The 57671-nt window shown below is 45.8% G+C and carries 49 protein-coding genes and 1 other RNA gene (1 of these 50 running past the window's edge); 21 read left to right on the top strand and 29 right to left on the bottom strand.

The window, feature by feature from the left end:
• The 3 genes from F7D73_RS00890 to F7D73_RS00880 form a co-directional block, all read right to left on the bottom strand.
• On the bottom strand, positions 1 to 159 hold the start of the coding sequence (locus tag F7D73_RS00890; protein ID WP_153121863.1) for an ATP-binding protein. The gene continues 1059 nt to the left of window position 1, outside the view; 159 of the gene's 1218 nt are visible here — the first part of the coding sequence; it begins with the start codon at positions 157 to 159; the stop codon falls past the left edge of the window.
• 191 nt (positions 160 to 350) lie between these two features.
• Positions 351 to 1241 carry an Rpn family recombination-promoting nuclease/putative transposase gene (locus tag F7D73_RS00885; protein WP_153121862.1) on the bottom strand — a complete coding sequence of 297 codons (891 nt, stop codon included), beginning with the start codon at positions 1239 to 1241 and terminating at the stop codon, positions 351 to 353.
• A 350-nt stretch (positions 1242 to 1591) separates the two neighbouring features.
• Entirely contained in the window at positions 1592 to 2899 is a 1308-nt protein-coding gene (locus F7D73_RS00880) for a carcinine hydrolase/isopenicillin-N N-acyltransferase family protein (protein ID WP_153121861.1), read from the bottom strand.
• 200 nt (positions 2900 to 3099) lie between these two features.
• On the opposite strand from F7D73_RS00880, the gene F7D73_RS00875 reads away from it, so the two are divergent.
• Positions 3100 to 4113 (top strand): helix-turn-helix transcriptional regulator, encoded by a 1014-nt coding sequence (locus F7D73_RS00875; RefSeq protein ID WP_153121860.1) that lies wholly within the window; start codon positions 3100 to 3102, stop codon positions 4111 to 4113.
• Between the two features lie 855 nt (positions 4114 to 4968).
• On the opposite strand, the gene F7D73_RS00870 is transcribed toward F7D73_RS00875, so the two are convergent.
• The 3 genes from F7D73_RS00870 to proS form a co-directional block, all read right to left on the bottom strand.
• Entirely contained in the window at positions 4969 to 5364 is a 396-nt protein-coding gene (locus F7D73_RS00870) for a hypothetical protein (RefSeq protein WP_153121859.1), read from the bottom strand.
• 147 nt (positions 5365 to 5511) lie between these two features.
• Positions 5512 to 5916 (bottom strand): hypothetical protein, encoded by a 405-nt coding sequence (locus F7D73_RS00865; RefSeq protein ID WP_153121858.1) that lies wholly within the window; start codon positions 5914 to 5916, stop codon positions 5512 to 5514.
• A 131-nt stretch (positions 5917 to 6047) separates the two neighbouring features.
• Positions 6048 to 7529, bottom strand: coding sequence for a proline--tRNA ligase (gene proS, locus F7D73_RS00860; protein WP_153121857.1), 1482 nt, complete (start codon positions 7527 to 7529; stop codon positions 6048 to 6050).
• A gap of 230 nt (positions 7530 to 7759) precedes the next feature.
• On the opposite strand from proS, the gene F7D73_RS00855 reads away from it, so the two are divergent.
• The 3 genes from F7D73_RS00855 to F7D73_RS00845 are packed head-to-tail and all read left to right on the top strand — an operon-like array spanning position 7760 to position 11784.
• Positions 7760 to 8455 (top strand): OmpA family protein, encoded by a 696-nt coding sequence (locus tag F7D73_RS00855; RefSeq protein ID WP_153121856.1) that lies wholly within the window; start codon positions 7760 to 7762, stop codon positions 8453 to 8455.
• Positions 8455 to 9189, top strand: coding sequence for a monofunctional biosynthetic peptidoglycan transglycosylase (mtgA, locus tag F7D73_RS00850; RefSeq protein ID WP_153121855.1), 735 nt, complete (start codon positions 8455 to 8457; stop codon positions 9187 to 9189). The genes F7D73_RS00855 and mtgA overlap by 1 nt, the downstream gene beginning before the upstream one ends.
• Before the next feature lie 54 nt (positions 9190 to 9243).
• Positions 9244 to 11784: an ATP-dependent helicase gene (locus tag F7D73_RS00845; RefSeq protein ID WP_153121854.1), complete on the top strand. Its 2541-nt coding sequence runs from the start codon at positions 9244 to 9246 to the stop codon at positions 11782 to 11784.
• A 58-nt stretch (positions 11785 to 11842) separates the two neighbouring features.
• On the opposite strand, the gene F7D73_RS00840 is transcribed toward F7D73_RS00845, so the two are convergent.
• Complete coding sequence (locus F7D73_RS00840) at positions 11843 to 13015, bottom strand: MFS transporter (RefSeq protein WP_153121853.1); 1173 nt, start codon at positions 13013 to 13015, stop codon at positions 11843 to 11845.
• A gap of 529 nt (positions 13016 to 13544) precedes the next feature.
• On the opposite strand from F7D73_RS00840, the gene F7D73_RS15985 reads away from it, so the two are divergent.
• The 7 genes from F7D73_RS15985 to F7D73_RS00810 all read left to right on the top strand — a co-directional run bounded on the left by F7D73_RS15985 (position 13545) and on the right by F7D73_RS00810 (position 21756).
• Positions 13545 to 13715 carry a PG1828 family lipoprotein gene (locus F7D73_RS15985; RefSeq protein ID WP_194256806.1) on the top strand — a complete coding sequence of 57 codons (171 nt, stop codon included), beginning with the start codon at positions 13545 to 13547 and terminating at the stop codon, positions 13713 to 13715.
• A gap of 235 nt (positions 13716 to 13950) precedes the next feature.
• On the top strand, positions 13951 to 15345 hold the full coding sequence (gene mtaB, locus F7D73_RS00835) for a tRNA (N(6)-L-threonylcarbamoyladenosine(37)-C(2))-methylthiotransferase MtaB (protein ID WP_153121852.1): 1395 nt from the start codon (positions 13951 to 13953) through the stop codon (positions 15343 to 15345).
• Between the two features lie 46 nt (positions 15346 to 15391).
• Positions 15392 to 16276, top strand: coding sequence for a TIGR01212 family radical SAM protein (locus F7D73_RS00830; RefSeq protein ID WP_153121851.1), 885 nt, complete (start codon positions 15392 to 15394; stop codon positions 16274 to 16276).
• 3 nt (positions 16277 to 16279) lie between these two features.
• Positions 16280 to 17296 (top strand): glycosyltransferase family 2 protein, encoded by a 1017-nt coding sequence (locus F7D73_RS00825; protein WP_153121850.1) that lies wholly within the window; start codon positions 16280 to 16282, stop codon positions 17294 to 17296.
• Between the two features lie 33 nt (positions 17297 to 17329).
• Positions 17330 to 18592 (top strand): DUF4861 domain-containing protein, encoded by a 1263-nt coding sequence (locus tag F7D73_RS00820; RefSeq protein WP_228117589.1) that lies wholly within the window; start codon positions 17330 to 17332, stop codon positions 18590 to 18592.
• A gap of 151 nt (positions 18593 to 18743) precedes the next feature.
• On the top strand, positions 18744 to 19562 hold the full coding sequence (locus F7D73_RS00815; protein WP_367383691.1) for a gliding motility protein GldB: 819 nt from the start codon (positions 18744 to 18746) through the stop codon (positions 19560 to 19562).
• 1 nt (position 19563) lies between these two features.
• Positions 19564 to 21756, top strand: coding sequence for a S9 family peptidase (locus F7D73_RS00810; protein ID WP_153121848.1), 2193 nt, complete (start codon positions 19564 to 19566; stop codon positions 21754 to 21756).
• Positions 21757 to 21833: 77 nt separating this feature from the next.
• On the opposite strand, the gene F7D73_RS00805 is transcribed toward F7D73_RS00810, so the two are convergent.
• From F7D73_RS00805 to F7D73_RS00795, 3 genes are all read right to left on the bottom strand, one after another.
• Positions 21834 to 22490: a hypothetical protein gene (locus F7D73_RS00805; RefSeq protein WP_153121847.1), complete on the bottom strand. Its 657-nt coding sequence runs from the start codon at positions 22488 to 22490 to the stop codon at positions 21834 to 21836.
• A gap of 48 nt (positions 22491 to 22538) precedes the next feature.
• Positions 22539 to 23399 (bottom strand): sigma-70 family RNA polymerase sigma factor, encoded by an 861-nt coding sequence (locus tag F7D73_RS00800; RefSeq protein ID WP_153121846.1) that lies wholly within the window; start codon positions 23397 to 23399, stop codon positions 22539 to 22541.
• Positions 23400 to 23557: 158 nt separating this feature from the next.
• Positions 23558 to 25021, bottom strand: a complete 1464-nt coding sequence (locus tag F7D73_RS00795; protein ID WP_153121845.1) for a trypsin-like peptidase domain-containing protein — start codon at positions 25019 to 25021, stop codon at positions 23558 to 23560.
• A 442-nt stretch (positions 25022 to 25463) separates the two neighbouring features.
• On the opposite strand from F7D73_RS00795, the gene rnpB reads away from it, so the two are divergent.
• The 3 genes from rnpB to F7D73_RS00780 all read left to right on the top strand — a co-directional run bounded on the left by rnpB (position 25464) and on the right by F7D73_RS00780 (position 26907).
• Positions 25464 to 25904, top strand: an RNA gene (gene rnpB / locus F7D73_RS00790) — RNase P RNA component class A.
• A gap of 113 nt (positions 25905 to 26017) precedes the next feature.
• The gene (locus F7D73_RS00785; RefSeq protein ID WP_153121844.1) at positions 26018 to 26455 is read left to right on the top strand and encodes a hypothetical protein; all 438 of its coding nucleotides are present in this window, start codon (positions 26018 to 26020) and stop codon (positions 26453 to 26455) included.
• Between the two features lie 44 nt (positions 26456 to 26499).
• Entirely contained in the window at positions 26500 to 26907 is a 408-nt protein-coding gene (locus F7D73_RS00780) for a YkvA family protein (RefSeq protein WP_153121843.1), read from the top strand.
• Between the two features lie 170 nt (positions 26908 to 27077).
• On the opposite strand, the gene F7D73_RS00775 is transcribed toward F7D73_RS00780, so the two are convergent.
• The 4 genes from F7D73_RS00775 to F7D73_RS00760 form a co-directional block, all read right to left on the bottom strand.
• A complete protein-coding gene (locus tag F7D73_RS00775) occupies positions 27078 to 28412 on the bottom strand; it encodes an NADP-specific glutamate dehydrogenase (RefSeq protein ID WP_153121842.1) in 1335 nt (444 codons plus the stop codon).
• 329 nt (positions 28413 to 28741) lie between these two features.
• Positions 28742 to 28873: a dehydrogenase gene (locus tag F7D73_RS16120; RefSeq protein ID WP_153121841.1), complete on the bottom strand. Its 132-nt coding sequence runs from the start codon at positions 28871 to 28873 to the stop codon at positions 28742 to 28744.
• A 9-nt stretch (positions 28874 to 28882) separates the two neighbouring features.
• Positions 28883 to 30286 (bottom strand): DUF4270 domain-containing protein, encoded by a 1404-nt coding sequence (locus F7D73_RS00765; protein WP_228117588.1) that lies wholly within the window; start codon positions 30284 to 30286, stop codon positions 28883 to 28885.
• Positions 30287 to 30347: 61 nt separating this feature from the next.
• On the bottom strand, positions 30348 to 31160 hold the full coding sequence (locus F7D73_RS00760; RefSeq protein WP_153121839.1) for a glycogen/starch synthase: 813 nt from the start codon (positions 31158 to 31160) through the stop codon (positions 30348 to 30350).
• Positions 31161 to 31335: 175 nt separating this feature from the next.
• On the opposite strand from F7D73_RS00760, the gene panC reads away from it, so the two are divergent.
• Both panC and panD read left to right on the top strand, forming a co-directional pair.
• Complete coding sequence (gene panC / locus F7D73_RS00755; RefSeq protein WP_153121838.1) at positions 31336 to 32187, top strand: pantoate--beta-alanine ligase; 852 nt, start codon at positions 31336 to 31338, stop codon at positions 32185 to 32187.
• A gap of 59 nt (positions 32188 to 32246) precedes the next feature.
• Complete coding sequence (panD, locus tag F7D73_RS00750; protein WP_117692769.1) at positions 32247 to 32591, top strand: aspartate 1-decarboxylase; 345 nt, start codon at positions 32247 to 32249, stop codon at positions 32589 to 32591.
• Positions 32592 to 32983: 392 nt separating this feature from the next.
• Here panD and pstC read toward each other — a convergent pair whose 3' ends face one another.
• The 5 genes from pstC to F7D73_RS00725 form a co-directional block, all read right to left on the bottom strand.
• Positions 32984 to 33865: a phosphate ABC transporter permease subunit PstC gene (gene pstC / locus F7D73_RS00745; RefSeq protein ID WP_153121837.1), complete on the bottom strand. Its 882-nt coding sequence runs from the start codon at positions 33863 to 33865 to the stop codon at positions 32984 to 32986.
• 319 nt (positions 33866 to 34184) lie between these two features.
• A complete protein-coding gene (locus F7D73_RS00740; protein WP_153121836.1) occupies positions 34185 to 34925 on the bottom strand; it encodes a phosphoadenylyl-sulfate reductase in 741 nt (246 codons plus the stop codon).
• 128 nt (positions 34926 to 35053) lie between these two features.
• Positions 35054 to 36145, bottom strand: a complete 1092-nt coding sequence (locus F7D73_RS00735; RefSeq protein WP_367383690.1) for a sulfate adenylyltransferase subunit 1 — start codon at positions 36143 to 36145, stop codon at positions 35054 to 35056.
• A gap of 137 nt (positions 36146 to 36282) precedes the next feature.
• Positions 36283 to 39738: an AAA family ATPase gene (locus F7D73_RS00730; RefSeq protein WP_153121835.1), complete on the bottom strand. Its 3456-nt coding sequence runs from the start codon at positions 39736 to 39738 to the stop codon at positions 36283 to 36285.
• Positions 39735 to 41063, bottom strand: a complete 1329-nt coding sequence (locus tag F7D73_RS00725; protein WP_194256805.1) for an exonuclease SbcCD subunit D — start codon at positions 41061 to 41063, stop codon at positions 39735 to 39737. Before F7D73_RS00725 ends, F7D73_RS00730 begins: the two co-directional genes overlap by 4 nt.
• Before the next feature lie 590 nt (positions 41064 to 41653).
• Between F7D73_RS00725 and F7D73_RS00720 the strand changes: the two genes are divergently transcribed.
• Together F7D73_RS00720 and F7D73_RS00715 are read left to right on the top strand one after the other, a co-directional pair.
• Complete coding sequence (locus F7D73_RS00720) at positions 41654 to 42292, top strand: HU family DNA-binding protein (protein WP_153121833.1); 639 nt, start codon at positions 41654 to 41656, stop codon at positions 42290 to 42292.
• Positions 42293 to 42375: 83 nt separating this feature from the next.
• A complete protein-coding gene (locus tag F7D73_RS00715; RefSeq protein ID WP_153121832.1) occupies positions 42376 to 42522 on the top strand; it encodes a hypothetical protein in 147 nt (48 codons plus the stop codon).
• Here the strand turns inward: F7D73_RS00715 and F7D73_RS15980 are convergent.
• On the bottom strand, positions 42519 to 42833 hold the full coding sequence (locus tag F7D73_RS15980; protein ID WP_194256804.1) for a hypothetical protein: 315 nt from the start codon (positions 42831 to 42833) through the stop codon (positions 42519 to 42521). The two genes, F7D73_RS00715 and F7D73_RS15980, sit on opposite strands and share 4 nt — an antisense overlap.
• A gap of 371 nt (positions 42834 to 43204) precedes the next feature.
• Here F7D73_RS15980 and F7D73_RS00710 point away from each other — a divergent pair, with 371 nt between their 5' ends.
• Positions 43205 to 46537, top strand: a complete 3333-nt coding sequence (locus F7D73_RS00710; protein WP_153121831.1) for a helicase-related protein — start codon at positions 43205 to 43207, stop codon at positions 46535 to 46537.
• Between the two features lie 47 nt (positions 46538 to 46584).
• On the top strand, positions 46585 to 49797 hold the full coding sequence (locus F7D73_RS00705) for an Eco57I restriction-modification methylase domain-containing protein (protein WP_153121830.1): 3213 nt from the start codon (positions 46585 to 46587) through the stop codon (positions 49795 to 49797).
• Positions 49798 to 50050: 253 nt separating this feature from the next.
• Here F7D73_RS00705 and F7D73_RS15975 read toward each other — a convergent pair whose 3' ends face one another.
• The 9 genes from F7D73_RS15975 to F7D73_RS00670 form a co-directional block, all read right to left on the bottom strand.
• Complete coding sequence (locus F7D73_RS15975) at positions 50051 to 50224, bottom strand: hypothetical protein (protein WP_194256803.1); 174 nt, start codon at positions 50222 to 50224, stop codon at positions 50051 to 50053.
• Entirely contained in the window at positions 50209 to 50373 is a 165-nt protein-coding gene (locus tag F7D73_RS00700) for a hypothetical protein (protein WP_153121829.1), read from the bottom strand. Before F7D73_RS00700 ends, F7D73_RS15975 begins: the two co-directional genes overlap by 16 nt.
• Before the next feature lie 12 nt (positions 50374 to 50385).
• Entirely contained in the window at positions 50386 to 50562 is a 177-nt protein-coding gene (locus tag F7D73_RS00695) for a hypothetical protein (RefSeq protein ID WP_153121828.1), read from the bottom strand.
• Entirely contained in the window at positions 50550 to 50708 is a 159-nt protein-coding gene (locus tag F7D73_RS00690) for a hypothetical protein (RefSeq protein ID WP_153121827.1), read from the bottom strand. Before F7D73_RS00690 ends, F7D73_RS00695 begins: the two co-directional genes overlap by 13 nt.
• A 221-nt stretch (positions 50709 to 50929) precedes the next feature.
• Positions 50930 to 51739 (bottom strand): HesA/MoeB/ThiF family protein, encoded by an 810-nt coding sequence (locus tag F7D73_RS00685; RefSeq protein WP_153121826.1) that lies wholly within the window; start codon positions 51737 to 51739, stop codon positions 50930 to 50932.
• Positions 51740 to 51926: 187 nt separating this feature from the next.
• Positions 51927 to 52352, bottom strand: a complete 426-nt coding sequence (locus F7D73_RS00680) for a biotin/lipoyl-containing protein (protein WP_022120280.1) — start codon at positions 52350 to 52352, stop codon at positions 51927 to 51929.
• Between the two features lie 10 nt (positions 52353 to 52362).
• A complete protein-coding gene (locus F7D73_RS15970; protein ID WP_176425588.1) occupies positions 52363 to 52512 on the bottom strand; it encodes a hypothetical protein in 150 nt (49 codons plus the stop codon).
• A 24-nt stretch (positions 52513 to 52536) separates the two neighbouring features.
• A complete protein-coding gene (locus tag F7D73_RS00675) occupies positions 52537 to 54102 on the bottom strand; it encodes an acyl-CoA carboxylase subunit beta (RefSeq protein ID WP_117726979.1) in 1566 nt (521 codons plus the stop codon).
• Between the two features lie 176 nt (positions 54103 to 54278).
• A complete protein-coding gene (locus tag F7D73_RS00670) occupies positions 54279 to 56690 on the bottom strand; it encodes a TonB-dependent receptor (protein ID WP_153121825.1) in 2412 nt (803 codons plus the stop codon).
• Positions 56691 to 57000: 310 nt separating this feature from the next.
• On the opposite strand from F7D73_RS00670, the gene F7D73_RS00665 reads away from it, so the two are divergent.
• Positions 57001 to 57671: phage integrase SAM-like domain and Arm DNA-binding domain-containing protein (locus F7D73_RS00665; RefSeq protein WP_194256802.1), on the top strand; the 671-nt coding region annotated here is incomplete at its 3' end.

The following is a 57671-nucleotide window of genomic DNA, read 5'->3' as shown; positions in this document are numbered from 1 at the left end:
GTGATTTTCTTCATTCTCAGCGATGTGATTATAAATTCGCCGCATCACACAACTCTTGCCGACACGCCTCTGGCCCGTCAATGCAATCATCATTCCACGTCCAAACATGCGTTCGATACGATTGGAATACCCTAGTCTTTCTAATATTTTTTGTTTCATACGAGTAAAACTTTTCGCAAAGATACTCTTTTTGTTTCACATAAGTAACAAAAACGATAGATTTTTTGTTTTTATTACTTATAATTAACAGGTTTGGTACACATTGCGCCTCACGGGAAAACGACAAGGGTCTATATGCCACGATGAAAAGGTGGCGTATAGACCCTTGGTTATATGGTGATATTCGTAATCTACATCTCCGCTTTCAGCAGCTTTATCTCCTCTGCCGTCAGCCCCGTCATATCCATGATAGACGCTTCATCCATACCCTTTGCCAGCATCTTCCTGGCAATTTCAAGGCTTCGCTGGGACATGCCTTCTTCTATGCCTTCAGCTCTGCCTTTTTCCATACCTTCTTCCATTCCTTTCTGGTACCTGTCATCCAGAAGGGTTCTTTCAACACTTACCGAATCCCAGAATTTGTCATAGGCACGGAGTTCGGCATCTGTAAAGCCGGAAACTTCAAGATCTTCTACTGCTTTTCCAATCTCCGGATCATTAAGCAGGTCGGCAGGAATATCCTTCGTATTGGAATTTATTTCTGTGAGGAAACGGAGCCACAAGACCATCATGCGCTTGTCGGCAATGGAATGAGGAGTGAACTTAGGGAGTTCAATGAAGGTGAAATGCAAGCCTTCGATGACCTTATTGCTGTCCTTATCGTGCACGATGCGGTAGTTGTGGATGAAATCTGGAGTATCATGCGCAAAGATATCATTTATCAGGTTGAGAGAATACACTGGTTGCAGTTCGCTGTATTTTCCGCCCTTTTTAGCCTGACTCACATAGAGCTTGGATGCATTGAACAGTACTCGCTGCTGAAAAGCGTCAGACCACTCCATCTGCATTTCCACGCAGAACTTCCTGCCTCTAATGTCGGTGCAGAGTACATCAACAATGGTATTCTTTCCCCCTTCGAGTTGGGGCACAAGTTCTGTAGGCAGATACTTGATTTCTTGTATCTGCTCCTCTTCGCTGAGTGGCAGGAGTGCGTTCAGAAGACTGATCAGTCTTTTAGGGTGATTGCCGAATATCTTCTTGAACGTGAGGTCTGCCTTAGGATCTAAGTACTTCATAACCATCTGTTTTAAAATTCACTACTGCAAAGTTACGACTTTATTTTCATATCTGCAAGGGATTTCTGGGAAAAGTTATGGAAAAAGTGAGAGATTGCGTTTTTTATGTAACAGGACAAGGGTCTATATGCCACGATGAACAGGTGGGCGTATAGACCCTTCAGTCAAGCAGCTCGGCTCTTGATGCTGGTGCTGAGGTTACAGCAGGTTTGAAAGTGGGTCCATTCCACATGGATGCCAAAATGAACTGAAGAAAGAACTATAAGAAGATAGGTCTAGCGACCCCGTAAAACGCGGTGTAGCTAGACCTGTTTTTATATTATTTCTCGGCAAAATCTTCTTTTGCATAAAATGTGTTATTTTGCATAGAACGTAAACTTGTTCTTGTAATCTCTGTTCACGCAGACGGTTGCCTTGCGCTGGGAGAGATTGTATACCACCGACCACTGGGTATGGCTCGTTGGATTGCCTGGAGTTTCTGCCTGACTCACACCATTGAGCAGATTCATGGCTCCTTCCTCTGACAACTGGTTACTGTTCTGCTTGATGACGAATTCCATCATGTCGTAGCGGGTCTTGCCGTGGTTCGAGAGTTTCGGACCTTTATCTGAACATGCCATGGTTTCTGATACATAGAAGTTGCTGGCATAGCGCTTTTCTATCACCTCGCGGGTGTTTGGCAATACGTCAGGATATTTGAAATGAGTCTTTCCGTCTTCACCCGTATATTCATCGTCGATGTAAATCTTGCTTTGGTGTTCCTTGTCATATACGAATTCTACGATGGCATAACGGCCCGTGGCATCTGCCATGTAGAAATGATAGTTGCCGTCATTATCCGGTATCCAGAGGTCATATCCGTCCAGAATTTTGAGAGCTTCATCTACCGTTCTTGCATGATCCAGCATCATACGTAAGGCAACTGTTGTTGTCAACTTCTTTCCTGTGCTAGCCTGCTGGGTTGGCTTGCCGTCAAGATGAAGAACGGAAACGGCAAAGCCGGCCTCGTTCATGCCGTCCATCAGAAGATATGGAAATGCCATGATATAGGAAAGGTCTTGCGTCTTATGTTTCTCAAACTGTTCCTTGTTATATAGAATGTAATGCCAGAGATCCTGCCGGTAACCTATCCAGTAGGCATCCACCATGCTGATGGATTTCAGTCCACCTTCTGGAGCCGTGCGAACCAGGGCGGCTGCAATCGGTTCATTATCGTGAGAGTAGTCAAAGTTGCGCCCCAACAGATAATCACCAGTATCTGGTGTCGTAACAGCAAAGGCACTGCAGCCAGCATCCAGCTTGACTCTTGCCTTGAGCCAGGATGGTGTTTTGTCGCAGAGGGTTTTCAATACGGCACCAATCAGTTGAGTGTTGTCGGTAAGATTATAGCTTGATATGGTAGAGAGTTTGTAATCCTCCGTATAGTCAAGATAGAAGAATCTTCCGTCTTTCAAGTCTTGGATAGACCGGACCATCTCCAGTTTCTTGGCATCGGTCAGCAGAGTGGCTGGTACGTCCTGATAGTGTGCCTGATTGTTTACTTCTTCATGGTCATCATCGCTGCATGATGACATCAAGAGCATGAAGAAAGAAAAGCTGAAAGTTAAGCAGGCAAACAGTAACCACTGAATGCTCTTGCTGTTGAAAGTATGGTTCCTTTTCATAATAAATAGTATTAAAAGATTGATGATTTATTAAATATTTTACTGCAAAAGTAACGGAAAATAAGGTTTTGTATGGGAAAAAACACCCTGAAAAATACTGATTTTTAAAGAAAACGATAAAAAATAACCTCAAAAGCCATCAAAATCACCGTTTTTTATTATCTTTGCAATGTAATCCATCTATCAATAAATAATTAACTATGAGTATGAAAGAAAAGAACTCAATAAGAACAAGGTTACATAGGTTAGGATTCTCTTTGCTGAAAAGAGAGTCCAATTACCTGGATCGCCAGCGCCAGTGGCTTCTGGTATGTTTTGCCGTGATGCTTTCTCTAGGCATCCTGTCTAATATCCTGGGATTGTCGGGAGCCTTTGATCCCTTTTTTACGGCTTCCAACATCGTCTTTCTGATAGTTGTCGTATCATCGTTCGCTGCCTATCTCTTAGGTAAAATCGGGGTGGTGAAGGGGATAGCCTTCCTTGCAGTTGCCACCCAGGTTTTCATAGGCATGGATATCTTGTATAGTGCCTTTGTACCTACATTGAAAGATAATACGATGGTGATTCTCATCAACATGCTCATCCTTGCCGGCAACATGTTTTTCTCGCTGGCTGCTTATCAGGCTCGTCTTACTCGTTGGCTGGTTGGAATAGCCTTGGGAGTTTATTTGGTCTGTGTGATTGTGACGGGCAACGAATCGCTGCGCAATTATTTCTTTATGTTGATGTTGGTTATGCTGTTTATCAGTCTGCTGAGTCTGGGCATTGCCAGGAACGGTGAGTATCTGGTAAATGCCAATAAAATATTGCAACGTGAAGAGGAGGAACTGCTCCAGGTGTTGAGAATCAACAAGAAGCAGATTAAGGCATACGTGGCATTGGCAAAGGAGAAGCATGATGTGAAGCTGACAGAGCATTTGCTGGATTTGCTGGGTGAGGCATCGCAGAAGAATGTGATAGATAATGTATTGCAGTATATCCAGACCCGGGAATTGAGCAAGCAGAACCTTGAACGTGTCTTCCCGGAATTAAGTTCCTCTGAAAGAGAAATCTGTTATCTCATCCTGCAGAATAAGAAGTTGAGTGAAATCTGTGTCCTGCTCAATAAGACAGAATCCAATATTACCACCCAGCGTGGCAATATCCGAAAGAAGCTGGGGATGAATCCATCTGATAATCTGCAGAAGGTGTTGGAAAAGAGGATAAGGGAATAAATAGTTCTCCCCAAAGATGCTCCACTTGCGGGGGAGCAAAGTGGAGCATATATATGATAGTACATCGCATTGGAATTAATAGATTTGATGATTGAATGCTTCCGTCCTTTTAAGACAGGAATGTCATCCTCTTTGAATGACGCTGCAAAGATACAACATTTCTCATTCCCACCTCACCGATGCTCAATGATACTCACCGATTATCATCGATAAATATCAGGGCTAACTTCTGCTTGGTATAACTTTCAAATCCATTGGCGTTATCTATTAGGGTTATGATCCATAAGTATGATACTTAGCTATCGTAACCATGATACTTAGCTATTGTAACTATCTTGTTTACGCCAGGGGTAACTAGGGTGAGTAGGAAATCGCTTTTTCTAGGAGTCTATATATATACTATATCTTTCCTATAGTAAACGAACCTTTACATAAGGAAAGTCTTAGAAAGTACCCTCCCCTTACTTACCCTACCCACCCCTGGAAGGGCAGGTCGGGGCGGTATCCTGTAGGGAATAGTCGTTCTCTAAATAAGAGTGGGGGTGAACACTTGGCAATGAAGTCGGTGAAGGGTGAACCCTGATGCCAACCTTTAGCGTTAATAATGTGTTAAAAACACCCTATAACACATTATAATAGAGACTCTTATATTTCTAGCATGCGCTGTATATACAAAGTTCTTTTTACTAGGGTTCACCCCGGAGCCGAAAAGGTGAATGCTTGGGGCAAGTGTTCACCCATGAATCTAAAATGCTCCACTTGCGGGGAGCAAAGTGGAGCACATGAAACACATGAAAATAAAGTCCTCTTCCATCTGTGAAGAGGGTGAACCTATCTGATAGTTATCTATCGTTACTATGCGAACAGTCTGGAGAATACTTCGGCAGTTCTACCGGTATAAACCTTCATGTCGGTAACAGGCTTGTAGCCGAAATCCTTGTAGGTGAGGAGCTGGAGGGCAGCAAACTGAGAATCGTCAGAAAGACATGCCTGCAGCTTGAAGTTGCCCATGCTGATGGCTGAAACCGGGAACTTGCTGATGGCAGTTTCCACTTCTGTGGGAGCTGCAGTGAGGATGTTCTGAAGCTTCTTTCCGTCCTCAGCAGTATATTCCTTCTCCTTGATCTGGATCTTGCTCTGTGTTGGCTTGTAGGTGAGCTTGACGCTCCAACCCATGAAACCCTTCTTTACCTGTACGTCATTGAGTGCCATTACGTCTTCACCCATTTCTATATGATTGATCTTTGCCATAATCTTATTACTTGTTTTTATCTTAAATGAATATATATATTGTACTGTTTTTTTGTTATGATAGGGGTGTGATAATCCTTATCGCATCTTGAAGAGATGATGCGACAAACGATATGATATATTATGTATATAAGAGAAAAACAAGCGCTAACAGAGGAGACGCCGCAGGCAAATGACATAATATTTGCTGGCGACATCAAAGTGGATAGGGGCGGTCTCCTGGCGGAAAGGCTCCATCGCACCATCTATAGCGGATAAAAGGGTGAATAATAAATGAATTCTATTTGAAAGCAATCTACTTGCCGATTGATTTCCGTGCATATTGCCACTAGGCAATAAGCGCTGCGGACGACTGCTGCAAATGCGATAGGCCAGCTCGGAAGCATTCTCCAGCTGGGCATCACCCTGATGCTGGTCGTACTCTACCTTAGCCAGCTTATCCTTCTTTGGAAGAGCGTCGGAGGTATAAGAAACAGAGGCAGCAGATACCTCTCCATAGCCTGCGAAGACCATGGACATCAGAAAAATGATGTAAAGTATCAACTGCCTCATATTTGATATGTAGTTAAAGGAGTTAAAGAAGTTATCGCTCCCTACGGTCGCTGAGGAGTTAAGACAATAGTCTTTTTAGCCTGTTTTTGGGTGAAGTGACATACGTCTTAACTCCTTAACTTCCCGTTTAATTAATAGCTTCTTGCGATGATGACACGTGCAACGGCTGGCTTGCCGCTTACCATATCTACACCTGGAGTCTGCTCGTAAGCGAAAGGCACGCAGCGGATGGTAGCCTGAGTCTCCTCCTTGATCTTTGCCTCGGTCTCGGCTGTACCGTCCCAATGGCAGAGGAAGAAACCACCGTCCTTAACGCGCTCCTTGAACTCCTCGTAGTTGTCGCACTCGTAAACGTGAGCATCACGGTAAGCACGAGCCTTCTCGAAGATATTCTTCTGGATGTCTTCCAACATATCCTTTACGCGCTCTACGATGCCGTCGAAGCTAACGTTCTCCTTCTCCAATGTATCACGACGCATGATTTCGATGGTGTTGTTCTCTAAGTCACGTCCACCCATAGCCAGACGAACAGGAACACCCTTCAACTCGTAGTCAGCAAACTTGAAGCCAGGACGTTTGGCTGTATTGTCATCATATTTCACAGTGATGCCGAGCTCACGGAACTGGTCGATGACTGGCTGCAACTTGGCTGTGATCTGAGCCAACTGCTCGTCGCCCTTGTTGATAGGGATGATAACCACCTGGATAGGAGCCAGCTTTGGAGGCAATACGAGACCGTTGTCATCGCTGTGAACCATGATGAGGGCACCCATCAGTCGGGTAGAAACACCCCATGAAGTAGCCCATACATACTCAGGCTTGTTCTCCTTGTTCAAGTATGTTACGTCGAAACTCTTGGCGAAGTTCTGACCCAGGAAGTGAGAAGTACCGCTCTGGAGAGCCTTACCATCCTGCATCATAGCCTCGATGGTATAAGTGTTGAGAGCACCAGCAAAGCGCTCAGTCTCACTCTTCACACCCTGCAATACAGGAACGCCCATGTAGTTCTCTGCAAAATCAGCGTAAACCTTCAGCATCTCCTGAGCCTTTGCCTCAGCCTCTTCCTTGGTAGCATGAGCGGTATGACCCTCCTGCCAGAGGAACTCAGAGGTACGGAGGAATGGACGGGTACGCATCTCCCAACGCATTACGTTGCACCACTGGTTGCAGAGAATAGGGAGATCACGCCATGAATGGATCCAGTTCTTATATGTGTTCCAGATGATGGTCTCTGAAGTAGGGCGGATGATGAGCTCCTCATCGAGCTTTGCGTTAGGATCTACCTCAACTTCTGTGCCATCCTCTGTAGAACGGAGACGATAGTGGGTAACTACTGCACACTCCTTGGCGAAACCTGCCACGTGCTCTGCCTCACGAGAGAAGAAACTCTTCGGGATGAGGAGAGGGAAGTATGCGTTCTGTACACCTGTCTGCTTAAACATCTTGTCGAGCTGCTGCTGCATCTTCTCCCAGATAGCGTAACCGTATGGTTTGATGATCATACAACCACGAACAGGAGACAACTCTGCGAGGTCAGCCTTCACTACCAAGTCGTTGTACCACTGACTGTAGTTGTCAGCGCGCTTGGTCAAATTCTTAAGTTCTTTAGCCATATTACTTTTATATTTTATTTTTTATTCTTCTATATTATATAATAAGGTATCATCTTTTTTTGTCATATATAGGGATTTTCCACCCCAAAATAGGAGATTTCCTTACCCTGTTTGGACAAATACCTTTAATTTTGCATGCAAAAATACAAAAAAATATTAGAAATCTCTCCTCATTGGAGAAAAAATACGTATCTTTGCATTTAAATAACATAAATATAGGAGAATAAGTAATGAAAAAGATGAATTTTACAGTAGTAGCACTTTCTGCGCTGCTCGTTTTGGGAAGTTGTGGAACAAGTCAGAAGACAGGTACAGCTGCTGGTGCAGGTGCAGGTGCTGCCTTGGGCGCAATCGTTGGTGGCTTGTTGAATAATAGCCATCGTGGAACTGGTGCTGCTGTAGGCGCTGCTATCGGTGCAGCTGTAGGTGGTACTGCTGGTAACCTGATTGGTAAGCACATGGATAAGGTGAAGGCTGAGGCTGAGCAGGTGAAGAATGCACAGGTTGAGACAGTGACTGATGCCAACGGTTTGGCTGCTGTAAAGGTTACCTTCGATTCTGGTATCCTCTTCCAGACCAATAAGTATGTTCTCAATGCCAATGCCAAGAACGATTTGGCTAGCTTTGCTACTGTATTGAAGAATAATACCGACTGTGAAGTTTCTATCCAGGGTTATACTGACAGTACCGGTAACGATGGTATCAACTTGCCTTTGAGCGAGAACCGTGCTAAGTCTGTATACAACTACTTGATGTCTTGTGGTGTAAAGAACTCTCAGATCAAGTCTGTTCAGGGTTTCGGTTCTTCTAATCCTGTTGCTGACAACTCAACAGCAGCTGGCCGTCAGGCTAACCGTCGTGTAGAGGTATACATGTATGCTTCTCAGGCAATGGTTAACGCTGCTAATAACGGTACATTGAAATAATGATACTCAAGAAGATTAGAAATATAGTAAGATGGGTGGTGGTGCTGTTTTTCAGTACCACCATTCTTGCTGTTGTAGCCTATCGTTTCATTCCGGTGTATTTCACTCCCTTGATGTTTATCCGCTGCTTTCAGCAAGTAGCTGATGGTGAGAGTATTACCTTGCATCATCATTGGGTTTCGATGGACAAGATTTCGCCTCATATGCCTGTGGCTGTGATGGCGAGTGAGGATGCCCGGTTCCTGAAGCATCACGGTTTTGACTTCAATGCCATTGAGCATGCTGCCAAGAATAATGCCCGTGGCGGAAAGGTGCATGGAGCCAGTACCATCAGTCAGCAGACAGCAAAGAATGTATTCCTCTGGCCGGGAAGATCATGGACCCGCAAGGGCTTCGAGGTGTATTTCACCTTTCTCATCGAAATGATGTGGAGCAAGCAGCGCATCATGGAGGTTTATCTCAACAGTATCGAGATGGGACCTGGAATCTATGGTGTGGATGCTGTGGCTGAGTATCATTTCGACAAGAAAGCGCAGGATCTTTTCCGTGACCAGTGCGCCCTGATTGCTGCTACACTGCCTAATCCCCGCAAATTCAGTTCTCTTCATCCGAGTGCCTATATGAAGAAGCGTCAGCGCCAGATAGAGCATCAGATGAGATTCATCCCTTCCTTCCCGAGAGAAGGTGAGGATTATGACCCAGGTACTGCTGTGGGAGGATATAGGGGGAAGTGATGAGTGAGTAGTGATTAGTTTTTAGTGATTATTTTTCCGGCTAAATATTGATTAATGGATTTACTGAACGACTTGAATGAAGCGCAGCGAGCTGCGGTTGAATATATTGACGGACCGTCGCTGGTGATTGCCGGTGCCGGTTCGGGTAAGACGCGTGTGCTTACCTATAAGATTGCTTATCTCCTGAACCAGGGCAAAGATCTTTATTCCTTATTAGTGCTTACTTTTACTAATAAGGCTGCAAGAGAAATGGTTGAACGTATTCGTAAAATGTTTGGTGAGACATTTTATATCAGACAGAAATATATGGGTACTTTTCATAGTGTCTTTGCTAGAATATTGCATATTGAGTCTGATAAAATTGGCTTTTCATCAGATTTTACAATTTATGATGAAACAGATTCTCGTTCTTTATTGAAGTCTATTATTAAGGAGATGGGGTTGAGTGAAAAAACTTACAAGCCTGCAGCTGTTCATGCAAGGATTTCAATGGCCAAAAATCATCTGATAGGAGTTGATTCTTATGAAAGCGATTCTGATATCTTTAGCCAAAATAAACGAGCAGGTATGCCAGAAATAGCTAAGATATATCGAGAATATGTTCAACGCTGTAAGTTGGCTAGTGCCATGGATTTTGACGATTTGTTAGTTTATACTTATCGACTTTTTGAAGAAAGAAATGATGTATTGAAAAAGTATGGTAAAATTTTTAAGTATATAATGGTTGATGAGTATCAAGATACAAATTATGTTCAGAAAAAAATACTTTCTTTGCTCTATAATGCAATGGAAGAGAAAGCTATATGTGCAGTAGGAGATGATTCTCAAAGTATTTATAGTTTTAGAGGGGCTAATATCGATAATATATTGTCTTTCACTAGGGATTTTCCTGCGGAAAATGGTAACGATGCACGGCTCTTTAAACTGGAGCAGAACTACCGTTCTACCCAGACTATCGTTGAGGCGGCTAACAGTCTGATAAAGCACAACTGCAATCAGATTCCTAAGGATGTGTTTAGCGAGAATGCGAAGGGTGAGAAAATTCAGTACAAGCCTGCTTACAGCGACAAGGAAGAGGCGGTGATTGTGGCGAAGGATGTGAAGCGTATCAAGCGCGAGGATGGCTGTCAGTATAATGACTTTGCCATTCTCTACCGCACCAATGCCCAGAGCCGCAGTTTCGAGGAGGAGTTCAGAAAGCAGGGCATTCCTTATCGCATCTATGGAGGGTTGAGTTTCTATCAGCGCAAGGAAATCAAGGACATCATTGCCTATTTCCGACTGGTGGCTAATCCAAATGATGAGGAAGCTATCAAGCGTATCATCAACTATCCGGCTCGCGGTATCGGTGCAACAACGGTGATGAAGATTGCTGACTGTGCACATCAGAACCAGGTGAGCTTCTGGGAGGTGATAAGCGAACCTGCACAATATGGGCTCAATGTGAACAGGGGTACATTGGCGAAACTGGATAATTTCCGACTGCTCATTTTTTCGTTTATCGAGCGTTCGCATACTACGGATGTATACGAATTGGGTGATGCTATCATCAAGGAGAGTGGCATCAGTCAGGATATCATGAGTGGTAGAGATGCCGATGACCTGGCAAGACAGGAGAACCTGGAAGAATTCCTGGGTGGTATGTCTGCCTTTGTAGAGGAGCGCAGGGAAGAGGGTAGGATGGATGAAGCCTTTCTTACGGATTATCTGCAGGATGTGGCATTGCTTACGGATGCGGATAGTGAGGGAGCCAAGGATGAACCTCGTGTGTCCCTGATGACCGTTCATGCGGCTAAGGGTCTGGAATTTGCTACTGTCTTCATTGTAGGATTGGAGGAGAATATCTTCCCGAGTCCGCTGGCTGCCATGTCTGTCAGGGAACTGGAGGAAGAGCGACGTCTGCTTTATGTGGCAATCACCCGTGCCGAGAAACATTGTATTCTGACAAATGCCAAGAACCGTTTCCGTTATGGCAAGATGGAGTTTGATAATCCTAGCCGGTTTATTGATGAGATTGATGACAGTCTGATAGAGGCACAGGATGAAATGGGTGGTTCTTACTTTGGTGGTGGCTCTTCTTATGAGAGAAGTGCTTCTTATGGTGAACGTTCTTCTTATGGCGGTGGATATGGCAAACGGATGCCTTGGGACCAGAAGCGCAGAATAAGCGATAGAGATGAGGATGTTCCGGAATGGAAGCGTGTGACATCGCAGTTCCGTCCGGATCCTAAACCGGCATCGGATACATCATCGTCATCATCTTCTTCCCGAGAGTCATTATCTTCCGGTAATTTCAAGTCGGTAAGAGCTTTGGATGCTGCTCGTCGCATATTGGGGAATAACAGAAGTTCATTGGTATCTTCAACCTCTTCGGTGTCTTCTTCTGCCGGTTCTTCTTCATCCGGTTCTTCTTCATCCGGTTCTTCTTTCGGTGCTTTGAAGGAAGGTTGTAAGATAGAGCATCAGCGTTTCGGGGTAGGCATTGTCCGGAAGATTGAAGGTCAGGGCGAGAATGCGAAGGCTACTGTAGAATTTCAGAATTCCGGTGTCAAGCAGTTGCTCCTGAAATATGCGAAGTATACCATTCTTAATTAAACTTCTTTGTTTGCAATAGCAGATAGACAGAATTTTTCTATCTGCTATTGCATTTTTTTTATTTTCTGTTGCAGACGGAGATGCAGAGCGAGATGATGGCAAAGACCATTCCTACTGTACAGACTCCCAGCCATCCTATCTGGGTCCAGGCAATGCCGGCACAGTAAGTACCCAATGAACCGCCGATGAAATAGGTGGTCATGAAGATGGTGTTGGCTCTGTTGGCTGCTTCGGGGATTTCCTGGATGCAGCCACTCTGATTGCTGAGTTGCTGACATTGCAGACCGATGTCTACCAGAATAATGGCGATGATGAGACCTGCGTATGTATTTCCGTAGAGATTGGCAATACTCCATGCGACAATCTGGAGTACTGCTCCGTAAAGACTCAGTTTTCTGATGCCGTATCGCGGAACCAGTTTGCCGATACCGCTGGCTGCAAGGGCTCCGGCGATACCGCAGGCACCCAATGTTCCTACCATCTCACTACCTGAAAAGAAAGGTCCCTGAGCCAGATGGAAAGCCAGACAGGACCAGATAGCCATCATGCTGCCGAAACCGAAGGCGGCACGGATGGAGTAGAGACGGATGCGGGGATGATAGGCAAAGATTTCGAAGACGGTAACCATCAATCCCTTGTAACTTCCGATATAGTTGCGTTTCATCTCTGGAATAATCTTGAGGGTGAGTGCCATGCAGATCAGCATCACGACAGCTGCGATGAGAAACATTTCTCTCCAGCCTAGCCAGTCGCCTACATATCCGCTGATGACTCGTGAAGCCAGGATGCCGGTGAGGAGTCCGGATAGTACGATTCCCATATTCCTGCTTTTGTTCTTGGGCGCAGAATACTGTCCGGCGATAGGGATGAAGAATTGCGGAATCACCGAACAGGCTCCCAGGAAGAGGGAAGCGCCCCAGAGAAGCCATACGTTATGTGCCAAGGCTATGATGATGGCCATGATGGCTGCCACCGTCATGTTGGTAACGATGATGCGGCGACGCGAGTAGAGATCGCCCATGGGAATGAGGAAACATAGGCCCAGGGCGTAACCTATCTGTGTGGCTACGGTGATGAGGTTGGCACTATGCTGGCTGATGCCCAGGTCATGGCGTATCATTTCCAGTAGGGGCTGATTATAGTAGCAGTTGGCTACAGTTAGTCCTGCTATCACAGCCATCGTCAGTAAGAGGCTGCGAGGTATTCCATTGTTTTCTTTCAGTTGTATCATTTTTCTTTCAGTTATTTCTTCTGTTCTGTTCCGGAATCTGTTTGTGTTCAGGGAAAATTCCTCTGAAACATAGTGCAAAGTTACGAAAACTTTTTCTTTTCTCAAAAATCTACTGACTGTTTATGCCATTTCCTTTGTATATTCTTCTATGCGTTCTTCCCGCTTTCCCTCGCGCGTACCTTATTATATATGCAGAATTTTTCGATAGTCAAGAGCCTGGACAGGAAAAAATCGATGTTCGGGCACACATTTTACGATTTTGGGGCTTCAGGAGGATGGGAGTATGGCATCTTGAAAATGCACTTAAAATGCATGAAAAGTGTTAAAATCTTGGTGTTTCCGAGCACACCAAAAACTTTAACCTTTGTTAGCACTTTATAAGTTGTTGATTATTAGGCGATTGTGATTTTGTTACAAAATACCCCTAAAAAAAGTCGCAAAAAAAAGAACAACATATCGAAAAAATGCTTACCTTTGCATCAGTTTTAATAAACGAATGATTGTTTTACAGATTTAAAAAGCAAAGAAAATGAAGAAATTAGTTTTTATGTTCGTAGCTATCGCAGCTATCTCTTTCGCATCATGTGGTAACAAAACAGCTCAGAACACAGCTTCTGCTGATTCTGACACAGCTCAGGTAGACACAACTGTTGCTGATACAACTGTTGCTGATACAGCTGCTGCTGATTCTGCTAAGTAATTTAGAATTACTGACGAACAGAAATGAGAGAAACAACCGCTGGACCTTGGTCTAGCGGCTTTTTTCGTTTTATAGACCTAGAGTCTTGGGGGAGGTGAACGCCTTTTCAGCTAGCTACACTCCCAAAACCAATGGTCGCTGCTCGAAGGGTAAGGTAAAGACCAGTAGCAACTGTATCCCCTATACGCCCTGAAAGGGCAGAAGCTTTAAAGAAACCAAAGAATAAGATAAATATATGATAGATTCAAGTGCCTTCCAAGGCAAAAAGGCTGCCTATTACACTTTAGGTTGCAAACTCAACTTCTCTGAAACTTCCACTTTTGGCAAGATGCTCGAAGATATGGGCGTGATTACTGCCAAAAAGGGGGAGAATGCTGACATTTGTCTCATCAATACTTGCTCCGTTACTGAGGTTGCCGATCATAAGTGCCGACAGGCCATTCATCGCATGGTGCGACAGAATCCTGGTGCCTTTGTCATCGTCACCGGTTGCTATGCACAGCTGGAGTCAGAAAACGTGAGTAAAATAGAGGGAGTAGACCTGGTGTTGGGTGCCAATGAGAAGGCGAACTTGATTCAATATCTCAGTGATGCCTGGGCGCAGAAGTTTGCTGTTGAGAATGGTTTGCCTACAAATGGCGAAGCTCAGGAGCTGTCGGATTCTGCCCTTCATCAGCATCATAGCGTGAAGACGAAGGAAATCAGAACCTTCCAGCCTTCATGTTCCCGCGGCAACCGTACCCGCTATTTCCTGAAGGTACAGGATGGCTGCAACTATTACTGCACCTATTGTACCATTCCTTTCGCCCGTGGAAATTCCCGTAATCCTAGCATCGAGTCATTGGTGGCTCAGTGTGAGCAGGCGGCTGCTGAGGGAGGTAAGGAGATTGTCATCACCGGTGTGAACATCGGTGATTTCGGTCAGACTACCCATGAGCGATTCCTGGATCTTGTGAAGGCGATGGACAAGGTGGAGGGTATCAAGCGTTATCGCATCTCCAGTCTGGAGCCGGATCTCTGTGATGATGATCTCATTGCTTACTGTGCAGAGAGCCGTGCCTTCATGCCTCACTTCCATATTCCGTTGCAGAGCGGAAGCGATGAGGTGCTCAAACTGATGCATCGCCGTTATGACAAGGCGCTCTTTGCCCATAAGGTGAATCTCATCAAGGAGAAGATGCCGGATGCCTTCATCGGTGTAGACGTAATGGTGGGTTGTCGCGGTGAAACTCCAGAGTGTTTTGAGGAATGTTATGAGTTCCTGAAGAGTCTGCCTGTTACCCAACTCCATGTCTTCCCATATTCAGAGCGTCCGGGAACAGCTGCATTGAAGATTCCATACGTAGTAGACGAGAAGGAGAAGAAGATGCGCTCTAAGCGTCTGCTGGAGTTGAGTGACCAGAAGACACAGGAATTCTATGCCCAGTATATCGGTACTGAGGCTGAGGTGCTTTTCGAAAAGGCGCCAAGAGGCAAGGCTATGCACGGCTTTACCAAGAACTATGTGCGCGTGGAGCTTTCGCCAGCTTTCGCCAAGGAAGAATATGACAATCAGCTCATCAAGGTTCGCCTGGGTGATTTCAATCACGACAAGACGGCATTGAAAGCAGAGCTTGTTGATAGTTTATAGTTAATAGGGCTAATCATAAAGTTCAAAGCTCAAACTTCAAAGTTCAATGTACTACAATGATTTTGGTTCCTGGATCCGGAAGCAGTTTCCAGACTTCCGGGTTCAGAAGATTTCGATAGATGCAGGATTCTCCTGTCCTAACAGGGATGGAAAAATCTCGAGCGGTGGATGTACGTATTGTGACAACCGTACGTTTAATCCAAGCTATTGCGACCGTAGAAAGTCGATAACGGAACAGTTGGAGGAGGGCAAGGCCTTCTTCAATAGAAAATATCCTGATATGAAGTATCTGGCTTATTTCCAGGCTTATACCAATACCTATGCCAAGGTGGAACTTCTGCGGGAAATGTATGAGGAGGCGCTGCGGGTAGAGGATGTGGTAGGCATTGTGATTGGTACCCGTCCTGACTGTGTGAGCGATGAACTCCTGGATTATCTGGAGGAACTGAACAGGCATACCTTCGTACTTGTGGAATATGGCATCGAAAGTGCCAATGATGAGACCTTGAAGCGAATCAATCGCGGTCATGATTTCGCCTGTTGCCGTGATGCGGTAGAGCGGACTCATGCGAGAGGCATTCTGACGGGTGGGCATATCATCATCGGACTGCCCGGAGAGGATGCGGAGGAAAGTCTCAGGCAGGCACCTGTCATTTCTTCTCTGCCTCTTGATATCCTGAAGATTCATCAGATGCAGATTATCAAGGGTACCCGATTGGCGCAGGAGTATGCCGAGCATCCTTTCCATGTATATACGGTGGAGGAGTACATTGATGTTATCGTCAGGTACATCCGACTCTTGAGGAAGGATTTGGTATTGGAACGCTTTGTCAGTCAATCGCCTAAAGACCTGCTGATCGCTCCCAAATGGGGACTCAAGAACTATGAGTTCACCAATCTCCTGAATAATAAGTTAAAGAGTTTACAATAAAATATGGCAAAGGTAGCAATCGTTATATTAAATTGGAATGGGCAGAAGATGCTGGCTAAGTATCTGCCTAATGTCGTGGAGTATTCGCGGCAGGATGCTGAGATATGGGTAGCAGACAACTGTTCTTCAGACCAATCCATGCATCTCCTGGAGACTCAGTTTCCTCATGTTAAGACCATCGTCCTGGAGCAGAACTTCGGCTTTGCCGAGGGATATAACCGTGCCTTGAAAGAGATAGAGGCTGATTATTATGTTCTCTTGAACAGTGATGTAGAGGTATCGCATCATTGGCTTACTCCGCTCATCGAGTTTATGGATGCCCATCCTCAGGTGGCTGCTTGCCAGCCTAAGTTGCTTGCTGAATATGATAAGGATATGTTTGAGTATGCCGGTGCATGTGGTGGCTATCTCGATAAGTTGGGTTATCCTTTCTGTAGGGGTAGAATCTTTGATACCGTAGAGCGTGATAACGGACAGTATGATTATCAGCAGGAGATACTCTGGGCTACGGGAGCCTGCATGATGATCCGTTCGGAAGATTACTGGAATGCCGGTGGACTGGATGGCAGATTCTTTGCTCATAACGAGGAGATTGATCTCTGCTGGAGATTGCGCCTGATGGGCAGAAAGATATACTGTATTCCTGAGAGCGAGGTGTATCATGTCGGTGGTGGAACCTTGCCGAAAAGCAATCCGATGAAGACCTATCTGAATTTCAGGAATAATTTAACGATGCTTTATAAGAACCTGAGTGATAGGGAATTGAAGGCTGTAATGCGTAAGCGTTGGTTCCTGGATTATCTCGCTGCATTCCAGACGCTTATCCTGAATCGTAACCTGGGTGACTGCAAGGCAATCTTCAAGGCGCGAAAGGCTTTCCAGGCATGGAAGCACGACTTTGACCAGGACCGAAAGAAGATTCAGGAGAGCAGGGTGGAGGAGAATATTCCTCAGATTTTGGACTGTTCTATTCTGTGGCAGTACTATGTCAGAAGCAAGAAGTTCTTCTCGCAGTTATAAACGGAATTATAAACAAACTTAAAATAAGAATCTATGATGAAGAAACAAACAATGAAGAAACAAATGATGCTGGCGCTGGTATCGCTTTTTGCCATATCAGTCCAGGCACAGGCGAATTTTGAAGTGTCGGTATCCAATCCTTCCAAGTCGGCTAAGACCGATGCTCCGGTGGTTATCGACCTCAGTAAGTTGGGAGCTATTGGTGATATTCAGCGTGCCGTGGTAACCGTTGACGGTAAGGAGATTCCTTCTCAGCTCGATGACACCAACCGTGATTGTACCAACGATGAACTCTGTTTCCTGGTTGATCTTGGCAAGAAAGAGACCAAGACCTATCAGGTGCAGCTCTTCCAGGAGGGTGTGCAGGCGAAGTATCCAGCCCGTACCTTTGCAGAACTCTGTCTGCCTAGCAAGAACAAGAAGCTTGCCAAGAACAAGCAGGACATCTATCTGCGTAGTATCTCCTTCGACAAGAAAACCAAGGATTGCTATCACTATGTTCATTCTCATGGTGTCTGCTTTGAGAGCGATCTGGTGGCTATGCGCGTTTATTTCGATAACCGCCAGACCATCGACCTCTATGGAAAGATCAATAAGGGATTGGTAGTTTATGATACCCAGTTCTATCCAAGCGATGAACAGTTGGCTGCCGGTTCGGGTGATGACTGTCTCTGGGTTGGTAATACCTACGGACTCGGTGCCTTGCGTGGTTGGGATGGAACCAATCAGGTATTGCTGAACGATGTGAAATATCAGGAGCAGCGTGTCATCTCCGAGGGTCCGCTTCGTGCCATCGTAGAGGTGGTAGATAATGGATGGGTTCCGGCTCCGGGATTGAAGCCGGTGAATGCAACTATCCGATATACCATCTATGCGGGTCATCGCGATTTCGATGTGGATGTATTCTTCAATAAGGATGCCTCTGGTTATCTCTTTGCTACGGGACTTATCAATGTGAAGGGTTCTAGCGAGTTTTCTGACAATAAGGGGTTGCGAGGATGCTATGGCAGCGACTGGCCAACAGGCAAGGACGATGGCAAGCATAAGTTGGAAACGGTAGGCTTGGGCATCTATGTTCCTCAGACAGCTTTGGTCAGTCAGGAGCCTGCCAACAAGGATGTTTATACCCAGGTAGTAAAGCCAGTAGGTAACCGCCTGAGCTATAAGCTAGCCTATACTTGTGCCAATGAAACCTATGGTTTCAAGGGTGAAAAGGAATGGTACCAGTGGTTGAAAGACTGGAAGAAGCAGATCGAAGAACCTGTTAAGGTTTCTGTATCTTGCACTATCCGATAGCCGGAATGTTGCACAAATAGCCAATAATGGGTAAAAATGTAAGCGTTTTGCCCATTATTGGCTTTTCTTTTTATTTTTTTAGCTAAAACGCTTGGTTTTTATCATTTTTTTTAGTATTTTTGCAGACGTAATCAGAAGACAGTGAATTTACGTGAAAAGATTTTTTTATTATATTGTCATATTAGCAATTTTGCTTCTGCATTCGGCTTGTGAATATAAGTTCAAGTCGAACGAGGAGGGTGACGCTGCACCGCTTACGGTGCACCGCTATGACCGTTTGCAAAGCCGATATCTGACTACTGGTGATTTTTCTGCACTCCAGCAGATGAATACCGACTATCCGATAGAAACCCGTACCCTTATAGAGAAGATGTTGCAGCTAGGTACCATTACCGATGCCAATATCAGCAACCGTTTCCTGATGTTTTATCAGGATTCCACCCTTCAGTCGCTGATAGCTGATGCCGAGGCAGCCTATGCCAATATGGATGATATCAACAAGCAGCTGGTTTCCTCTTTCGAGCGTCTGCGACATTGGATTCCCGAAATACATCCGCCTATCTTCTATTCACAGATAGGCGCGTTGGACCAGAGCATCGTCGTGGGTGAGCATTCGGTTGGAATCTCGCTCGATAAGTATATGGGAAGTGACTATCCGCTTTATAAGAAATACTATACTGTGCAGCAGCGCAGTACGATGACAAGAGAATATATCGTGCCCGACTGTCTGACGTTCTATCTGCTCAGTCTGTATCCGATGGCAAACTTTGATAACCGTCCGCAGCTAGACCGTGACTTGCATATGGGCAAGATCATGTGGGTAGTGAATAAGGCAATGGGTAAGACGGTATTTCAGTCAAAATACGTAAGAACGATCAATTCATTTACAAAACGTTATCCAAAGGTAACCGTGAAACAGTTGCTCGAAGACGAGGATTACTCGCCTATCGAGGCTTTACATAAAGATTAAAATGAAGAAAATAACAACATTTATCGCAACAATCATGATGGTATCTGCCCTGCAGGCAGCCGAGAAATTGGATTTGAAGTCAATTACTTCCGGCGCATTTAATCCTGCTTATGTATCAGGTATCAACCCTATTGAGGGCACCGACTTGTATGCTAATATCAGCAGTAATGGCAAGCAGGTGGTAAGTTATTCATTCAAGACTGGTAAGCAGGTAGCTGTATTGCTCGATCTGGATGCTTCCAATGCTCCTTTCAATTATATCGACGGCTACGTGATGAGCCCAGACAGCAAGAAAATCCTGGTGATGACAAACCGAAAAGCGGTATATCGCCGTTCTTTCAAGGCTGAATATTTCATTTATGACGTGGCTGCCAAGAGTTTAAAAAAACTCTCAGAAGGTGCTGAACAGCAGGTAGCTACATGGTCGCCTGATTCACGCCATATCGCTTTCGTCAAGGATAACAACATCTTTATCTCGGATGGAGAGAAGGAAGTTCAGGTTACCAAGGACGGTAAGTTTAACGAGGTAATCAATGGTATTCCTGATTGGGTTTACGAAGAGGAGTTTGCCTTCAACCGTGCTTTTGCATGGAATGCTGACGGTACTTCTATCGGATGGATCCGCTTTGATGAGAGTCATGTGAAGACTTATTCCCTGCAGCTCTTCGAGGGAAGTCATCCTACCAACAGCCAGTATCATGCCTATCCTGGTGAGTATTCCTACAAGTATCCTAAGGCTGGTCAGGACAATTCCAAGGTGAGTCTCTGGAGCTATAATCTGAAGAGCGGTAAGGTGATTTCGCTCGATGTTCCTGTTGATTCAGACGGCTATTATCCACGTATCAAGACATCTCCTGATGCCAACAGTCTGATTGTCTACACCATGAACCGTCATCAGGACGATATGCGTCTCTATTCCGTGAATCCTTTCACAGGCAAGAGTAAGCAGCTGATTAAGGAAAGCGTGCCTAAGTTTGTCAAGGAAGAAGTGGTAGAGAACAGTATCGTGGGCAAGAAGAACATTCTGCTTCCTAGCGACCGCGATGGATATATGCACCTCTATCTCTATGATATGAGCGGTAAGCTGATTCGTCAGGTAGAGAAGGGTAACTACGATGTAACCAGTATCTATGGTATGAACGAGAAGACTGGCGACGTCTATTTCCAGGCAGCCAAGTTGAACGCTCACGACCGTCAGGTTTATGTGGCTCATAAGAATGGCAAGGTTGAGCGCCTTACTGATGCAGAGGGTTCCAATGCCGCTATCTTCTCTGGTGATTACCGTTACTTCGTGAACACATGGAGCTCTTATGCCCATCCTTATGTCTTCACGGTTCGCAGCAACAAGGGTAAGGTCATCAAGATGTTGGAAGATAACAAGAAACTCCTCGAAAAGACCAAGCAGTATAACTGGGGTAAGCGTGAGACTTTCTCTTTCACCACTTCCGAGGGCGTGAAGCTTGATGGATGGATGGTTAAGCCTGTAGATTTTGATGCCAGCAAGAAGTATCCTGTTATCCTCTTCCAGTATTCTGGTCCGGGCAGTCAGCAGGTTCTTGATGCTTGGAGCACCGGTAGTATGGGTAGCGGTGGCGCCTTCGATTATTACCTGGCTCAGGAGGGCTTCATCGTAGCATGTGTTGACGGTCGTGGTACCGGTGGCCGTGGTGCTGAATTTGAAAAGTGTACTTATCTCCGTTTGGGTGATCTGGAGTCAAAGGACCAGGTTGAGACAGCTCTCTATATGGGCAGTCTGCCATACGTAGACAAGGATAATATCGGTATCTGGGGTTGGAGTTATGGTGGTTTCAATACCTTGATGAGTATGAGTGAAGGTCGCCCTGTATTCAAGGCAGGTGTGGCTGTAGCGCCTCCTACCTGTTACCGTTACTATGACAGTGTTTATACCGAGCGTTATATGCGCACTCCTCAGGAGAATGAGGATGGCTATAAGGTGAATCCGATGGAGCGTGCTGCCCAGCAGCATGGAGCCTTGTTGATTTGTCATGGTCTGGCAGATGATAATGTTCATCCACAGAATACCTTCGAGTATGCCGAGTCATTGGTTCAGGCAGACAAGGACTTCAAGGAAATCTGGTATACCAACCGTAACCATGGTATTTCTGGTGGCAATACCCGCAATCATCTGTTGCGCCAGATTTGCAATTGGTTTAAGCAGCATATGCAGAAGTAAGCGCGCCTCGAATGGGGTAAAACAAAATAGCCCAGGGTAAAGAACCCTGGGCTTTTCATTTTCCTATATTGTTATTATTATTTCTTTTCTTTCTGCATTTTCTTCTGCATTTTCTTTTCCAGTTTTGCCTCAGCTTTGGCTTTCTTCAGTTCAGCATTAGCCTGTTTGATTTTCTGCTTCTGCTTCTTCAGGTCAGCCTTGTGCTTCTTAGCTTCAGCCTTTGCCTGCAGCTTTTCTGCCTTGATTTCAGCCTTGGTCTTAGGCTCTTCAAAGGAAGTAGGGGCAATACCTACGAAATGGAAATCCTCCTTTTCGATGGTCTTAACCAACCATGGAGTAGGTAGATCCTTTGGCTTCTCACCGCTCTTCAGGCGCTGAGCCTTTGGCTTGCGAGTATATTTACTGTAAAGTTTCAGCCATTTCTTCTCCGCTTTCTTCTTGTTGATGTCATAGATGACAGCGCAGGTTCTGTATCCGGCACCCTGCTGCTCCAGATAGTCTCTCAACTGGAAAGAATAGTTGTCTCTGCTTACCAGGAAATTTGCTTTTCCTACGAAGTAGGCTGAGTCTACTTGCTGAACTCCAGTAATGTATACTGTAGAATCATTGAATGATGATGCGAAACCGAAGATATATGCGGTTTTCGGATCATTTTTTGCAGCGTTGGCCATGGACGAAACCCCCACAGCCATTACCATTGCTGCTAAAGCTAATTTTCTAATATTCATTTTCATATTCCTATTTCAGATGCTGTCTTCTATAGGATTCAGCCTTTCTCATGCTTATCCCAAGTAAGATTTCAGCAGTTTATTTTTCGTATTATGACGTATTCGGCGAATGGCCTTCTCCTTGATTTGGCGCACGCGCTCTCGGGTCAGGTTATATTTTACGCCTATTTCTTCCAGTGTCAGTTCGGGTTCACCGATACCAAAGAAGGCCTTTATGACTTTCTGCTCCCTATCACCGAGAAGCTTGATCATTCGCTCCACTTCCGTTCTGAGTGATTCCTTGACCAGCTCATTGTCCGTTGTAGGATAGTCTGGGTTTGTCATGGAGTCAACAATACTGCCTTCTTCGCCATTGACGAAAGGAGCATCCACGCTGACTTCGTGGCTGTTGGCATTCATGGCATCCGCAATCTTATCTTCCGGTATGTCGATGCGTTCAGCCATCTCGTTGATGCTAGGTTTGCGTTCGTATTCCTGTTCAAATTTATACGCTTCTTTCATGATTCTGGTTACGCTTCCCACCTGATTGAGGGGCAGGCGCACCAATCTGCTCTGCTCGGCGATAGCCTGCAGAATACTCTGTCTGATCCACCATACAGCATAAGAAATGAACTTAAAGCCGCGGGTGTCATCAAATTTTTCGGCAGCCTTAATGAGACCAAGGTTACCTTCGTTGATTAGGTCTGGCAAACTCAAGCCCTGGTTTTGATATTGCTTAGCTACGGAAACCACGAATCTCAGATTAGCTTTGCATAGTCTTTCCAACGCTTTTCTATCACCTTTCCTTATTTTCTGAGCCAATTCTACTTCTTGTTCTGTAGTAAGAAGCTCTTCATGACCAATCTCTTGGAGATATTTTTCTAACGATGCGCTTTCACGATTCGTTATAGATTTTGTTATTTTAAGCTGTCTCATGGTAGAGTTTAATTTTATGTTATTGCAAAAGTACGCTTTTTGTTTGAAATAACAAAAAAAATAGCAGATATTTTTGAAAATACCTGCTATTTTGTCATTTTTTATCATTTCAGAAGAGGTAAAAACTTATCTCTTCTTCTAAAAACTCTTTGCAATGATTAGTCTTTCTGCAATGGAACTGCAAAGTATGCCTTCTTGCCTGTTGGCCAGATGCCCTGGATATAGAGCACAGGATCCTTGCTGGTTGAAGCACTCTTCACTGCCTTCTGCAGGTCATCGAGTGAACTGATATTGCTGTCGTTGATGCGCTGGATGATGAATCCGCGTGAAATGCCGGCATCCTTCAGAGCACCGTTGCTCACCTTCATTATCTCTACGCCATACTTGATGTTGAGCTGATCCTTCATGCTCTGTGTGACAGGACGGAAGGTTCCACCGAGAACATCGAGGTCTGCGCTCTTGATGACTGAAGTATTGCCCTGGGCATTCTTCAAGGTGATGGTCTTGGTGATGGTCTTCTTGTTGCGCAGGTAGGTGATGCTCATCTTGTCGCCAGGACGCTTGCCGTTGAGAGCTTCCTGCAGCTCTGCCATCTTGGTTACCTTCTTGCCGTCTACCTTGGTGATGACATCGCCTTCCTTCAAGTTGGCAGCTGCACCGTTGCCGTCCTCGTCTACCTTGGCAATATATACACCCTCGTTGGTTCCGAGATCCACTTCCTTGCCATTCTCCTTCTGTGCATTGATGTAATTGAGGACATCGCTGCCCTGGATGCTCAGCATGACGCGCTGTACGCTGCCATACTTCTTGATATCATCAACCACCTTGTTCATGATAGAGGTTGGGATGGCAAAACCGTAACCTGCGTATGAACCGGTCTGGGAATAGAGCATGGCATTGATACCTACCAGTTCGCCCTGGGTGTTAACCAAAGCACCACCTGAGTTACCTGCGTTGATGGCAGCATCGGTCTGGATGAAGCTCTCCACGCCGTTGGCACCGAGTGTACGTGCCTTGGCAGAGATGATACCTGCTGTTACTGTATTGTTGAGGCCGAATGGATTGCCCACTGCAATAACCCACTCACCAACCTTTACGTTATCGCTGTTGGCGATAGGAAGAGTAGGGAGGTTCTTGCCTTCAATCTTGATCAGGGCAAGGTCGGTAGTTTTGTCGGTTCCGATGATGCGGGCAGAGAACTCACGGTTGTCGTTCAATGTTACTGTCAATTCGTCAGCACCTTCTACAACGTGGTTGTTGGTCACGATATAGCCGTCAGTACTGATGATGACACCCGAACCGGTAGCTTCGCGCTTAGGGGTCTGAACCTGCTGCTTGCGTGTGCCTCCCTGACCTGGATTTCCGAAGAAGCCGAATGGGTCGAAGAATCCTCCGAACGGATCGCTTTCAACGTCTACGGTCTTTACCTTAGAGTTCTGTACGTATTTGATATGTACCACGGCAGGCAGAGCCTTTTCTGCTGCGAATGTCAAGTCAACTGGCTGACCAGGAGTTGTTGCAGTAGCTGATGTTGCTGCGTTAACCTTCATGAATGAACCTGCAGAGAATGCGAGTGAACCTACGCACAATGCAGCGATTACGTAATTTGTTACTTTTTTCATGTCTCTTATTTTTTTTTAATTTTCTATTCTTTGTTTTAAGCAGTAGCTAAAAGTGTGCCAATCTGTTTCTGTGGCAATAGCTGTTGCTTTTCGGTTGCAAATATAGAGTCATTTTCTGATATACGTTCATTTCTGCTTCGTTTTTTATTCGGTTTTAACATTTAAAATTAACACTTTAACGGCTGTTAAACAAGGAATGCCCTATTTTTACAAATATTCAGTACTTCTGTAGTTTTTCTTACTTCTGTATACAAAACTAAAAAATAGAAATACTTTAATATTTGCAAATTAAAACCCGCAGAAATCTCTGTTTATTTGAGCTTCTTTCCCCTTCCTTTCGTTCTCTTTGTTCGAAAAGAGAGGCAAAAAAGGCAAAAGAGATAAAAAAAATGGAGATAAATTTTCCTTTCTTCTTTTTTTTTCTTACCTTTGCATATCGAAAGCAGTGCTCCGGCTTGTCGCTGGCATTCCGTTATTGGCGTGCGAGAGGAAAGTCCGGGCAGCATAGGGCATCCCACTTCCGAAACTAGAAGCTATTGGTGACAGTAGGTGTCGGTAGAAGAAAATAACCGCCCGAAACTTATTCCGTAGCGGTGAAGCTTGCTTCATCGTGGTTTAGTGTCGGGTAAGGGTGAGAAGGTGGTGTAAGAGACCACCAGCTGGCGGGTAATCGTCAGGCTGTACCATCTGGGAGCTGTAAGCTCATGTATACCGCAGATTGAGGGCGGCTCGTCCGATTGTTCCTTCGGGAACTGCTGTGGAGGGTAGAGTGCTTGAGCCCAGGGGTGACTCTGGGACTAGATAAATGACAAGCGCCTGCATTTCTTTGTTCTCTTACCATTTATTGCAGGTACAGAACTCGGCTTATAGGGGCACTGCTTTCTTTATTTTAGTTCTTTTGCATCATTGCCTGTTTATATCTGAAGGTGTAATACCTTATTATATAATAACAAGTATGATGTAGTATTTCAAACAATTTAAAACACTAACAAGATTATGGAACTCAAAGAACCGGAGAAGCAGATATTAGATGATTTTGAACACAAGGTGGCTGGAAAGATTGACAAGTATGGCGATGAGCCTGATTTCCCTAAGTTGGAGAATTACGGCATCACCCGCATGGATCTTGACGATTACCTTTTTGATAAGCAGGCGATATTGGATATGGGTGGCTCCAAGCGTACCCAGCTCACTGTGGGTGGTTTCATCACCGTGATTCCTGTATTGATATTGTCATGTTTTCCTGATAAGTCGCCTATCTATGAGAATGGCAAGGCGCTTACCACCGTCATTGCCATCATCATCGGCTTGCTGCTGGCTTGCTTTGCCAAGTCGCTTCTCCAGATGATTATCCTTTTCCGTGTCAACAAGCACAAGGAGGCAAAGATGGAAACTTATATCAAGGCTGTACTCTTCTACGAGCCGAAAGCATAGCCTTGTAAAAACTATAAATTATTAATTAATAATTATAAATTAATATGACATTACCAGATTTTATGGATTACAAGGACAAGTTCACTCAGAGTGCATTTGTCGAGAAGATTTCGCATATCGCTAAGCGTGCGGGTGCCAAGATGGTATATGCCGCACTCATTCTGTATTATACATTGGAGAGCGATAAGGTGGCTTTGAAGGATAAGGCAATTATTATTGCAGCCTTGGGTTATCTGATTAGTCCGTTGGACGTGATTCCTGATGCCATTCCTATCGCTGGTTTGGGCGATGATCTGGCTGTATTGCTCTATGTGCTCCATAAGGTTTGGGGCGATGTGTCAGAGGATGCCAAGAAGAAAGCACAGGAAAAGCTTTCCAGATGGTTTGATGAGGATGAAATCCCTGCCATTGATGAGCTCTTCAAGGATAATCCAGAGGATACTCCGGTATAATAGGAAACTTCTATTGCTAAATAATAAAAGCTCCATCTGCAATGTGCAGATGGAGCTTTTATCGTAAGATAGTAAGTCTTGCGACTTACTATCCTTTTTCTATCTATTTATTTATTGACCAACTGTTTTATGTTGATGATTTGACCTTAATCTCTCTTATGTATTCTATTTTATACGATTCCCTGAGCCATCATAGCCTTAGCCACCTTCAGGAAGCCTGCTACGTTAGCACCCTTTACATAGTTGATGTAACCATCAGGCTCTGTACCATACTTCACGCAGTTAGCGTGGATATCGTTCATGATATCGTGGAGCTTGGCATCAACCTCCTCACGAGACCACTTCAAGCGCTCAGAGTTCTGGCTCATCTCAAGACCTGATACTGCAACACCACCAGCGTTGGCAGCCTTACCTGGAGAGTAGAGAATCTTAGCATCCTGGAATACCTTGATAGCCTCTGGAGTAGTTGGCATGTTAGCACCCTCGCTTACAGCGATAACGCCGTTGGCAACCAATGCCTTAGCAGCCTCCTCGTTGATTTCGTTCTGAGTAGCTGATGGGAGAGCGATGTCTGCCTTCTCAAACCAAGGCTTAGCACCCGCTACATACTTAACGCCGTATTTCTCAGCATATTCCTTGATACGTCCACGCTCTACGTTCTTGAGCTCCATGATGTAGTCGAGCTTCTCGCGGTCGATACCGTCTGGATCGTAGATGTAACCGTCAGAGTCAGAACATGTAACAGGCTTAGCACCCAACTGGAGCAACTTCTCCATGGTGTACTGAGCTACGTTACCAGAACCTGAAACCAAGACTGTCTTGCCCTTGATGTCGATGTTCTTTGTAGCGAGCATGTTGCAGAGGAAGTAAACGTTACCGTAACCTGTAGCCTCAGGACGGATGAGAGAACCACCGAACTCCTGACCCTTACCGGTCAAGACACCCTGGAACTGGTGAGTCAACTTCTTGTACATACCGAAGAGATAACCAACCTCACGGCCACCAACACCGATGTCTCCAGCAGGAACGTCCTCGTCTGGACCCATGTGACGGTAAAGCTCAGTCATGAAAGCCTGGCAGAAACGCATCACCTCGTTGTTGCTCTTGCCACGTGGAGAGAAGTCAGAACCACCCTTTGCACCACCCATTGGGAGAGTAGTCAAAGAGTTCTTGAATGTCTGCTCGAAAGCCAAGAACTTCAAGATACCCAAGTTTACAGACTTGTGATAGCGAAGACCTCCCTTGTAAGGGCCGATCGCATTGTTGTGCTGTATGCGGTAACCCATGTTAGTCTGAACGTTGCCCTTGTCGTCTACCCATGATACGCGGAACTCAATCACGCGATCTGGAATGCAAAGGCGCTCGATGAGGTTTGCCTTCTCAAACTCAGGGTGCTTGTTGTACTCTTCCTCGATAGTACCGAGAACCTGACTAACTGCCTGAATGTACTCAGGCTCATTTGGGAATCTTCTTTGGAGATTCGCGATTACTTCAGATGCTTTCATAATCTTTTTATCTTTTATTGTGTTTAAATCTATTTTTCCTATTTCTGTTTGCAAAGATATAGTTTTTTCTTGGAATAACCAACAAAAAGATAGAAAAAATAAAGAAAAAGTAGAAAAAAGTCACTTTTTTAACTTTTCGTAAAGGTTGCTGTAGTATAATTGTGTACGTACACCTTATTATATATAGAAAAAACTGTTATCATGAATAGGGAAAGAATGACATCTGGGATGGAAGATAAGAACAACAAAAAATCCCAATAAGCAGTTGCGAGCCATACTCGTAATCGCCTATCGGGATTTCATTTTAATGTTGAATGTGATTTTGTATTTTACAGTGCTTCATCGTCAGGTCGCTGAAGGGCTGGCTGCTTTATCTTGGGAAGGTGCTTCTTCCTTCTAAGCCATGCTGCCTTTCGTTTCTCGTAGTCCTCGCGATGTCGCTCAAGAAAATTGTCTGCCATGTCGTCTGATTATTCTTCCTTAAACTTACTATAGATTACCTTGATCTTGATAGGGCTGTTCTCCTTCGTACCCTTCTGGAGGCGGGTAGAGGTAAGTGCCATGTCGTGATTGATCTTGGTGATTACAGTAGCGTTGTTCAGTGTGCTGGTTGTTACCGTTACTGGTACCAGTACCACCTTGTTCCAGTTGTCGCTCGTGCCCTTGTTCTTGTACATCACAGAGATGAGGTTACTGATGTTGTTGAATGTAAAGGCATTGTTTACGGTAGAACCGGTCTTGCTGTAGCTGGCTGTATACGAGGTACGGTTGTCTGTAATCTTGTTCTTCTCGAAGAAACTGTTCAGACTATCTTTCTGTACCATCAGGATGGTAGAAGGCACATCAAACTGATATTTGTTGTTGTTATCAGTATTGTTGAGTCGTGGGAATGAGATGGTAGCTGTGTTGAGCGTATCTTTCTCATGTCCCTTCATGATTTCATCTACAGGTAGGGTGACTTCGGTGAAGATTCCTGCAGGTGATTTGATGTAAGTGCACGACTCCTCTGCTGCCAACTTAGCCAGCTTGCTGGCATCATTGGTAATCTTGTTCAGCTGCAATACCTCCTCGGTTCCATCGAAACGATGATAGCCATGACCTACGGCTGTACTGTCTGTAACGCCATCAGAAGCCTTGATCTGCTTCTTGCGGGTCCAATAGAACTGAAGCTCGGTGTTCCAGATGTTAGCCACGTTGCCTACACCGCCCACGCTCTTGATGTAGAAGCCTGGGCATACGTTGTGGATGAAGCGGTAGCTGGTCTCGAAATACTCAGGATGCTCATAATAGGTCTGCATGATGTAAGAACCGTAGTTCTTGTAGGTCTTGCCGTCCTTTGTATATGGCTTGTTGAGATAAATCTTGAAGTTAGTTACATAATCGCTGAGCTGATAGGTGGCACTTGCCTGGTAATTGTCTTTGCTGACATATCCATCGGTAAAGGCATCAAAGTCGGAGAGATAGTTGGAGTTCTCCGGCATCGCCTTGGTCATCTCGTAAGCTGTCACCTTCATAGGGGCGAGGGTATCGCCGTATGTGCTCTTGTAAGAGACGAGCAGGTAGCAGGAGTCTGCTTCTATTCTGCCACCGTTGGCATTCTGGATATACTGCAGGGTGTCGATGTCGAAATCAGGAAGTACGCCAAACTGGCTCATGTAATCGCCCGAAACGTATGTACCCGTCTCCGGGTCCTTTACTTTTCCTATCAAGCCGGAGTTGCTTCTGTTGAGCACCGGACCTGCAACTAGAGAATTGGTAGCAACATCGAAAACAGCGTTAGAGATGTTGATGTTGTCTACATTGTTAGTGATGCTACCACCGATGTTCTCGGTGGTGTCATCACATGCAGCGAAAGTTATCGCTGCTATCATCATAACCGTAAATAATCTAAGAATTTTCATTATCCTTGATAAATTGTATACTAATACCTAAACTTTAATCTTCGTCTGGGCATACCTCGTTGATGAGCTTGGCATATGGTTCTGCAAAGTCATCGCCAGGGAAACAGAGTAAAGGCTTGTTCTTGTCTTCTGCATACTTGATGAGCTCTGCATTGACGCCTTCTGCTGCTTCTACCACGCCGTCGCTGTAGTCGATGGCCATTTTGGCGAGTTCAACGAAGTCGAAGTTGTCACCATATTCTGTGAGCTTGTCTGGTGTAGCTTCGCGGTACTCCACGCACTGCTTGAAGTTGTGACCCAATGAGCCCTTCAGTTCGCTAGGGTAGATAGCACAAATCACCTTTGAATCAGCAAATGAAGGTTCTTCAGCATATGCAGTCTTGATATAGAAAGGAACCACTGCGCTTACCCATCCTTGGCAAACGATGACATCTGGCTGCCAGCGCAGCTTCTTGACTGTTTCCAGTACGCCACGTGCGAAGAAGATGGCACGCTCACCATTGTCTGTGTATTCCACGCCCTTCTCGTCGGTACTCATCTGTCGACGGTTGAAGTAGTCGTCGTTATCTATGAAATAGATTTGCTGACGTGTTGTTGGTATAGATGCTACCTTGATGATCAGAGGGTGATCAGAATCATCAATGATAAGGTTCATACCAGACAGGCGGATCACCTCATGCAATTGTCCGCGACGCTCGTTGATTGTGCCCCATTTAGGCATAAATGTGCGAATCTCAAAACCTGCTTCCTGCATCTTCTGAGGTAGTTCGCGTCCCATGATTGACATGTGAGTCTCGGCTACGTATGGGTCGACCTCCTGATTGATAAATAGTACTTTCTTTGCCATAAAACTTAAATTTTATTCTTACGAATTACGTGCAAAGGTACAAAAAAAAATCCAAATATTGGCATTTTTTCTTTTAAAAAGGTTTTTTTCGACGATTATTCGCTTTTTTTTAGGTTTTTTCTTTCTTATTTCAGAAAAAAGTTGTTATTTTGCACCCCGAAACAGAATTAAGAAGATGAAAGTATTCAATAAGATTGTTGACCTCCAGAACGAACTCTTCGATTGTCGCAAGGAGGGAAAGGAAATCGGCCTCGTGCCAACTATGGGCGCTCTTCATGAGGGTCATGCCTCTTTGGTGAAGCGCAGTGTAAAGGAAAACGGTGTTACTGTGGTGTCTGTTTTCCTGAATCCTACTCAGTTTAATGACAAGGGTGATCTGGAACGTTATCCTCGCACTCTTGATGCAGACTGCAAGCTCATCGAGGCTTGTGGTGCTGACTATGTTTTTGCTCCTTCTGTAGAGGAGATGTATCCCACACCTGATACCCGCCACTTCGAGTTTCCTCCGGTTTCTACCGTGATGGAGGGTGCCAAGCGTCCAGGTCATTTCAATGGTGTTTGCCAGGTGGTAAGCCGCCTGTTCTATATCGTTCGTCCTACCCGTGCTTATTTCGGTGAGAAGGATTGGCAGCAGATTGCTGTCATCAAGCAGCTCGTGAAGTATATCAACAGCGATGTGAAGATTGTGGAGTGTCCTATCATCCGTGATGAGGATGGTTTGGCAAAGAGCAGCCGCAATACTTTGCTGGCTCCTGATGAGCGTGCCATTGCGCCAAACATCTATAAGGCTCTGAAGGAGAGTGTGGAGTATGCCAAGTCTCATACCGTACAGGAAACTCACGATAAGGTGGTTGCCGACATCAATGCTGTAGAGGGTCTGGAGGTAGAGTATTTCCAGATTGTGGATGGTGACAGCCTGCAGGATGTCGCTTCATGGGAGGATAGCGCCTATGTGGTAGGTTGCATCACCGTTTATTGTGGTAAGACTCCTATCCGTCTCATCGACCATATCAAGTATAAGGGATAATTCCTCGATAGATTTCTTTATTAAGTTTAATCCGTAATAGATCAAGTAATAACAGAACAATGCAGATAGAAGTATTGAAGAGTAAGCTCCATTGTGTGACCGTAACTGAGGCTAACCTGAATTATATGGGCAGCATCACCATCGATGAGGATCTGATGGACGCTGCTAATCTGATAGCAGGCGAGAAGGTTCAGATTGTAGACAACAACAATGGTGAGCGCTTGGAGACCTATATTATCAAGGGTGAGCGTGGCAGCGGTTGTATCTGCCTGAACGGTGCTGCAGCCCGCAAGGTGCAGGTGGGCGATACCGTTATCATCATCGCTTATGCCCTGATGGACTTTGAGGAGGCTAAGACCTTCAAGCCTACCGTGGTTTTCCCAAAAGAGGGAAACAAGGTTTAAATATCGTATGGATGATATAGTATCGTATAATGATTGGTTATCTCCTATGATGAGAAATGAATATGCGTTCCTGTGGATAGATGAATCCGTAGGAACGCATATTTGCTTTAAGTCTCTTTCGGAGTTGCTTTAAGGCTCTTTTGGAGTTGGTTTAAGTCTTACGTAACGTTTATCTAAGCCTTAAACCAACTCCAGAAGAGCCTTGTTTAGATTTCTGTTTATACCTTGTTTTTAGAGAAATGAGCCATAATGTATCTGCCGCCTTTCTTCCAAGTATTTCATAATTAGTAATATTAAGTGAAGTCTTCCGTTAGGCGTCCCTGCGGATTTGAAATCCGCAGGAAAAAATGTTCGACCACTTAAAACCGGGGGATTTGTAATCCCTCTATTCTTTATCCTTTTATCGATTTCAATACGATTCTTGACCCGAGATTCAAAATAACGACCACGAAAAACAGCAGGAAGGCGGCAAACATCAGGGCGCTGTCATAAAGTGGAACCGAAAGCATTTCACCATAATTATTTGCGATGAGTGCCGGTATCGGATAGCAGGCATCGAGCACGCTGCCCGGTACGATGGCGAGGTTTCCGCACACCATCAGTACAGCTATCGTTTCACCCAGCGTTCTGCTCAACGCCAGAACGATGGCTGCAATCATTCCCGGTCGTGCCTTCCTCAGCACAACATGCTTGATGGTTTGCCATTGTGTGGCGCCCAGCGAGAGCGAAGCTTCTCTCAAATCTGTTGATATGTTATCGAATATCTCCATAAACAGGCTCACCAGAAGCGGGATAATCATCACGCTCAATACGATGCCACCTGCTAGAACCGTATAGCCCGAAGAAAACTCCACGAAGAGGGGAGCAACGTGTTTCGAAACCCAAGGTACGATGAGCAGGCTGCCCCAGACGCCATAGATGACGGAGGGCAGTCCAGCAAGGATATCGAGCAGGGGATACACGTATTTCCGGATGCTGCGGTGGGCGTATTCCGTGAGATAGATGGTCATGAGCAGGGAGATGGGGAGGGCGATGAGAATGGCGAGTGCCGTACACCAGAAGGTGCCGGCGAGGAAAGGAAGAAATCCGAACTTGCCTTCCATCGGTCGCCAGTTGCTCTCCGTGAGGAGTTCCCACAGATTATATTGGCTCAATATCGGCTCCGACTTGATAAACAGTCCCACCGCCATGATGATTACCAGGAATATGGAGGCGATGGTCAAGAGAAACATCACCTGTCCTGCTATCTTATCCTTTGCTATTCTATAATCCATACTCGTATTATTTTTTATCCCGTTAGGCGTTCCGACGGATTTGTAATCCGTCGTTTAAAAATGTCCCAACCTCTTTATTTGCGGATTTGCAATCCGCTTTATCCGAACAGGCTAACGCCCAATCCCAGCAGCAGGAAAGCCGCTGCCTCTAAAATGTTGATGATTAAATTCTTCATGCTCATTCCCTTCCTAAAACATTTGAATTCTTCACTCTTCACTTTGAACTTTGAACTTTGAGCTTGGAACTTTGAACTTTATGATTAGCATCAGCAATTGAATTCTTCACTCTTCGTTCTTCACTCTGCACTTAACTTAACTCCTAGCTTCTCTGATGCAGTCCGCATTCGCGATGTTCCGGCGATTCCCACCACCATCTTCCGGCTCGGATATCCTCGCCAGGCTTGATGGCCCTTGTACAAGGTTGGCAGCCGATGCTTGGATAGCCCTTGTCCTGCAGCTTGTTATAAGGAACATGGTGCTTCTTTACATACTGCTCCACATCCTCTTCGCTCCAGTTGATGAGCGGGTTCACCTTAATCAGGTTATGAATGTCGTCCCATTCCACTACCTGCATATCCTTGCGGGTTACGCTCTGCTGCTTTCTCAATCCGCAGATCCATACGTCGAGTCCCTGCATCGCCCGCTTCAGCGGTTCCAGCTTTCTTACCTGGCAGCAGCGGTGTCGGCTTTCTATCGAATTATAGAAGAGGTTGATGCCCTCTTCCTTCACCATCTGCTGCACCGCCTCATAGTTAGGGAAGAACACTTCCAGGTTGATGCCGTAGGTCATGTTTGTCTTGTCGATCAACTGGTAGGTCTCCGGGAAGAGGCGACCTGTATCGAGGGTGAAGATGCGGGCAGATTTATCCGTCTTCACGATGATGTCGGTAAGCGTCTGGTCCTCGATGCTGAGGGAAGAAGAAAGAGCGATGCGCCCTTTGAATGCCTGAAGGAAATAACCGACAATATCCTCGGCAGGCGCATCGCTGAATTTCTTATTGAGTTCCGGAACGAGAGACTTGAGCTTCTCTTGTTCTTCAATGTCTTGTACCTTGTTCATAATATATTTCTTTTGGCACGGATTACACGGATTACACGGATTTTTCTTTTCACCTCAAACAACGAAATCATAAATTTTCCGTGTAATCCGTGTAATCCGTGCCTAATTTAAAACTCCGTGCCGAATCTTCACTTAATAAGTCCCGCTCCCACAGTCTCGTTGGTATCAGGATCGATGAAGATGAGGCTGCCTGTTACCTTATTCTCCGTATATTTATCGAATACCAATGGGTTGGCGGTGTGGATGGTGATTTCGGCAATATCGTTCATCTTCAATTCCGATACACCCTCTTCCTTCTCCAGCGTGTTGATATTGCGGCGATAGTTGATGCTGCGAATCAAACCCTGGGTTTCGAAGGTTGCCTGACGGATTACGTATTTGTTTCTTACGGCAGCAGGGCGCTCATTGAACCAGCAGACATCCAGCGTGATGTCCTGTTCGATGCTAGGCTGCTTCTCATCTGCCTTCACGAGGGTATCGCCACGCGAAATGTCGATATCATCGTTCAGCGTCAGGGTAACGCTCATTGGGGCATATGCCTCCTCCAGGTGCTCCTCTACGAAGTCGATGCTCTTCACGGTGCTCTCCGTGCCCGATGGCAATACTCTTATCTTGTCGCCCGGACGGATGATGCCGCCGCTTACTCTGCCCGCATAACCACGGTAGTCTGGGAACTGGCTGCTGATAGGACGAATCACATACTGTACAGGGAAACGGAAGAAATCGCTCACCGTCTTATGACCTACCGGAACGGTCTCCAGATAGTTCAGCAGAGTAGGTCCATCATACCAAGGAGTCTTATCGCTCTTGTTCACCACGTTGTCGCCATCCTTGGCGCTGATAGGGATAAACACCACGTTCTTGATATCCAATGCCTCCGACATCTTCTTGTAGTCGGCAACAATCTTGTCGTATACATCTTTACTGAAATCAACCAGGTCCATCTTGTTGATAGCCACCAGGATATGTGGTATGCCGAGCAATGAAGAAATATAACTGTGGCGAACGGTCTGCTCCAGTACGCCATGACGTGCATCAATCAGAATGATGCTCAGGTCGGCAGTGCTGGCACCCGTCACCATGTTGCGGGTATACTGAATATGTCCCGGAGTATCGGCGATGATAAACTTGCGTTTCGGTGTAGCAAAATAGCGGTAAGCCACATCGATGGTGATGCCCTGTTCGCTTTTCTGGGTGCAAAGGTACTGCGATTTCCCCACTTGGGCAATACCACATGGGGTGTAAAAAGACTACCATACAGGGTGTAAAGAACATACCATACATTTGGTATAAGACTGCCAAACGTATGGTATGTATGATGAATAAGGTTGTGTTTCCTATATATAATAAGGTGTAATTACGGATAGATCTCGATATGGCTGCTGCCGGAGTTGCCATTCTTGATAATCCTTATCTGGGTGGTGATGCGCTCGCTCATTGTGTCGGTATGACTGATGACGCCCACCTTCTTGCCTTGCGAACTTTGCAGCATGGCGAGGGAATCGATGACGGTGGCTAGGGTATCGGGGTCGAGGGTTCCGAAGCCTTCGTCGATGAACAGGTTCTCGAAGGAGATGTTACGGGAGGACAATGCCGACAAGCCCAAGGCGAGACCGAGACTCACGATGAAGGTTTCGCCACCTGATAGGGAAGTGGTGTCTCGGATATCGTCGGCACGGTCGTGGTCGATGACTCGGATGCCCAGCGAATGCTTTACCTGCTGCAGTTCGTAACGGCTGTTGAACTTTCTGATTTCCTGGTTGGCGTGCGCTATCAGGAAACTGAGCGTATAGCATTGGGCTATCTTGCGCAGCGTCTTGCCGTCTGCTCCGATGGCATCCGTGATGGCTGTCCAGTCGTCCTTTTCCTGCGTTACGAGCTTCAGAGCCTCAGCCTTGTCACCCAACTGCTTCACGGCTTCCTGATGGTTCTGCATCCTGGCGTTGGCAGCAATCAGTTCGTTGCGCTGGCTTCTTTCCTGATACTCCTGCTGAATGGCTAGGAGAGCATCACGGGTTTGGGCAGGCTGATGTTCCAAATGCTGCTGATGCGCCTTTTCTGCACTCTGGTAAAGGGCGGTAGTTGAAGCCACGGCTTTCTCCTTTTCGTCCTTTTCCCGTCGGATAGCGTTCCAGTCTTCGGCAGAGTGAAGCATCTCTCGGATGGTGTTTCGGTCGATAAGGCTTGGTTCGATACTTCTTTCCTCGATGCCTTCCTCTTCTGAGTCTTTTCCTTCGATGCTCTTTTCTTCAAGCTGCTTGTTATATTCCTCAATCCAAAGGTCGAGTTCCTTTTCCTTCTCTTGCAGATTCTCTTTCATCGTCTTGTTCTGAGACAGCATGGTTTGATGCGAACCTTTACTGTTGGCGAGTTCCGCCTTCAGTTTGTTGATATTCTCGTTCTGAGTATCTGCTGCTTTCGTAGCCTCATCCTTTGCTGCTGTCAGTCTTTGTTCAGCCGCATCTGGTTCTTCTCCATTCAGAATCTGCTTATATTTCTCCTGCCATTCCTCCATTTCCTTCTTGGCGCTATTCCATGTCTGAAGGGCTTTCTCGTAAGCCTCCTCCTTACTCTTCTGCTGTGAGATGAGGTTGATGGTAAGTGCTTTCTGCTCAGCTAGTTTTGTGGTGCAGGTTGAAGTGCTTTCTTGGGCTTTGTTCTGTATAGTAGAAGCCTTGCTTTCATACGCAGCTTCATCCTTTACAGCCTTATCCTTGAGTTGGGTCAGCCGTTCTATCTCTTTCTGAATCTTGTTAAAGAGGCTCAGTTTGCTGCTCGCATCTTTCGCCTTGTTTTCATAGATAGGCAAGAGCGATTTCAGTTCTGCCTCTGCCTTCGGAATCTTTGGATACTGGGTGATGAGCGCCTTCCAATCCTCTTCGTAAGTTGCGATTTCACCCGAGAGCTTTTCCTGTTGTTTCTGGAGCGTCTGTACTTCGCCATCGTTCTGTTTTCTCTCGCCGGAAAGATCCTTCTCCTCTTTCTGCTGCAGCTTCAGCAGATTCTCCTTGGCTTTCAGAAGTAAAGAGAGTTCCGTAGTGGCTTCCTCAAACTGTCTGTTGTCGGTATGATAAGGATGGGTCGTGCTGCCGCAGAGCGGACAAGGTTTGCCTTCGGTCAGGTTGGCACGATGAATCTCCCATTTCTCACTCACCATGAGGGTATAGGCATTTCTCAGCGTCAGGGTCTCTTGGGTCAGAGCCTCGATGGTCAACTTGCCCAGGGCTGCATCTATCTCAGCATTTCTCTTGCCCAAGACCAGGATGCGCTCCTCATTCTTCTGCTTTTCTGTTGTGGCAGCATCGAGATGAGCCACAACCTTGATGGCTTGCTGGACATCCTGCAGTTTCCTGTCGGCTACAGTCTTGCTGTTCTGCAGTTCCTCTATGTTCTGTCCGGCAGTCTTGTTTCTTTCCGTCTCCCAAGCATGTTCTGCGGCTTGCGTCGCTTCGTGCAGAACCTGTTTCTGCTTGGCAATCTCTTCCTTTGTCGCTTTGAGGGCAAGGTTCGCTTTCTCCGTTTCAGCTTCCCATTTTTTGATGTTTCGGGCGTTTTCCTCCACGTCTTTCAGGGCAGATTGATTCTCTTTCTGGGCCAACTCCAATGCCTCTTTCTTTTCAGTCAGATTCGGCATAGCCGCTTCTATTTTTGTTTTCAGCGCTCTTGCTTCAGCGATGACCGGCAGCGCCTTTTCCAGCTGTTCCTGTGCCTTGCTTACTGCTTCCTTCAGACTGGCGAGAGTTTTCTCGCTTTCGCTGATGGCAGACTCTTGACTTTTGATATTTCCTTCCGCTTTCAGGATGTTTTCTTCCTGCTCGTGGATGCTTTGCGTCTGTCGCTCTACTTCCTGCAGCAGGTTGACGGCAGGCTGTACTTCATCGTGCAACTGCAGACGGAGAATCTGGGTTTGCATCGCTTTAATAGCATCTGCTGCTTGCTTCATATCAGTCTGGCAGATAGCGATTTGCTTGATTTGCTTATCGTTTTCCTCAAACCATTGCAGTTCTTTCGAGATGGCTTGCAACTGGCTGTCGAGTTCCTTCTCAGCTTTTTCCAACCGGGCGATTTCCTCCTGCAGTTGGGCGAGTTCTTCATCGTTCAGCAGGTTCTGTTTTACGGCTTCCACCGATGCTGCCATCTGGTTGTAGTCATCCGTCGCCTGGTCTTTCGCCTTCTTGATTTCAGTAGCGATGTTCGTATAAGTTTCCTCGCATCCGATGAGTTTTTCCAGGAGTTCATACCGTTCGTTTTCCTTTGCCGTCAGGAAGTTGGCAAACGAGCCTTGGGCGATGAGCACGGTGCGGAGAAACTGGTCGTAGTCGAGTCCGATGATGTTCGGCAGCTCGTTCCAGTCGGCAGCTTCCTCCGTTATCTCTTCTCCCTTTCTCGTGATTTTATAAAGCGCAGTCTTGGCGTTCTCGTAGCGCACTCTCTGGAATCTGACGTGCCATTCTGCGCGGTAGATGCTGCCGTTGTTGGCAAGGAAGGTGAGTTTGCTGTAGCCTTCCTTCTTGCCACGGGTCAGGATGTTTCGGCTGTCGGTAGGAGCCAGTCGGTTACTTTCGCTGGCATCGGCAGCTCCGAAAATCTCGATGTTCTGGTTCTTGTCTCCTTTCTTTCTGGGATAGCGAGGGGCGCGGTTGTAGAGAGCCAGACAGATAGCATCGAGTAGGGTAGACTTGCCACTTCCCGTCGGACCTACGATGCTGAAGATGGTACTCTCGCCTAAGGCACCTTCTTCAAAGTTGATGACCTCGCCTCCCTGTTTGTCAAGCGAAGCGAGGTTGAGTATTTCGAGTTGTAGGAATTTCATAATGATGATGTCGTTAATAAATCGGATAACATTTTCTCCTGTCTTTCGTTCATCGGAGCGTTGTGTCTGATGGCGAAGGCTTCCTTCAGCGTATCGAGCGGAGGACGGTTGATGATGTCTTCTATGCTGGTGATGTGCTGGGAACCCTGGATGGTGGAGAGGTCCAGTTGCGGGATGATGCGCTGGATTTTGCAGAGCACGGCATCCTTTTCGTTGACGAGTTTCTCCAGTTCCTTGATGTCATCGCTGTTCAGTTTCTCCTGTTTCACCTTCAGCATCACGTAGTCGAAGTGGTCGCTCAGTTCGCCGTCTGTTCTCTCCGAGAGTTCAGAATTGATGAGCTTCTGCCATTTCTTGAAGGTCAGCTCTTCCTCATCTTCGGGCAGGATGCGGAGGGCGTGCTGAGGCTTGTATTCCAGAAAATCTACTTTCCATTCCTTGCTCTTGCCGGTTTCCTTTCCTTCATCCTCTCCATGTTCCTTCTTTCCTTCCTCGTCACATCCGATGGTGATGAGGTCGATGCCGTGGGTATAGTCTTTCTCGGCAAACGACATCGGGAGGATACTTCCCGTATATCTTGCCCAGTCGGTGTTCAAGATATGTTGCCGTTTGTGGATGTGTCCGCAAGTCATATAGTCGGGATGGTCGTTCCATCCTTCCAGGTCCACTTCCTCCTGTCCGCCGATGATGATTTTCTCGCTCGCATCCTTTTTGGCGATATCCGAACCCTTGGCGTACATGTGTGCCATCATGATGCACTTCCTGCCCGGGTATTTCTTTCGAGCCTCAGCCGTCAGTTCTCTCAGAAAGTCGTTGACTCCCTGCGAGTAACTGGCGTTCTGCACCACATCGCTCCTTAGGAAAGGTACGGCGAGGATGATTACTTCTTCTCCTTCCTTGTTGGTTACTGGGATGATGAGGTCATCGAAGGAATAGAGCCAATGTCCGCCGGTTTTATCATCGTCCCCGCTTTCTCCCTGCTGCCAGATTTTCCTTACGTTTCCTCTTATTTCCACGTGGTATCGGGTGAGGAGCGGACGGGGAGCTTCCAGTCGGCTGGCGGAATCGTGATTGCCTGCCGTGATGATGACCTGCATGTTGGGGCACAGTTGGGTAGCATCGGCAAGAAACTCGTAATAAACGGTTTGTGCCGCTGCCGATGGATTTCCGTTATCAAAGATGTCTCCTGCGATGAGGAGAGCATCGGGCTTTTGTTCAGCGATTTGTTCCAGGAGCCATTTCAGGAAATGCTTGTGTTCCGGCAGACGGTCGTTGCCGTGAAACAGGTTGCCCAGGTGCCAGTCGCTGGTTGCTAATATCTTCATACTCATAAGAATGTCTAATCTTAATTCAAGTTTCGCAAGTGAGGGAATTAATTGAAGTTAAAGAAGTTATCACTCCCTACGGTCGTTCGGGAAGTTAAGAGACAATAGCCTTTTGGCGTAAAACGTAGGACATTTGTCCCTTAACTTCCCTCTAACTTCCCTTAACTTCCCCATATGTGAAAGTTCAGTCTTAGTCTTGCAATCCTTTGACCTTTGGTTTGCAATCTGACTACAAAGTTAACACAATTATTTGGGATACGCAAAGAAATAAGCTCAAAAAACGAAGAATTATGGCTGGAAATGTAAAGATATTCAGGAAAAGTCTTGTTTTATATCTGATAAAGTTGTATCTTTGCAAGGTAGAAATCTTCGTTCATAAACATTGAATGTCCGTTCAGTGTCTTTGAACGGCGGTTCATAGACTTTGAATGTCGGTTCAATGTCTATGAACGGAGATTTCTCCTAGGATAAAATACTTTTCTTCCTAGGTTTGTGGTCTTTTCTTCTTAAGTGTGATCATAAATGCTGTAGGATGCAAAGGCTGCTGCAATAAGAAATACAGATAAACTAAAATAAGAAAGGAAACTGATATGGCTAAGTACAAATTGCAGGAAATGGGGGATATGCGCTATGATGGCAAGCGCAGAGTTTATCCCAAGATGGTGACCAATCGTACACTATCCCGAAAAGAGTTCGTCAAGATGATGCAGAACTACCATCGCGGTATTTCGGAAAGTACCACGGAGGCTGTATTGACCGATGTGGTTGATATGCTGGCAGACATGCTCTCCATGGGGTACAACGTGAATCTGGAAGGTTTCGGCACCTTCTCCCTCTCCCTCGCTTTCGAGGATGAGAAGCCTAGGGAAATTCTGAATCCAGATGATAAGATGACGTACCGCAAGGTGGGAGTGAAAGACATCAACTTCAAGGCGTCTCCAGAGTTTGTCAAGGATGTAAAGCGTGAAACCGACCGTGACCTGGAGCGTGATATGGGTGGTGTAAAGGTGATCCGTAAGCAGCTCTATTCCAAGGAAGAGCGCATCGCCCGAGCTCTGGAGGTGATAGAGAAGAACGGAGTCCTCACCCTAGGCGATTATGCCTCCATCAACAACCTGAGCCGTACTGCTGCCTCTATGGAACTGAAGGAGCTGACCTGTGATAAATCTTCGCCGATAGATTCACTAGGCCGCGGCAGCCATAAGGTTTGGGTGAAGAGGAAAGAATAAATAAAAATGGTAGTGTTATGGATGCAACATTACAAACAATAATTTTGCAACTTCCTAGTTCCGATATGCAATTTTTGAAAGAATTGGCTAAAAGAATGGGATGGGTTGCTAGCAAAGTGAAGTCTAACTCTAAAATGTCAGAGTTAGATAAGGCAATTCTCGATGTGAAGGAGGGGAATGTCAAGAACTTCGATACATTGGAGGATATGATGAACTATCTGGAAGCTTAGATATGAGTATAAAATGCCTGGTTAAGAAGTAAATCATTGAACTTTTGCATGTGGTTCATGCACGGGCTGAAGGCCCAGAAGCTCCTAGCCCAGGGCAACACTCTGGGTGTTAAGGCATTGTCCCCCTGCGCCCTGTAAGGGCAAAAGCCTTGAATATATGCTGCTTTATAACCAATTTTATTTGAATTTGCAAGAAACTTTCCGATTTTCTTGCAAATCCCAATTCTTTTTCGTACTTTTGCAGTTGTCTTGCTGTGGATGGCTGGCGATGAGTCGCTGGCTAGGTAAAAGTCCATGGCTTGGCCTATCATAATTAAGAAAGACGTGTACTACGTTTTCTTCTGATCTTTCGAAACCTAGGAAATTTCAAAAGTTACACTCAGATGAAGACAGCGGTAGGCGCCTTCGCTTTATGTGTGTATGTACACAGGCATAGGTGTGCCCTTTCCATTCGTTTGGATAGGGTACATCCTGTGCTATTATATATGCAAGTTTGGCGTAGGTTTCTGTTGCTTCTTATCCTTGTTGCCAAAGGTTTTCCTAGGACCTCAATCGAGCAAGGGTAATGCGAGTGATAGATTCCCTACGCCATTTCTGTTTTGGTAGCAACCATACAAACTAACAAAAAGTTTCTGCTTAGGGGAATGGCGGAAGTGCCAATATCCTAAGGAGATACAGACAGATGAGCACTAAGTTTTTCAATAATACTCCAGATAATTCCCTGTTCGAGAAGTTCAAGGGAATAGCCCACAACATGCTTGATTTTCATACCTTTCAGGCAGTAGTAGGATATTTCCGAAGTTCGGGCTATTTCAAACTTCGTGAGGAATTTGAGCAGGTAAAAAAGATACAGATATTGGTAGGTATCAATATCGACAACATATTCCGTAAGCAATCCAAACTCTTTTTCGGACAGATAGATGAACAAGCCGTCATCGATGCCTATTCTCAAGATTTCGTTGAAGAAGTGAAGAATGCGGGCTATGATGAGCAGACGGAGAGAGGTATCCTCCAGTTTTGCCAGGACATCATCGACAAAAAACTGGAGATGCGTATCCATCGAAGCAAAAACCTCCATGCCAAATTCTATCTTCTTCTCCCGGAAAACCATAATCCAAACTCTGATGGCTGGGTTATCATGGGGTCCTCTAATCTATCCGATTCCGGTATGGGAACCATGCCTGGCAACCGATATGAGTTGAACGTGGCGATGAAAGATTATGATGATGTGGAATATTGCAAGCAGGAATTTGAGCAGCTTTGGGAGCAGGCTGTTCCTCTGAATCTGCAAGACATCGAGCAGATGAAGGCGAAGACTCATCTTGCCCAGTTGCCTACACCATACGAACTCTATATGAAGGTGCTGATAGATACTTTCGGTTCGCAGGTGGAGGATGATTTTACGATGGAAATGCCTGAGGGTGTGAAGGATATCCGCTATCAGCACGATGCCGTGATTCAGGGTTATCAGATGCTGATGCAGCACAATGGCTTCTTCCTTGCCGATGTGGTGGGTTTGGGTAAAACCATTGTTGCCACGATGATTGCCAAGCGATTTGTTGAAGCAAATGGAAGATACACCAATATCCTGGTGGTTTATCCGCCAGCCTTGGAAAAGAACTGGACTGACACTTTCAAGCTTTTCGGCATCAAGCGCTACGCCCAGTTTGTGAGCAATGGCAGTCTGAATAAAATCATAGAGAGCGAAGGCAACTTCCGTGAAAAGGGAGAGTATGACCTGGTGATTGTTGATGAGGCGCATAACTTCCGTGGAGCCACCGCTGGCAGATACGATGATTTGCAGTTAATCTGCAAGACTCCTCGCATAAACGAAGGTTTGGTAAAAGGCCATCACAAGAAGGTGATGCTGCTTTCGGCTACTCCGCTCAATAATCGTCCAACCGATCTTCTGAATCTCTTGCTTCTCTTCCAGAATGCCCGCTATTCTACCATCGAAGGCATCCAGAATCTGCCTGTAACCTTCTCTCCATGGATAGAAGAATATGATAAGCTGATGCGTGAGCGTAAGTTAGACAAGTATAACGAAAGAAATGCAGAATTTGCTAAGCGTACCGATGACCTCTACGAGAAGATAAGAACGCAAGTGATTGATAAGGTGACGGTTAGACGAACCCGAAACAATATCAAGAATGTGCCTGCCTATAAGAAAGACTTGGATGACCAGCACATCGTATTCCCGGATATTCTGCCTCCTAACGAATTGATGTATGAATTAAATGGCGGTTTGAACGATCTCTTCTATAGTACGATGGCGATTCTTACCGATACGCCTCATCCCGAAGATAATCCTACAGGCAAGGGCTTGCACTATGCCCGCTATCGTGCCGTGGAGTTCTTGCAGGGCGAGGCGCGCAAGAAGTATCCTACTGCCCTTCATATTTCTACCATGCTGACAGGCATTTATCGTGTTCACATGGTCAAGCGATTGGAGAGCAGTTTCTATGCCTTCCGCCGTTCGCTCCACACTTTCCTCCGCATTACCGAGGATATGATCAAGATGTTTGACCAGAACAAGGTAATTATCGCTCCCGATATCAACGTGAAGGATAAGCAAGCCAAGGGCTGGGAACTGGACCGCATCATAGAATATGCCGTAGAAAAAGGCTTGAAAGAGGAAGATACGGTCTTTAAAAACGAAGATTTCAGCGAACGGTTTTTGGAGATGCTGAAAGAAGATGCTGAGAATTTGAAGAAGTTGTGTAAACAATGGGATGGGGTAAGCGAAGACCCTAAGCTGGAATTGTTTATCGATAAACTGGAACATGAATTCTTTGATAAGGAGATAAATCCTACAGGCAAACTGGTCATCTTCTCAGAGAGCGTAGATACTGTGAATTATCTGACGGAGCAGCTGCAGAATCGTCTGCATCGCCACGACATTCTGGATGTCTGTGCCAGCAATCGTACCAACAGGCAGGATATTCTCCGCAAGTGCTTTGATGCCAACTATGCCGAGCAATCGGATGAATTCAACATCGTGATTACCTCTGATGTGCTTGCCGAAGGTGTCAATCTGCATCGTGCCAATGTTATCATCAACTACGATTCGCCATGGAATGCTACCCGATTGATGCAGCGCATCGGTCGTGTCAACCGTATCGGTTCGGTGGCAGACAAGATATACAACTACATGTTCTATCCGTCGATGCAGGGCAACCAGGAGATTCATCTCTATAGCAACGCCCTCATCAAGTTGCAGGGCTTCCATTCAGCCTTTGGCGAGGATGCGCAGATTTACTCTAGAGAGGAAATTGTGAAAGAGTTCCAGATGTTCAATCCTGATATTCAGGATGCCGTGGATAGAAACCTGAAGTTTCTGGAAGAAGCCCGTGAGCTTTATCGCATCCGTCGCAAGCTCTACAACAGCATCAAGGCTTTGCCGATGAAGAGCCGAACGGTGAGGGAAATCGGAAAACATTCTCATTCCACTATCGTCTATCTTTCTTCGCCTCAGAAGGTAGAGTATTATTGGGTTAAGGCTGACGGCAAGGCTTTGTCTATCCCATTCCTGGATGCGATGGACATCATGAAGGCTGAGATGGAGGAGAAGCCGGGTGACTTTGCGAAGGTGATGGATTTCCATTACGACCAGGTGAAACTGGCTTTGGAATCCTACCAGAAGGTGGTGAGAAGAGTGGTGGATGCCGAAAGCATGGAGAATAGGAAGAAAGATAAATCGACCAATGCCGTGCTGAGTATTCTTCGTACGATGAATCGGACCTTGACTGCTGTGGGTGCGGAGAAGACTGTGGCGCAAATCAAGAAGTTGGAGCAGATTGTGGAACTGGGTGTCTTCATCGGACTCAATTCCAGCATCAACAGTTTCAATCGTCTGGTAAAGAAGCAGAAACCATCCAGCGAAGAACTCGTAGCGCAAATCATAGACAAGGTAGATGAACTCTTTGATCGCTACAACATTCCGCTGGATACCGACGAGGAAAGAAACGAGGAAAGCTTGGAACCGCAGATTGTGGTATCTGAGTCATTCATCTAAGTCTCTATATATAATAAGGTGTAAGAACAGAAAAAACAAAGATAGTTATGGCTACATATAATAAAGAAACATTCAAGCGACTCTTTCAGTCAAAGTTCAATCTTTCGAAGTGGCAGATGTTGCTGCAGGATTACTTTCATGCCGACAAGGTGCGTGTGAGAGCTGAGGCTTTGGACGAGGATGCCGAAGACCGCAAGGGGTATTTCCTGGGCAGTATGACAACGCAAGACAATTATGAGTTAGGCTTCTTCTATTATGAAATGGAGGATGGTTCGGTGCTGCGTCGCAAGGTGGGGCTTCGTAATCTGATTCGCCCTTATCTGGGCTATGGCTTTGATGCAGCCTTGGCGGTATTTAATGATGGAACCAACTGGCGTCTGTCTTTGATTTGCGATTTGAAGGAAGATGCTACCAACACCAAGCGATTCACCTATGTGTTTGGTGATGAGAAGGCTTTTTATAAAACTCCTATACTTCGTTTTGAAAGTTTACGGACAAAAGCCAATGAGTTTCTTGAAATCAAGAAAGCGTTCTCTGTAGAAGCGCTTTCTGATGATTTCTTCGATGCTTACCGCAAGCAGTATGCCGAGTTCGTGAAGTTCATTACGGGTAAGGAATATGTAAAGAAGGGAAACAAATGGGTGGAGCAGGAAACTGGAGAGCCTGATGCCCAGTACTTTTCATCCTTTAAGGAGGATGATAAACTGGTTCGCGATTATATCAAGAAGATGATGGGTCGTATCGTGTTCCTTTATTTCCTGCAGAGTAAGGGATGGCTTGCTGGCAATCTGCATTACATGCACGATTTGTTCTATGATGCCTCTGATGAAGTAAAGGAAGATTTTCTGGATAAGGTGCTTGAACCGATGTTCTTTGGCTTGCTCAATACCAAGCCAGAGGACCGGAGTAGTGCGCCTTTGGTTAACGGAGTGGGAGTGAAGTATATTCCGAATGCCGATGAAATTCCTTATCTTAATGGTGGTCTTTTCCAGCAGGAGAAGATAGATGAAGTAGATTCTGTCTTCCCTGCCGGAATGTTCCAGTCGCTCTTCGATTTCTTTGATAGTTACAACTTTACGATTGATGAGAACGATCCGAATGATGCCGAGGTGGGTGTTGATCCGGAGATGCTTGGCAAGATTTTCGAGAATCTTTTGGAGGATAACAAGGACAAGGGAGCCTTCTATACCCCAAAGGAAATCGTTCGTTACATGTGTCAGGAGTCGCTGACGGCGTATCTGCAAACTGGCATAGATGATGCAGAGGTTAAGGAACATATTGCTAACTTTGTGAAAACCAATGATGTGGAGGAGCTGGGTGGAGCTTCTTCAGAACTTGCCATGTCTATCGACCGGAAGTTGATAGACGTGAAGATTTGCGACCCTGCCATCGGTTCGGGAGCTTTCCCTATGGGTTTACTCCGTGAACTCTATGCATGTCGCAAGTCTATCGAAATCTTCGAGGAGGATAATGCTGCCGACATCAAGCGCCATATCATTCAGAACAACATTTATGGTGTTGATATAGAGAAGGGAGCCGTAGATATCGCCCGTCTCCGTTTCTGGCTTGCTCTTATCATCGATGAAAAGGAGCCGATGCCTTTGCCTAATCTCGACTTTAAGATTATGCAGGGCAACTCGTTGCTGGAGAGTTATAAAGGGGTGGATTTGGATGTTACTTCCAAGAAGTTGAAGACCGGCAAGGATACCAAGAAAACTCGTGGTGTTCTCTCGTTGGGTTTTGAGGAAACTGATGTTCAGAAGACCATTCAGGATTTAGTAAAATCATATTTTAGTATCACCGATCATACCTTGCGTGCTCAGCGTCGCCAGCAGATAGATAAGTATGTGAAGGATTACATCAAGGTTTGTGCCGAGGGAAATCATGAGGTGCAGGATGCTGTAGATGAATTGGAGATTCCAAATGACCAGTTCTTCCTTTGGCATACATATTTTGCGGATGTATTCGAAAAGGGCGGATTTGATATTGTGATTGGTAATCCGCCGTATGTTAATGTGGAAGGTATTTCTGTGGAAGATAAGAAAATATATAAGGATACTTTTACTTGTTTTGAAAAGCGTGCAGATTTGTTTTCGCTATTTTTGGAAATGGCATTGACCAAATTAGCGTCAGCTAGTGCTGTTGTTACCTATATCATTCCTTCTATCATCCATTCCAATTTGTCGTATAAAAAATTGCGCAATCTTTTCTTAGATAATAAATGGTTATCGGAAGTATGTTATACTGGTGGTAAAGTTTTCCATGCCCCTACAGTTGATACTACTATTTTACGTTTCTGTAAAAGAGGAAACAAAAAAATCATATTGAAGAATGCTGTGGAGTTTGAAAATCAGAAAGTTAGCTCTGTTCCAAGTGATTATTTCTCTTTGTTCCAGAATCTTATTAGTATTAGTGATCAAAAGACTAATGATTTAATGGGTAAACTATTTAATCATGACTTCCCTCGACTTGATGAGAATTTCTCTGTATTTCAAGGCATTGTAACAGGTAATAATCCTGCATTTATTTTTGATTCGGAATCAGATGCGTTGTCGAATGGGATAGATAAAGAGTTGCTTCATCCTCTTTGTCATGGAAGAGACATAGAACGATATGCTGTTAGAAGTAGAGAACGTAGAATCTTATATCTAAATAATTCTGTAAATATAGAGACTTACCCAAATACAGAAACTTGGCTTGCTGCTTTTAAGGACGCATTGTCAAAACGGAGAGAAGCGAAGAATGGTGCGATTCAATGGTATTCTTTACAATGGCCTCGAGTGAAAAGAGAATTGGATTTGAAAGAGAAAATCTTAGTCCAAAATACAAGAAATGAGGCATTGAAAACAAGAATTTGTGCTGTATTGGATGATAAGTCTGTATATGGAAGTCAAGGTGTAAACTTCATAATTCCAAATGATGTTCATGCTTCTCTACGTTACCTGTTGGGAATATTGGATTCTACGTTAATCAATTATTTGTTTGCCACAAGGTTCTTGAATTTAGCAATAAAGGCTGAATATCTGAAACAATTGAGAATACCAATTCCAAGTGCGGTGATTCTGAAACAATTGGAATCATTGGTTTCAAAAGTGTTGGAGTTGAAAAAAGTAAACATAGAAGCCGACACTACTTCCTTAGAATATCAAATCGACTTCCTCGTCTATCACCTCTATGGCTTGACCTATGATGAAGTGTTGATTGTTGACCCAGAGACTCCAATCTCACGTGAGGAGTATGAGGCATATAAAGAGGAATAAAGACGGAATTTGTAAGTGAGATTAGCTTATTATGAAATTGATATTCAGTATTTTAGTTCTAGCGACCCCGTGAAATGCGGGGGCGCTAGAATCCTATTCCGAGTGTCAGAGCTGGGGAATATATTATAGGTGGAACTCTTTTTAAAGCTTTTGCCCTTACAGGGCGCATTGCTGATTGCTAGCATACCCAGGGCGTTGCCCTGGGCTAAGAGCTTTTGGGCCTTCAGCCCGTTCTTGAACCACCTGCAATGTCCTATTTTATGTTAGATCTTTCGAGTATTGTGCGCACAGCCCGATAGTGAGGATCTTTTTTGATGTCTCGCTTGGGACTAATATCATATTTGTGCTCTGTTTCGTCTGCCATTTCTTGGAAACGACGAGCCGCCTCACCATAGAGTGTTGGTATTGCTTTTATTGGATAAGCCATAATCCTTCTGCCTTTAATTCTTCTATAAATTCTTCAAAATCTGTAGCCTTGCCTGTCCTTTCGTATTCCGCTTCAATGGCTTCAATCCTAGCCACGGCTTCTTCTTCATTAGCCGGATGCCAGCCAACAGGATATCTTTTCTCTTTCATGAGCTCTTTCCTTTATAGTTTTCTTTTGAATTGTCTAATCAGATATCTAGGGCTTCTTCTCATATCCCATAAATCTACGAAAATGACGAGGTCGTTGGCTTCGTCGTAGCGATAGATAATCTTCCAATTCTCCTTGATGATCGCACTATGGTAAGGGTGGTGGTAAAGTGTTAATCTTATGCTAGCCATGGATATTGTGCAATTAGTTCTCTTTCAAAATCTTCAGCATCAATATATTGCCCATTCTCATATTCCGCCTCAATAGCTTCAATCCTAGCTATGGCTTCTTCTTCATTAGCCGGATGCCAGCCAACAGGATATCTTTTCTCTTTCATAAGCTTGCGTATTTTATCTGCTGCAAAAATACGATTATTATCTGAATCATGCAAGAAAAATGGGAGAAATGTTTTATAAAGTATCTTATAATCAAGGTTTTTGTTCTTTGTTGGGCTTGGGAACGGTTCTGAAAAAAAAGTCACAATACCTAGCTGATAGAGCTGGGTATTGTGACTTTGCTTTTTGTTATATGTGTTTATTCGAAAATAATCACTAAATCTTAGTGGTGTTTCAAATCACACGCAGCCTGCTCATAGTCGATGAGATGATCGATGGTAGGGTGGTCGCCGCAGATTTCGCAGGATGCACGCTTCTTTACCTTGATGGTGCGGAAGTTCATCGTCTTGGCATCGAAGGTGAGCAATCGGTCGGTGAGCAGTTCGCCTACACCGAGGATGTACTTCAAAGCCTCTGCTGCCTGAATGGTTCCGAGCATACCAGCGATGGCACCAAGGACTCCTGCCTGGCTACTGGTAGGAACAGTGCCTGCTGGAGGTGGCTCCTTGAAGAAACAACGGTAACAAGCCGTGCCTGGAAGATGGGTGAAGGTCTGCCCCTGGAATCTCAGGATGCCGCCATGCGAGAATGCCTTGCCCAGTCGCACACAGGCATCATTGATGAGGAACTTCACCGGGAAGTTGTCGGTGCAATCAATGACGAAATCCCATGGCTTGATGATTTCCTCGGCATTGTCTGAGGCGAGGAAGGTATGGTAGGTTGTTACCTCCACATCAGGATTGATGGCAATCATCTTCTCCTTGGCGCTTTCCACCTTAGGGGTGTTCAAGTCCTTGGTCTGGTGGATGACCTGTCGTTGCAGGTTGCTGAGGTCAACCACATCGGCATCTACGATACCGATATGTCCCACGCCAGCCGCAGCGAGGTAGAGGGCAACTGGGGAACCCAATCCTCCGGCACCAATGATGAGCACCTTGGCATTGAGGAGCTTTTCCTGTCCCTCGAGGCCTACATCCTGAAGGAGGATGTGGCGGCTGTATCTTTCTATCTGTTCTTCTGTTAAATCTATCATTTTATAGTACTTTATGTCTTTTTTCTTTAGTAAAAAATTACTTTGTATAGCAGTTTATGCTCATACAGCAGTATAGAAAAAGGTCGCAAACAATTAACAGCTTGCGACCTTTGATATTCTTTATAAGAACCCGAATTATAAATTCCCGAATCTGGAAGTATAATTCTCTCATTCTCAAATTCTTGATTTACTCGATAACCACGAGTGCATCCTCTTCGAGCACAGCCTGACCAGGCTTAACGCAGATAGCGGTTACCTTACCATCCTTCTCAGCCTCGATGTTGTTCTGCATCTTCATAGCCTCGAGAACGACAACTGTATCGCCTGCCTTTACCTCCTGACCAACAGCTACCTCGATGCTGGTAATAGTACCAGGGAGAGGAGCCTTTACAGCGTTGGCTGTATTTACGTTGGCAGCTGGAGTAGCCTCAGCATCATCAGATGCAGCTGCTGGCTGACCGAGCACAACCTTCTTCTTCTCTGGCTCAGCCTCCTGTTCCATCTCAACCTTGTAAGCTTCGCCATTTACGTTCACGCTTGCGATGTTACCCTCAACAGCGTCAATCTGAACCTTGTATTCTTTTCCGTCAATTGTATATTTAAACTCTTTCATTTCTATTACATTATGGTTTAGCTGTTAAACTCAAGAACTTGGCGTTCCACATCGTCTGACGTGGCTTGATAGTGATGATGCCAGGCTCCTTGTCGTGTACGTTATTGCCCTGGTACTCATAGAGTGCCATGGCAATCGCAGCATAAATATTCTTATCCATTTATTCTAATGTTTAATTATATCATTACATTGGCATACAGCCATGCTTCTTAGCTGGCAAGCTCTGACGCTTGGTAGCGAGCTGAGCCAAACCACGGCAGATGCGGAAACGGGTGTTACGTGGCTCGATGACATCATCGATGTAGCCATACTGAGCAGCCTGATATGGATTAGCAAACTTGTCAGTATACTCCTGCTCCTTCTCAGCCAGGAATGCCTTTACATCCTCGCCAGCTTCCTTCTTAGCCTTAGCTTCCTTACCACAGAGAACGGCAACGGCACCGCTGGCACCCATTACAGCAATCTCTGAAGATGGCCAAGCGAAGTTCAAGTCAGCACGCAACTGCTTGCAACCCATCACGATGTGGCTACCACCATAGCTCTTACGCAATGTGATAGTGATCTTTGGCACGGTAGCCTCGCCGTAAGCGTAGAGCAACTGTGCACCGTGGAGGATGACAGCGTTGTACTCCTGACCTGTACCTGGCAAGAATCCTGGTACGTCTACGAGAGATACGATAGGAATATTGAAGGCATCGCAGAAACGAACGAAGCGGGCTGCCTTGCGGCTAGCGTTTACATCGAGTACACCTGCGTAAGCTGCTGGCTGGTTGGCTACGATACCAACGCTCTGACCATTAAAGCGGGCGAAACCTGTAATGATGTTCTTGGCGAACTTAGGCTGAACCTCGAAGAACTCTCCGTTATCGGTTACAGCACCAATCACCTTATACATATCGTATGCCTGGTTTGGATCGTCTGGGATAATCTCGTTCAGAGTATCGTCCATGCGGTCGATTGGGTCTGTGCACTCAACGCGTGGAGCCTCTTCTGTATTGTTGCTAGGGATGTAAGAGAGCAGGCTCTTGATCATCTCGATAGCCTCTTCCTCTGTCTTAGCAGCGAAGTGGGTTACACCACTCTTGGTTGCGTGAACAGATGCACCACCGAGGTGTTCTGCATCGATGTCCTCACCAGTTACGGTCTTTACAACCTTAGGACCAGTCAGGAACATGTAAGAAGTCTGCTCCTTCATGATGATGAAGTCGGTCAAACCTGGAGAGTAAACGGCACCACCGGCGCAAGGGCCCATGATAGCAGAAATCTGTGGGATGACACCAGAAGCGAGGATGTTGCGCTCGAAGATCTCACCATAACCAGCGAGGGCGCAGATACCTTCCTGAATACGAGCACCACCTGAGTCGTTCATGCAGATAACAGGTGCACCCATAGTCATAGCCATATCCATTACCTTGCAGATCTTCTGTGCCATAGTCTCAGAGAGTGAACCACCATTTACGGTGAAGTCCTGAGCATATACGTAAACCAGACGGCCAGCTATAGTAGCGCTACCAGCTACAACACCATCACCGAGGTACTGCTTCTTCTCCATGCCAAAGTTAGTGCAACGATGCAACTTGAACATATCATACTCCTCGAAACTGCCGGCATCTACCAACATTTCGATACGCTCACGAGCGGTATATTTGCCACGTGCATGCTGCTTCTCGATGGCCTTCTCGCCACCGCCAAGACGAGCCTGTTCGCGCTTTGCGATCAGCTCCTTAATCTTTTCTACTTGTTTGCTCATAATTGATTATTATGTATTATTTCTTTATTCTTTATAGAATGTATTTCTGAATAGATGGGGTGGGGAACGGGCCGTCACCACATAATTCGGGCGCAAAGATACGAAAAAAACCGCAGATAGCGAACTATCTACGGTTAAATATTTAGAATATTGTGAAAAATCTCCACTTTTGGGTTCTAAAATTCCAGAAGTACACGGGCATTGAGCTGGCGGCCTGTCAGATAATTAGGCACGGCATACTGCTGGCTGGTTACATCGGTTACCCAGTAGTAGCTGTTCACGTTGTCGATGCCGAAGAGGTTGAGGCAGTCTACGCCCAGCGTTACGTTCTTCAGGAAGGTCTTCTTCTCCCGGCGGCTGTTGTCGAGCAGCTGATAGCTCATGCCGATATCGGCACGGCGATAGGCGGTGGCACGGAAACTGTTGGTCTCCAACTCCTTGTGGGGGGCGGCGAATGGCAATCCGTCGGCAAAGGCAAGCTTCAGCGACATGCGCCATTTCTTGCTGCCAGGGAAGTAGTCGGTGAAGAAGAGGTTCACCGCATAGCGCTGGTCGGTAGGCAGAGGGATGCTCTTGCCGTTGAGCTTCATCTTCGTATCCATCAGCGAGAGGCTGAGCCAGGAATCCGTACCCGGTACAAACTCGCCATAGAGCTTGAAATCAAGTCCGGCTGCATGACCGCTGCACTCGTTCTGACCGTAATATACCACCTTCACGTTGCTGACGGAATAAGGTACGATGTTGCTCAATGCCTTGTAGTAAGCCTCGGCAGAGAACTTGAACCGCTGGTCGTTCATCCGGAAACGGTAGTCGTAACCGGCGATGAAATGGATGCTTCGCTGGCTCTTGATCTTCTCGTTGAGCGATGCTACGGTCACTCCGTTGACGGTTGTCGTATCTCTCAGCTCCTTGAAGAAAGGTGCCTGATAGTATAGTCCGGCTGCCAGGCGGAGCGTGGTGTTCTCGTGGTTTGCCGGAATGATGGCGAGAGAGATACGTGGACTCAGGATCGTCTCGCGGTTGAAGTTCCAGTGACTCATGCGCACACCATAGTTCAGCGTGTAATGCGTCTGTCCGTTTCCAGTGCTGTCGGCAGTACCGCCCGAGAATCGGTAGGTGTCCTGTATGTAGGCTTCTATACGATTGGCATTCAGTTCGTTACGGGCTTTCATGGAATAAATCATATAGAGGTCCTTTCCGGTGTGGGGAACGCTGTATCCGGCAGAATCGCGCATCTCGTATTCGATGGAATTCTCTTCGATATGTTCCCTTTTCAGGGTGACAGCCGCTTCTGCATTGTGCTTCTTTACCTTGTGGCGCAGCATCAGCTTGGCGCTCATCACACGGGCTGTGAGGTAGTTGCGGGCATGCTCGAAATAGGTTCCCACACCCAGGTTTTCCGATGTCTCGGTCTGGTCGAGCCAGTATTGTCCCTGGATGTCGTATTTCTCCTGTTCCTTGGTATGGAAGGCACTTCCCAGGAGGGAGAGGCTGGTGTTCGGGGTGATGTGGCGGGTGATGCCAAGGGTTCCGAAATAGGTGAGGAAGCGGTCTTTCTCCTGTCCGTCGAAGTACACCCTGAAACTCTTCACGTTCTCCATCGTTCCGAACGAGGTCTCGCGGTCGGACGGTTCGAAGTTGTAATGATTGTCAGAGATATATCCTATGAAGTCTATCTTCCATCGCTTGTTGGGCTGATAGCTCAGATAGGTCTGGTAATCAAGATATTGTGGCTTGTATTCTCCCTTAGTCTCCAGCGAACCGAGGAGGTAGGAGGTGGTCTTGTATCTCACGCTGTTGAGCCATGAGAGTTTCCGGGTTCCTATTCCGATATAGGTATCGGCTCCCAGCAGGCTGGCAGCCACGCTTCCTTCTACTACAGGCTTCTTGCCCTTGGCTTTCAGCGTCTTGTAGGTGATGTCGAGTGCCGAGCTCATCTTGTCGCCGTATTTCGCTCCGTAGCCTCCGGTAGAGAAGCCTATCTTGTCTACCATATATGGATTGATGACGGAAAGACCTTCCTGCTGACCGCTTCGGACGAGGAACGGACGGTATACTTCCACATTATTTATATATACGGAGTTCTCGTCGAAGGCACCGCCACGCACGTTGTACTGCGAGGAAAGTTCGCTGTGGGTACTCACGCCAGCCTGCTGCTGGATGATGCCTTCCACGCCGTTGCCGTTGGCAGAAGGAGCCATCTTGATGTCCTTGACCTTGATGTCCTGCGTCTGGTCAGACTGTATCTTCTCTCCCGTCACATTCACGTCGCCCAGCATCGTGGCATCGGTATGTAGCACCACCTGGAGGGTCTGCTTTCCTCTAGGCTTTCTCAGGACGCGCACCTTGGTCTTGTAGCCGATCATCGAGAATTTGACGGCTACGCTGTCGGCAGAATGCAGATGCATGCTGAATTCACCCTTGAGCGAAGTGAAAGCCACCTTTCCCTGGCTTACGACGGAAACCGTGGCAAGTTCTACGGGGTTGTTGTCATCATTGGTGACTCTACCCTGCAGCGTGAATTCCTGTGCCATCATCTTCAGGGTAGCAATCAGGCATATTATAATGATAAAAAATTTCTGTTTCATGTAGTATTTAACGAAGAAAGTTGATTTTTATTATAAAAAGAACGCCTAAAAAGGCAAAAAATAGCAAAATAGAGCATTTGTTTTGAGTTTCAAGTGGTTGTGGCAGTCTTTGGCTTTAGTTGTCAGTGACAAGGAAATGAGGAAAAAGCAGATTAGAGAAGTAGAAACGCTTTCAAATCATTACCTCGCAGAAACGCCCTAATAAGCATTTTTAACGGTGGCGGTTCATATTTCTCCATTCTGCGTAAGTTTTGGTTTTGCCATGCAACTCTCATAGTTTAATTTTGCACCGAACAAAAAAGTAAGAATTATGAGATGCACTTTCAAGACAGTCTTCTATGTAAATGGAAGCAAGGAGAGAAATGGAATTGTCCCAATCATGGGGCGAGTGACAATCAACGGAACTATCGCACAGTTCAGTTGCAAGCAGAGCGTGACCAAGGCAATCTGGGATGCCAAGGGCAACAGAGCCATTGGCAAGAGCAAGGAAGCCAAGGAGGTGAACTTTGCGCTTGACAACATCAAGGCTCAAATCGCCAAGCATTACCAGCGACTTTCCGACCGTGAGGCGTTCGTTACCGCTGAAATGGTGAGAAATGCCTACCAAGGCATAGGCACGGAGTATGAGACCTTGCTCAGAGCCTTTGACAAGGAGAACGCTGCTTTTGCCAAGCGTGTAGGCAAGGACAGAGCCAAGAACACCTACCGCAAGTATCTGACGGTAAGAAAGTACGTTGCCGAGTTTATTAAGTATCAGTACAAGCGCAGCGATATGTCCATGAATGAGCTTACCGAGGAGTTCATCCGTGACTATTGCCTGTATTTGAAGAATGTTGTCGGACTAGCGCAGTCCTCCATTTGGATTTACTCCATACCACTGAAACATATCGTAACGGCAGCCCACTACAACGGCAAGATACCGAGAAATCCATTTGCCATGTACCACGTTGACCCAGACCACAAGGAACGTGAGTTCTTGAC

The sequence above is a fragment of the Segatella copri genome, assembly GCF_009494395.1.
Lineage (GTDB): Bacteria > Bacteroidota > Bacteroidia > Bacteroidales > Bacteroidaceae > Prevotella.
The sequence above is the reverse complement of the archived record's forward strand: the minus strand, read 5'-3'. Positions and strand labels throughout refer to the sequence as shown.

Coding starts and splice junctions, on each gene's coding strand:
- F7D73_RS00740 (WP_153121836.1), bottom strand. CDS start 34,925: ATGAACAAGGTACAAGACATTGAAGAACAAGAGAAGCTCAAGTCTCTC.
- F7D73_RS15980 (WP_194256804.1), bottom strand. CDS start 42,833: ATGATAGGCCAAGCCATGGACTTTTACCTAGCCAGCGACTCATCGCCA.
- F7D73_RS00845 (WP_153121854.1), top strand. CDS start 9,244: ATGGATTTACTGAACGACTTGAATGAAGCGCAGCGAGCTGCGGTTGAA.
- F7D73_RS15970 (WP_176425588.1), bottom strand. CDS start 52,512: ATGGATAAGAATATTTATGCTGCGATTGCCATGGCACTCTATGAGTAC.
- F7D73_RS00710 (WP_153121831.1), top strand. CDS start 43,205: ATGAGCACTAAGTTTTTCAATAATACTCCAGATAATTCCCTGTTCGAG.
- mtaB (WP_153121852.1), top strand. CDS start 13,951: ATGATAGATTCAAGTGCCTTCCAAGGCAAAAAGGCTGCCTATTACACT.
- F7D73_RS00780 (WP_153121843.1), top strand. CDS start 26,500: ATGACATTACCAGATTTTATGGATTACAAGGACAAGTTCACTCAGAGT.
- F7D73_RS00680 (WP_022120280.1), bottom strand. CDS start 52,352: ATGAAAGAGTTTAAATATACAATTGACGGAAAAGAATACAAGGTTCAG.
- F7D73_RS15975 (WP_194256803.1), bottom strand. CDS start 50,224: ATGGCTTATCCAATAAAAGCAATACCAACACTCTATGGTGAGGCGGCT.
- F7D73_RS00675 (WP_117726979.1), bottom strand. CDS start 54,102: ATGAGCAAACAAGTAGAAAAGATTAAGGAGCTGATCGCAAAGCGCGAA.
- F7D73_RS00840 (WP_153121853.1), bottom strand. CDS start 13,015: ATGATACAACTGAAAGAAAACAATGGAATACCTCGCAGCCTCTTACTG.
- F7D73_RS00805 (WP_153121847.1), bottom strand. CDS start 22,490: ATGAAAATGAATATTAGAAAATTAGCTTTAGCAGCAATGGTAATGGCT.
- F7D73_RS00725 (WP_194256805.1), bottom strand. CDS start 41,063: ATGAAGATATTAGCAACCAGCGACTGGCACCTGGGCAACCTGTTTCAC.
- F7D73_RS00685 (WP_153121826.1), bottom strand. CDS start 51,739: ATGATAGATTTAACAGAAGAACAGATAGAAAGATACAGCCGCCACATC.
- F7D73_RS00830 (WP_153121851.1), top strand. CDS start 15,392: ATGTACTACAATGATTTTGGTTCCTGGATCCGGAAGCAGTTTCCAGAC.
- F7D73_RS00875 (WP_153121860.1), top strand. CDS start 3,100: ATGAGTATGAAAGAAAAGAACTCAATAAGAACAAGGTTACATAGGTTA.
- F7D73_RS16120 (WP_153121841.1), bottom strand. CDS start 28,873: ATGGCAGACAATTTTCTTGAGCGACATCGCGAGGACTACGAGAAACGA.
- F7D73_RS00795 (WP_153121845.1), bottom strand. CDS start 25,021: ATGAAAAAAGTAACAAATTACGTAATCGCTGCATTGTGCGTAGGTTCA.
- F7D73_RS00765 (WP_228117588.1), bottom strand. CDS start 30,286: ATGATGATAGCAGCGATAACTTTCGCTGCATGTGATGACACCACCGAG.
- F7D73_RS00800 (WP_153121846.1), bottom strand. CDS start 23,399: ATGAGACAGCTTAAAATAACAAAATCTATAACGAATCGTGAAAGCGCA.
- mtgA (WP_153121855.1), top strand. CDS start 8,455: ATGATACTCAAGAAGATTAGAAATATAGTAAGATGGGTGGTGGTGCTG.
- F7D73_RS00810 (WP_153121848.1), top strand. CDS start 19,564: ATGAAGAAAATAACAACATTTATCGCAACAATCATGATGGTATCTGCC.
- F7D73_RS15985 (WP_194256806.1), top strand. CDS start 13,545: ATGAAGAAATTAGTTTTTATGTTCGTAGCTATCGCAGCTATCTCTTTC.
- F7D73_RS00695 (WP_153121828.1), bottom strand. CDS start 50,562: ATGGCTAGCATAAGATTAACACTTTACCACCACCCTTACCATAGTGCG.
- panD (WP_117692769.1), top strand. CDS start 32,247: ATGCAGATAGAAGTATTGAAGAGTAAGCTCCATTGTGTGACCGTAACT.
- proS (WP_153121857.1), bottom strand. CDS start 7,529: ATGGCTAAAGAACTTAAGAATTTGACCAAGCGCGCTGACAACTACAGT.
- F7D73_RS00775 (WP_153121842.1), bottom strand. CDS start 28,412: ATGAAAGCATCTGAAGTAATCGCGAATCTCCAAAGAAGATTCCCAAAT.
- F7D73_RS00670 (WP_153121825.1), bottom strand. CDS start 56,690: ATGAAACAGAAATTTTTTATCATTATAATATGCCTGATTGCTACCCTG.
- F7D73_RS00705 (WP_153121830.1), top strand. CDS start 46,585: ATGGCTACATATAATAAAGAAACATTCAAGCGACTCTTTCAGTCAAAG.
- F7D73_RS00880 (WP_153121861.1), bottom strand. CDS start 2,899: ATGAAAAGGAACCATACTTTCAACAGCAAGAGCATTCAGTGGTTACTG.
- F7D73_RS00820 (WP_228117589.1), top strand. CDS start 17,330: ATGATGAAGAAACAAACAATGAAGAAACAAATGATGCTGGCGCTGGTA.
- F7D73_RS00865 (WP_153121858.1), bottom strand. CDS start 5,916: ATGAGGCAGTTGATACTTTACATCATTTTTCTGATGTCCATGGTCTTC.
- F7D73_RS00690 (WP_153121827.1), bottom strand. CDS start 50,708: ATGAAAGAGAAAAGATATCCTGTTGGCTGGCATCCGGCTAATGAAGAA.
- F7D73_RS00760 (WP_153121839.1), bottom strand. CDS start 31,160: ATGGCAAAGAAAGTACTATTTATCAATCAGGAGGTCGACCCATACGTA.
- F7D73_RS00720 (WP_153121833.1), top strand. CDS start 41,654: ATGGCTAAGTACAAATTGCAGGAAATGGGGGATATGCGCTATGATGGC.
- pstC (WP_153121837.1), bottom strand. CDS start 33,865: ATGGATTATAGAATAGCAAAGGATAAGATAGCAGGACAGGTGATGTTT.
- F7D73_RS00700 (WP_153121829.1), bottom strand. CDS start 50,373: ATGAAAGAGAAAAGATATCCTGTTGGCTGGCATCCGGCTAATGAAGAA.
- panC (WP_153121838.1), top strand. CDS start 31,336: ATGAAAGTATTCAATAAGATTGTTGACCTCCAGAACGAACTCTTCGAT.
- F7D73_RS00855 (WP_153121856.1), top strand. CDS start 7,760: ATGAAAAAGATGAATTTTACAGTAGTAGCACTTTCTGCGCTGCTCGTT.
- F7D73_RS00870 (WP_153121859.1), bottom strand. CDS start 5,364: ATGGCAAAGATCAATCATATAGAAATGGGTGAAGACGTAATGGCACTC.
- F7D73_RS00825 (WP_153121850.1), top strand. CDS start 16,280: ATGGCAAAGGTAGCAATCGTTATATTAAATTGGAATGGGCAGAAGATG.
- F7D73_RS00785 (WP_153121844.1), top strand. CDS start 26,018: ATGGAACTCAAAGAACCGGAGAAGCAGATATTAGATGATTTTGAACAC.
- F7D73_RS00885 (WP_153121862.1), bottom strand. CDS start 1,241: ATGGTTATGAAGTACTTAGATCCTAAGGCAGACCTCACGTTCAAGAAG.
- F7D73_RS00730 (WP_153121835.1), bottom strand. CDS start 39,738: ATGAAATTCCTACAACTCGAAATACTCAACCTCGCTTCGCTTGACAAA.